The 42,855-nt window shown below is 38.9% G+C and carries 18 protein-coding genes; 13 read left to right on the forward strand and 5 right to left on the reverse strand.

What is annotated here, in order from left to right; genetic code table 11:
• Positions 1 to 45 precede the first annotated feature (45 nt).
• Positions 46 to 23,010 (forward strand): CARDB domain-containing protein, encoded by a 22,965-nt coding sequence (locus VIO64_RS13030; RefSeq protein ID WP_331918884.1) that lies wholly within the window; start codon positions 46 to 48, stop codon positions 23,008 to 23,010.
• 162 nt (positions 23,011 to 23,172) lie between these two features.
• Here the strand turns inward: VIO64_RS13030 and VIO64_RS13035 are convergent, their stop codons facing one another.
• The 3 genes from VIO64_RS13035 to VIO64_RS13045 all read right to left on the reverse strand — a co-directional run bounded on the left by VIO64_RS13035 (position 23,173) and on the right by VIO64_RS13045 (position 27,195).
• Positions 23,173 to 24,363, reverse strand: a complete 1,191-nt coding sequence (locus tag VIO64_RS13035; RefSeq protein ID WP_331918886.1) for an amidohydrolase family protein — start codon at positions 24,361 to 24,363, stop codon at positions 23,173 to 23,175.
• 230 nt (positions 24,364 to 24,593) lie between these two features.
• The gene (locus VIO64_RS13040) at positions 24,594 to 26,015 is read right to left on the reverse strand and encodes a glycosyl hydrolase family 8 (RefSeq protein WP_331918888.1); all 1,422 of its coding nucleotides are present in this window, start codon (positions 26,013 to 26,015) and stop codon (positions 24,594 to 24,596) included.
• 703 nt (positions 26,016 to 26,718) lie between these two features.
• Positions 26,719 to 27,195, reverse strand: a complete 477-nt coding sequence (locus VIO64_RS13045; RefSeq protein WP_331918890.1) for a CYTH domain-containing protein — start codon at positions 27,193 to 27,195, stop codon at positions 26,719 to 26,721.
• Positions 27,196 to 27,798: 603 nt separating this feature from the next.
• Here VIO64_RS13045 and VIO64_RS13050 point away from each other — a divergent pair.
• The 12 genes from VIO64_RS13050 (at position 27,799) to VIO64_RS13105 (ending at position 41,750) form a co-directional block, all read left to right on the forward strand.
• Positions 27,799 to 28,662 (forward strand): damage-control phosphatase ARMT1 family protein, encoded by an 864-nt coding sequence (locus VIO64_RS13050; RefSeq protein ID WP_331918892.1) that lies wholly within the window; start codon positions 27,799 to 27,801, stop codon positions 28,660 to 28,662.
• Positions 28,663 to 28,667: 5 nt separating this feature from the next.
• Positions 28,668 to 28,955, forward strand: a complete 288-nt coding sequence (locus VIO64_RS13055; protein WP_331918894.1) for a YerC/YecD family TrpR-related protein — start codon at positions 28,668 to 28,670, stop codon at positions 28,953 to 28,955.
• Between the two features lie 176 nt (positions 28,956 to 29,131).
• The gene (locus VIO64_RS13060) at positions 29,132 to 29,560 is read left to right on the forward strand and encodes a hypothetical protein (RefSeq protein ID WP_331918896.1); all 429 of its coding nucleotides are present in this window, start codon (positions 29,132 to 29,134) and stop codon (positions 29,558 to 29,560) included.
• A 25-nt stretch (positions 29,561 to 29,585) separates the two neighbouring features.
• On the forward strand, positions 29,586 to 30,167 hold the full coding sequence (locus VIO64_RS13065; RefSeq protein ID WP_331918898.1) for a DUF5317 domain-containing protein: 582 nt from the start codon (positions 29,586 to 29,588) through the stop codon (positions 30,165 to 30,167).
• A 30-nt stretch (positions 30,168 to 30,197) separates the two neighbouring features.
• On the forward strand, positions 30,198 to 32,936 hold the full coding sequence (gene secA, locus VIO64_RS13070; RefSeq protein WP_414705282.1) for a preprotein translocase subunit SecA: 2,739 nt from the start codon (positions 30,198 to 30,200) through the stop codon (positions 32,934 to 32,936).
• A gap of 200 nt (positions 32,937 to 33,136) precedes the next feature.
• Positions 33,137 to 34,423 (forward strand): folylpolyglutamate synthase/dihydrofolate synthase family protein, encoded by a 1,287-nt coding sequence (locus VIO64_RS13075; protein ID WP_331918900.1) that lies wholly within the window; start codon positions 33,137 to 33,139, stop codon positions 34,421 to 34,423.
• 34 nt (positions 34,424 to 34,457) lie between these two features.
• Positions 34,458 to 35,588 (forward strand): tetratricopeptide repeat protein, encoded by a 1,131-nt coding sequence (locus tag VIO64_RS13080; RefSeq protein WP_331918902.1) that lies wholly within the window; start codon positions 34,458 to 34,460, stop codon positions 35,586 to 35,588.
• Positions 35,589 to 35,648: 60 nt separating this feature from the next.
• A complete protein-coding gene (locus VIO64_RS13085) occupies positions 35,649 to 36,770 on the forward strand; it encodes a patatin-like phospholipase family protein (protein WP_331918904.1) in 1,122 nt (373 codons plus the stop codon).
• A 185-nt stretch (positions 36,771 to 36,955) separates the two neighbouring features.
• Positions 36,956 to 38,455: a threonine synthase gene (thrC, locus tag VIO64_RS13090; protein WP_331918906.1), complete on the forward strand. Its 1,500-nt coding sequence runs from the start codon at positions 36,956 to 36,958 to the stop codon at positions 38,453 to 38,455.
• 217 nt (positions 38,456 to 38,672) lie between these two features.
• Positions 38,673 to 39,116 (forward strand): ACT domain-containing protein, encoded by a 444-nt coding sequence (locus tag VIO64_RS13095; RefSeq protein WP_331918908.1) that lies wholly within the window; start codon positions 38,673 to 38,675, stop codon positions 39,114 to 39,116.
• Between the two features lie 12 nt (positions 39,117 to 39,128).
• Positions 39,129 to 40,379 carry a homoserine dehydrogenase gene (locus VIO64_RS13100; protein ID WP_331918910.1) on the forward strand — a complete coding sequence of 417 codons (1,251 nt, stop codon included), beginning with the start codon at positions 39,129 to 39,131 and terminating at the stop codon, positions 40,377 to 40,379.
• An 18-nt stretch (positions 40,380 to 40,397) separates the two neighbouring features.
• On the forward strand, positions 40,398 to 41,750 hold the full coding sequence (locus VIO64_RS13105) for an aspartate kinase (protein WP_331918912.1): 1,353 nt from the start codon (positions 40,398 to 40,400) through the stop codon (positions 41,748 to 41,750).
• A gap of 154 nt (positions 41,751 to 41,904) precedes the next feature.
• Here VIO64_RS13105 and VIO64_RS13110 read toward each other — a convergent pair whose 3' ends face one another.
• Positions 41,905 to 42,348 carry a GatB/YqeY domain-containing protein gene (locus VIO64_RS13110; protein WP_331918914.1) on the reverse strand — a complete coding sequence of 148 codons (444 nt, stop codon included), beginning with the start codon at positions 42,346 to 42,348 and terminating at the stop codon, positions 41,905 to 41,907.
• A 25-nt stretch (positions 42,349 to 42,373) separates the two neighbouring features.
• Complete coding sequence (rpsU, locus tag VIO64_RS13115) at positions 42,374 to 42,550, reverse strand: 30S ribosomal protein S21 (RefSeq protein ID WP_036944633.1); 177 nt, start codon at positions 42,548 to 42,550, stop codon at positions 42,374 to 42,376.
• Positions 42,551 to 42,855 lie beyond the last annotated feature (305 nt).

Consider the following 42,855-nt stretch of genomic DNA (forward strand, 5'->3'; position numbering starts at 1 on the left):
ACATATTCATATAATAACCATACTGAAAACTTAACAGCAGGTATCATGGAAGTAAAGGGAGATTTTATACAGAGATCATACAGTTATTCAGACTATAGATATAACTTTAGTGCGGGAGGAACACACAAAGTAATATTAAGCGGAACAGCATCACAAAAGATTGACTTCCAGTACCCTGCCGCTTCTCACTTTAACATATTGGAGATAAAGAATACATCAGGACAGTTAGTGTTTGTTAGTGATCTCAATGTAAACAAGCTTATAACTAATGTAAATACATTAAATAATATTACAGTAAATGCCATGAATTGGGTACTTAACGAAGATGTTGTAATATCAGGGAACTTGAATCTGGCAGGAAGTACAATTGATTTAAATGGTTACAAATTAACTGTTGCAGGAAGTGTAATTCAATCAGGCGGAACCATGAACATAAATGGGGGACAGCTGATAATTGCAAAGGATTACAGGATAGAGAACAATGGAAGTTATGTATCTGCAAATTTGTTGATGAAAAATGAAGCAGACTTTGTAAAAGTGGGAGGAAGCTTTACAACATTTTCATATAACAATCATTCAGAACATTTGACGGCAGGTGTTTTGGAAATAAAAGGTGATTTTGTGCAGAGGGCATACAATTATACTGACTATAGATACAACTTCAATGCCGGAGGAACACACAAAGTAATACTAAGTGGGACAACATCACAAAAGGTTGATTTCCAATATCCTGCTTCATCTCGCTTTAATATATTGGAGATAAAGAATACATCAGGACAGATAGCGTTTGCAAGTGATATTAGTGCAAATAAACTTGTGACAAACGGCAATTTAATGCCTTCATTGACAGTAAATGCAAGGGAATGGACGCTTTATGAAGATACTATTATTGCGGGAAACCTTAATCTTGCCGGAAGCAGCATAAATCTGAATGGCTATAAGCTCACAATTAAAGGCAATTTGATACAGACAGGCGGAACCATGAATATAAATGGCGGTCAGCTTATAGTAGAGAAGGATTACAGGATAGAGAACAACGGAAGCTATGTGTCTGCTGTATTGGCTATGACGAATAAAGAGGATTATGTTAGGGTAGAAGGTGCATTTACAACCTATTCGTATAGTAATCATTCAAGTTACCTTACTGCAGGTACAATGGAGTTAAAGGGAGATTTTATACAAAGAGCATATGGCAGTTATTCTGACTATAGGTATAATTTTGCAGCAGGAGGAACCCACAAAGTTATATTAAGCGGCAGCGGTGTACAAAAGGTAGATTTCCAATATCCGGGTTATTCCAAATTCAATATATTACAAGTTACAAAGCCTATTGATACAGGGTATTCCTTCACCTCAATGTCTGTATGGAATCAGCTTATAGAATCTCCGCTAGACAGCGAGGCCCCGACAATTCCTGCGAATCTTAAGATTTTGGACAAATCACACTATACAATAACCCTCACATGGGAACCTTCAACAGATAATGTAAAAATGTCAGGCTACAATATATACCGTAATGGCAGCATAGTGGGAAATTCAACAGGTACAAGCTATACTGACAGAGGACTTGAGCCTGATTCGGAATATGAATATACCGTTAGGGCCTTTGACATATTCGGTAACGAGTCACAAGAGAGCAACTCTGTTACAGACAAAACATATTCCGATCCGGAGCCGCCGACTCAACCTAAAGGGCTAAAAACAGTATCAAAATCCGACAAATCAATTACTATTTCCTGGGAGGCTGCTGAAGATAACGTAGCGGTTACAGGTTATACAATATACAGGGACAAGAAAGTTGTTGCTACAACAGAGGGACTGACCTTTACCGATAAAGGATTATCTCCTGCAACAAACTACTCTTACCAGATTAAGGCTTTTGATGCAATGAAGAATTATTCACAATACAGTGTTCCTCTGTATGAGAAAACAGCCGGTGATATTGATGTGCCAACTACACCGGGTAAGCCTACAGTATCAGAGGTAACTGTAAAAACTATAAAAATTATATGGGAAAAATCAAGTGATAACTTTGTTGTTAAAGGTTATGAAATATACCGTGATGACAAATTGGTGGGAACAGCACCCGAAAATGTTTATACAGATAAAGAGCTAAAACCTTACACTACATATAAATACTATGTACGGGCTTTTGATGATGCATATAACTATTCAAGTGTCAGTGATTCAGTTTATGCAATGACAGAGAAGGACATCATTGCTCCAACTATACCTGTTAATGTGGTGCTCACTACAAAGTCAGCATCATCTGTCACAATAAGCTGGGATAAATCAAGTGATAATGTGGCTGTTAAGGGATACAACATATATCGTGACGGCAATAACCTCATAGCGACAACTGATAAGCTTAGCTATACGGATAGCGGATTAACACAGAATAAGGCATATTCTTATACTGTTAAGGCTACAGATACATCTGGAAATGAATCGGGTGCAAGCATTGAGCTTATTTGTACACCTTCAGTTCCTGATGCACCTTCCGATGTGAAGGCAGTACCGGGAATATACAGTATTGATATAGGTTGGAGTCCGGTAAAATCTGATGGGACTTCATATTATAAGATATATGTAGGAAATGAAAGCAGCAAACTTGATTTCTGGGCAAATGTTAAAAACGCAACCAAAGCAACCAGAAATGATATATTAAGCGGAACAACAATGTATTTTGCAGTAAGTGCTGTTGACATATGGGGTAATGAGGGCCCCATGACAACGGTAAGCGGTACAACAAATACCGATAAAATTCCACCAAGGATTACTTTATTCCAGCCTGCTGACGGATCCAGGCTGTCCAACAGATATGTTGCTCTTAAGGCAAACGGTACAGATAATGGTGTAATAAGCAAATTTGTGTTTGAGAGTTCCGGAGATGAAGGAAGCACATGGACAAAGGTAGCAGAAGCTGACGCTTCATATGATGAAGGCATAAAGGAATTCAAGGCACAGACACTCTTTAGTAATGACAGCATAAGCGGAAGGTATTCGTTTAGAGTATTTGCACTGGATAAAGAGGGTAATAAATCTGAGACTGTAACATATTCCATAACCCTTGATTACACAGCACCTGGGGTGCCGCAAGGAGTTACAGCAACTGCTGCTGCAGGAAGGAATGTTATTTCATGGAATAAAGTAGCTGCAGAAGATTTGTCAAAATACAGAGTCTACCGTAAAAAAGAAAATGAAAGCTTTGCAAGGATAGACACTCTAGCTTCAGATATACTCACTTACAGCGATTACAACGCTGAGATAGGTAAATCTTATGAGTATGCGGTTTCTTCGTTAGATGACTTGGGTAATGAGAGTGCTTTATCACAACCGGTGCTGGTTACCACAGTTAATTTTACACCTACGCTGCTGCTTACTCCTCAAAAGGCAGGACCGGAGGCACAGCTTTCCTTTAGCGGTAAAGGCTTTAAGCCTCTAGAAGCAGTAGATCTTTACATTGATGGAGTTTATCTTGTAAGTGGAAAAGCTGATCAGAATGGAGATACCATAATCACATGGAGGTATGTAAAGAATGTAACTCCTGGTGAGCATAAGTTCATGTTAAAAGGAAAGACCAGCCTCACTCAGGCTGAAACAGGATTTACTGCTCTTGTTGATCTTTTGGAAGCACCAACAGGCCTTACTTCATCAGCAGGTCAGATTGAGATAAACCTTAGCTGGACTGCACCTAAGGGGACTATTGCATATTACAGAGTATACAGAAAAATGGCCGCGGAAGAACTGAAGGTTATATTTGATAATGTGAAGGTTACAGGAATCAAAGACATAAATGTATTAAAGGATGTAGATTACCAGTACCAGGTGTCTGCTGTTGACATTTATGGAAATGAGGGAAGCTTATCAACTGCTTTAACTGCCAAACCTTTACCCGACAGTGAGAGTCCTTCCATCACAAGCCTTACCGCTTCACGTCAAGGAGAGTTGTTGAAGCTTTTCTATGGAGTACAGGATAACGTAGGAGTAACCGAAATAAAGCTGTACTATAAAAAAGGACTTGATGAATGGAAAGATATTGGAACGTCAATGCTGCTGCCTCAAAGAAGTACTGTTTATAGTTCGTATTTTGAATGGAACACAAAGGATATGGCAGACGGGAGTTATGAAATAAAGGCTGTTGCATATGATAAGGAAGGCAATTATAGCCACGATTATGAAATCAGCATAAAAATAAGAAATACACCGCCTGATGCTCCAAGCAAGCTTACAGCAATTGCAGGAGAACTTAAGGTTGATTTAAGCTGGACAGAGGTGGAGGACAGTGAGCTTGACAGTTACAGTTTGTATAGAAGCACAGACGGTATAAACTATGAGCCTGTTACAAAAACAAAGCTACTTTCTTACACAGACACTAAGGTTGGAGTAGGAAGTACATATACATATAAGGTAGTTGCTATTGATAAATATGGCCATGAAAGTGAGCCGGCATTAAGTGAAGTGGTAAAGGTAAAAGCAGATATAACACCTCCTGTGGTTAAAGCCATAATACCCCAGGACGGCAGCAAAATTAAAGGAAGAGTTAACTTAAGTGCTATTGCCATAGATAACTTCAACGTTAAGAATATTGAGTTTTTCTATAAATCAAATAATGATATAGACAAGTGGATTAGCCTTGGGACTACAGTAACCGGAACTATTACCTGGGATACAGCAGCCTCCGTATCTGATGGAGTTTATGGAATTAAGGCGGTTGCACAGGATGATTATCTTAATAAAGGTGAGATGATTGCAGTATACACAATAGATAATACTCCTCCAGGCATTCCATTACTTGCCGCCAGCTCTTCCGAGCTAAAGATATCCCTTACCTGGCAGGTTAGAGATACCGACAGCGACATTAATTATTTTGAGGTGTGGAGGGGAACTAATGGAGCTGACCCTGGTTCATTCAAGCAGATTGCAAGGGTAGAGGGGAAAATTTATGTTGACAATACAGCACCACTAGATAAGGACAGCTTTTATAAGGTAGTTGCCGTGGATAAGTTGAGCAACAGAAGTGAAGGTTCAAACATTGAAAAGTTAAGACCGGGCAATGACCTGACTGCTCCTGTCATAGATAAATTTGAGCCTGCAGGCGGAAGTGTGTTAAGAGGAAAAGCCCAGATTAGGCTTCATGCAAAAGACAATGTAGGTGTTAAAACCTATGAAGTTTATTTAAGAAAGCTGGATGACAACGGAAAGCCTCAGGGGGCAGGGGATTGGGGCATATTTGCAACTGTGGACAATCAGAGCCAGAACGATGCAGTTATAAGCTGGGATACCCTTTCGGTATCGGCTGAAGGTGTAGAAGCCTATGCTGACGGCATGTACGAGGTAAAGGCAGTTGCGGCAGATAAAAACAACAACAAATCGGAGAGGATAGAGACATATATATTGGCAAACAATCCTCCGGCAGCACCTGAAAAAATATATGTGGGTGCCGAAGAGTGGAAGCTAATTGTGAGCTGGTCACCTGTAGTAAGATCGGATTTTGACCATTATGTATTATACAGAAAAGAAGGAAAGGATGGGGAGTGGAGAAAGATTGTTTCCAATACAACATCCAATCTGTATATAGATTATATGAAGGATCCTTCCAAGGCATACTACTACAAGGTATCTGTTGTGAATGATCTTGGCAGGGAGAGTGCTCCAAGCTATGATTATTCAAAAGATACGTATATTGATCCGAAGATTAGCACTCATGCAATGCAGGAGACAACAAAACCCTTTATTTCTGAAATGAAACCCGCTGAAATGAGCAGGTGGAATTACAGCATACCATTAAAGGCAACAATTAATGACCCTGTAGCAGTTAAGGTATTGTACGAGTATGCATATCTTGGGGAATCTTTGGATAGTGAGCCTACAGGCAATGAAACTTGGCAGATTTTAGGTGAGGACATTTTACCTCAGTTTAAGGATCCAAGCGTTATAAACGGTATGGATTTGACAAATACATTTAGCTCAGAACTGAACTTTGATGTATCAAATCAACCGGCAGGAATATATGCTGTTCGCATTACAGCTATAAATAAAGGCGGTGTTGAGGCATCATTTACTAAGAAATATATTATTGACCGTGAAGCACCAGCAGCACCAAAGGGTCTTTCAGCAGAGAATCCTAAGACAGGTGGAGAAATAGGGCTCACATGGCTAAAAAGTAGTTCTTTGGATATTGACTACTATGAAGTATTGAGGGCTACAGAGAGCGGAGGGCCTTTTACCGTTGTTGCAAAATCAAGATCACTTGTTTACAGAGATACAGGCCTCACAAACGGTTTGGCATATTTCTATATTGTTAAAGCTGTTGACAGTGCAGGAAATAAGAGCGATGCTTCAAATCAAGTAACAGGAGTACCGACAGCGGTATGCGACCTTGCAGTGAGGGAAATCACGTTTAATCCTGAGGTTCCTATCTTTGGCAGAACTTCTCAAATAAGTGCACTGGTAGAAAATAACGGATATGCAAGGGCAAAAGGAAACGTTACATTCTACATAAATGATGGAGAATTATGGAAGTTGATGGGAAATACCAGTATAGAAGTAAGTTCATTTACAAAAGCAGAAGCAAGTATCAATTGGGTGCCTGAAAACGGCACTGAGGCACCTGTTAGAATAAAGGCAGTTGCAGACGTATCAGGAGATATATCCGATTTGGATGTAAGCAATAACCTTAAAGAAACTGAGTGCGGTTTAAACTTTGCACCCCAAGCAGCAGCGGAGCTGCCGCAAGTTATAAACTCAGGTGAATTATTCACTGCAAAAGGCTTATTGAGCAAGGATAGCGACGGAAGCATAGCAGCATACAAATGGAATATGGGTGACGGCAGCCTGAGGGAAGGGCCACAGATAACTCATATGTACCAGACACCAGGTAAATATCAGGTTACACTTACGGTGACAGACAACAATGGGGCAGAAGGAGCGGCTGCAGCTTGGATAACAGTTAATGACAGCAGGCCTGACCTTGTGGTATCGGAAGTCAAATGGAATCCAACCGATCCTAAAGAAAACGATGTTGTGAACATTACAGCTACAATAGGCAATACAGGAAAAGGGCCAAGTACAGTAGGCTTTTTGGCAGGATTCTATATTGACAACCAGTATGTTGGGTACACAAGGGTAGACAAAAACATTGAAAAAGGTTCAAGTATTGATGTTACTTTCTCCTGGGTAGCAACACCTGGTATGCATATTGTTAAGGTAGTGGCTAATGATATCTTAGACAACCTTAAAGAAACATCAAAGGCCAACAATACTGCAACTGCCGTACTTACATCAAAACAGGTAAGCTTCCCCGATGTAAGAGTGGATAAAATAACATGGTCGCCGGATAAAACCGATATTGAAAGTGAGAGTCCATTTGTATACAGAACGACTATTTCCAATGTAGGAAATGCAAATGCAGAGAAATTCTTTGTTTCACTTTATATTGACGGAAAGTGGGTTGCAAAGCAGAATGTCAATCTTTTAGGACCAGGAGCAAGCCAGGAGCTGGTATTTTCAGTTAAGCCTGTTTCGGGTAAACATGAGGTCACAATAAAGGCAGATGATCCTTCGCCTTTATTGGTCGAGCCAATAAGGGATAATAATATAAAAACTGTAACAACCTCAGAGTTTACAGTAACTTATCCCACCCTCTCGTTAAGCCCAATAACATGGCTGCCGAAGGAAACTACACTTACAGACGGAACATCTCTGACATATGAGACAAAGCTTGTAAACACAAGTACTGTAGATATTACCCATAAGTTTAAGGTAGATTTCAAGGTTGATGGACAGATTATAAGAAGCTTCAACATAGACAGACTGAATGCAGGAGAGGAAAAGGAACTGTGGACAAGGTGGTATGTACAGCCTGGACCTCATACTGTAAGCATAACAGCCGATCCTGATTCCACTGTTACAAACAGCGTTTATGGTGCACATGTTGAGGCTGCAGTTTCAAACCTTAATATAATATATCCTGATCTTAATATAACTGATGTCCAGTGGTCGCCGCTCAATGTAAGGTATGGAGAGCCTGTTTCCTTTGTTGTTCGTGTCAGCAATCAAAGCGTAACATCAATCTTTAACAAGTTTAATGTTGGGCTTTATGTTGATGGAAAGGCTGTGGCAGGAAGTGCTGTTGAAGGCTTAAGGGGACACAGCACAGCTATAGTGGGTATTAAATGGGAACCTAAGGACACAGGTATACACAATGTAAAGATAGTTGTAGACAACTTTAATGAGGTTAGGCAATCACCTATTGGTGATGGAGTAAGACGAACATGGGAAAGAAGCTTTGAAGTAGCGGACAGACTTGTGATAGAGGCTCATCCGAATGAGGAGGATATAAGCGAGGATCTTGGATATGTCCTGTGCTCCCTGATTGAAGATTATATGCCAATGACTGTATCCGCCAGAAAAGCAAGTGACAAAAACAAACTTTTAGGCCCTGAGAGCGATATATATGCAAGATACGAATTAAAACAGGGTGAAAATGTTGTTTTATCTGACATAATAGGATTTGATCCTGTTACAAGAACTTATAAGGGACAGCTGCCGCTTAAATTATTAAAACCTGGAGTATATAATCTTAGTATTGAAGCAGGAGATGCGGTTGAATCTTATACAACTACCTGCAACTTGGGGGTTCTTTTACAAAAGGATCTGGACATAACAATAGAAGCCGAAAAACAAAATTATAATGCCAACGATAAAGTGCATATATCGGGTTACTTTAAATACAAGGATGGCAAGCCTCTTGCAAATTCCAAATTAGTATTGGATTTACAGCTCGAGCCTGAATCGGATGATCCTAGAAGGCCTTGGAAGGCAGAACATATTTTGACCCTGGAAACAGATGAAAACGGTCACTTTAAACACGATTTCATACCTGTTACAGCAGAAGCAGGGAAGTGGAACGCTTATATAATTGCCTTTGACAAGCTTTTAAGCGGGGCAGGTTTTACCACATTTACGGTATATGGTATGACTGCTTCACCTTCCAATCTTTCAGTTACTGCATCAAAGAACTCGCAGTTCTCAAGGGTTATAAGCATTAAGAATACTGCTGACTCCGGAGAAGCAAGCCTTACCGGCTTAAGTGCGGTACTTAGAAACCTGACTCCAAATAGTAAGGTTAATGCTGTAATAGATACATCAACACTTAAATCCACATTAAATCCGGGAGAGTCCAGCAGTGTTGTTTTAAACGTCAACACACCACTTGATGTGGCGGATACAGCTGAGTATGAGATTATATTCAGCAGCTCGGAAGGTCCAAGCACCATATCAAGGATAAAGCTAAATTTAAGGCCGGCAGTGCCGATACCTGTTACTGATCCAAAGGGAATTGATATAGGTGTTAACCCTGGTTCAAATATTATAAGGACTGTAAAGGTTATTAATAAGGGCCTTGGGACTATGAACAACATAAGGCTTGAGGCACCCGCTTCAATACCGTGGATTAAGCCATTTAATTTAGGAAAAACAAGCCTTGCCCCAGGTGAGGAAACCAGATTTAGTATTTCAATAAATCCGCCTCAGGGAACAGCACTTGGACAGTATCAGGATGTTATTACGGTGACGGACGGCAAATATAAGGCAGTTGTCACAGTAGCAGCGGAGGTTTCCACCATCAACACAGGCTCGGTATCATTCCTTGTAACGGATGACTCAGGTGCACGCGTTGCAGGTGCAGAGATCAACCTTGTAGGTAAAGACCCTTATATCCAGTCGAGAAACGGGCAGGAAATAACATATTATCAGCACTTCTACGGAAGAACAGATGTAAACGGATTTGTTACATTTGAAGATAAACCAATAGGTGAGTATACATATTACGTACAGGCACAGGGACGTATCAAGCTTTCAGGAACTGCAAATATAATGCCTAAATCTGAGGCTTCTATGGTAGAAGTAAAGATGGAAGTAATGCCGGTTCAGATTGAATGGACAGTGGTTCCTACAACTATACAGGATAAATATGATATTAAGCTGGAAATGAACTTTACACCGGCAAATATTCCAACGCCTAAGTTTGGACTTGTGCCGCCTTGGATTACCATACCCAAACAGGTAACCGGTCCTGTTTATCTGGAAGCTACCGTTATAAATACTGGTATGGTACCTATAATAGATGCAGTAGCTACAGTAATCCGTGAAAGCTCCAAGGATACCGGTATAAGTATTGTTGGCGGAGGATATATTGGAGAAATTCCTGCACATGGAAGCACAAAGATAAAGATAAAGGTTGATCCGGGCTACTATAACCTTAAGTTTGGCATAAAAGATTTTGGACAGGAGGATAAGGCTCCTAACAGGATCCATATAATGGGTAACTATGTAAGCTTTGATAATGATACAGGGCTTCCAATGGATCCTCCAGGTAAGGTAGAGACAAACCTTGCACTCTGCAATCCTGGAGAACAGAAGGCCAAGGTGGCAATAACCATTCCAAGTCTTGGAGGTACTAAGGAAGAAGAAATACAGATGCCTGAGGGCCAGATGGAGGAGCTTGACTATTTAAATTCAATGGACGGCTTTGGAGGAGGTTCAGGCAGCGGAACTGTTAACGGAATAATTGCTTTAAAGCTTGACCAGACTGCGACTTTGGAAAGGCAGGCGTTTAACGCAACATTGAAGGTAACAAACGGTTATCCGGTTTATTCATTGCAGAATCTGTCTGTTAGGGTGCAGATAACCGACACTGAAGGAAACGACGTAACAAACAAGAACTTTATTATTCCGACAAGCCTTTCGGGAATATCAAGCCTAGACGGCTCTTCGAGCCTCGCATCAGGCCAGGGAATGCTGTCCACATGGCAGCTTATACCGGGTGAAGGCTTAGGAGGTACTAATCTTTCAGGTAGGGTTTATCTGGCAAAAGCAGTCATTTCATACTATCTTAATGGGAAGTATGTAGAAACTACTACAAAAGCAGAGGAGATAACAATCTATCCTCAGCCTAAAATAAAGCTTCATTATTATATACCTCAGAAAATTACTGCAGGGGTTCCCTTCAGGCTGGGGATTATTGCAGAGAATACAGGTGATGGAATTGCAAAAAACCTTACAGTTGAATCAGGTCAGATTGAAATAAGCTCAAACAGAATAGGCCTTGATACAAACTTTAAAATAATAGGAACATCATTTGGCTTAAGCACCGATACAAGCTTTAAGATTAGTCTAGGCGACATCAAGCCACGCAGCAAGGTTAGCGGGTACTGGATGGTCAGATGGGAAATGTATGATGAAGGACCTAGCGGCAAGCCATTAGAGGGAGAGTTTAAGAACTTCAAGGCAACCCTCCATCATCAGGATTATAAAGGAGTGCAATTGAACCCTTTAATTACAGGGGTTACAACTGAAATAATCGGGAAGGATAACGTATTGTCCGATCCCAATGATCCTGATAACTCCCTTACCCTTGTAAACGTCGGAGATACAGGCTTCCCAAGTTATCTGCTGAACCTAAAGACAGGAATGCAGATACCCATATACGTTCCGCAGGGCCTTAATATTTTAAAACAGCCGGGAATAGGTGAAAGCCTGCTTAAGTTTGAAGTTCCGGCCCTCACAGGTAACCCTGATGCACAGGGTGCTCCAAGGTACCAGGTGCTTATGCTTAAGGACCCGATGCCAAAAGCCAATGTAAGCAGTGTTACAAGAGCGGTATACACAGAGAAAAATGAAATAGCTACTTTAAGTAAAGTAAACTGCTGGAAGGATAGCGGTAATATCTACATCGTAGATGAGATACCTGTATATAATGTTAAGCCACAAGGCTACCCAGAAAGCCAGGCAAGGTATTACCATAAACCTGTCTATACCGTAGACTTCAGATCCGGTTCCGTAATAAGTGCTGTAGAATACTCCCAAATCATTTATGACGTTGATCAGAAGGATCTGGATAAGATTAAGAAGAAGGTCTATTATGACGTGGGTCACTATCCTGATGAAGGTGATACCTTTACAATAAGGGCCAAGGTTGAAAACAAAGGCAATGATATAGAAAGCGGTACTGTTGAGTTCTTTGCTGCAGGCGGTGACATAAAGGGTGAGATAAAAATTGGTCAGGCAAATTTCAGCGGCCTCCAGCCACTTCTCACAACCTATGTCTACATTGACTGGACCTATAGTAAGGGCGGAAAATACAACGTTACTGCAAGAGTTTCGGGCAGCACTTTAAAAGAAGCTTCTAAAGATGCAGTAGTTCGCATAAACAGCAAGCCTTATGCTGATGCCGGTGTGGACTTTTCTGAGGACGTTTTGAAACCCGCTCACTTTGACGGGTCACGTTCATATGACAAGGATGGATATATACAAAGCTATATTTGGGAATTTGGCGATGGAGAAACGGCTTCAGGGGTTACACCAAGCCATAAGTACCTGCATTCAGGAACCTACAAGGTTAATCTGACCGTGATGGACAATAACGGTGCAGAAACTGTATCGCAGATGCAGATTACCGTTAATGAAACAAGGGCTGACCTTAGAGTTACCGGAATTGTTCTTGACAGCGATTCACCCAAGGAAGACCAATTACTTTCTGTTACAGGCTCGGTATATAATGCAGGATATATTGAAACGGATAAACCGTTTTTGGTAGGATTTTATGTTGATGGTGTTTACAAAAACTATGTAAAGATAACTGAGAAGATAAAGCCCGGGGAAACCAAGAAGGTTAGTTTCAGCTGGAAAAATACAGTAGGAAACCACATGCTAACCATTATAGCCAATGATATGGGTCATCCTGTGGATGAGGCAGACTTTGACAACAACCAGCTAAGTAGGCCCATAGATACCAAGACTGCTCTATTCCCCAACCTTAAGGTAGCAGAAGTTAAATGGTCTGGAAATGAGGAGGGTATCTTCGATTGGAATGAGGAAGTGAGCCTTGCAGTTACTGTAGAAAACAATGGATCTTCTAAGGCCGGCAAGTTCTCGGTTGCACTGTTTGAAGATGGTGAACTTATAAAAACCCAGATGGTTAATGGCTTGTCACAGTCTGAAGGATCAAATAAAACAACTCTGACATTTAAATTTAATGTCGTTAAGGAAGGTGTCCATAAATACAAGGTTGTTGCAGATGGACCGATACCACATATAGTTGAAGGCGATAAGACTGACAACACAAAAGAAATAACAACACCTAAGATCAGGTTCAGATACCCAGATCTCAAGGTAGAAAAGCTCTCCTGTAATCCGGAAGACGGCAATTTGCAGCCTGGACAGCCGATAGTCATAACCGCTTCCATACTAAATGGCGGTTATGCAGCAGTAAATAAAGGGTTTAAGGTTAGTTTCTATGCCGATGATGCCTATATAGGCACAAAGGAATATACTAGTCTTACCGTAGGACAGAGTAGTTTTGTGTCCTTATCTTGGGATAGACCTGTTCCGGGAACTCAGTACATTGAAGCAGTAGTGGATGAGAGCAATGAAATAAATGAAGCAGATGAAGACAACAACAAAACAAGGTTTATATACTCCAAATTAAATGTGCTTCTTCCGGATCTGGTTATTGAAGGCATAGAAAACAGCCCAGAGAAAGGCTCAGTACGTTTTGGAGATACCGTTACAAGTACAATCAGACTTAAGAATAAGGGAAATGCTGCAATAAATAAGCCTTTTACTACTACTTTATATATAAATGAAAAGCTTGTTGGAAGCTTTGTTTTATCAAAAGTCATGCAGCCTGGGGATACGGCATCTGGGGTAATAACCTGGAATGCTATATATACCCCTACATTGGCAGCTTACAAAATGACAGCCTATGCAGACGCTTACAGCAGTATTTATCTCAAAGATAGAAACAACGCAAAATATACAACAGACTATAAGGTAAATGGAATTTTAAACCTTAAAGCGGATAAACTTAACGATGCCTATACCGTAGAGGAAAAACCTTTGATAAGTGTTGCTGTTACCTCTACCGATGAACCTTGGAGGCCTCTTGGAAAGAAAGAAAGTGTTACAGCTTCGGTTTATATGTATGAGGTGACTGACGGGGAAGAAGGATTTAAACCGGAGGATCTTAAATTTGTAAAAGTAATGAGTTATAACCTGACAGAAGGAAAATTCCAGTACAGGGTTAACTCCGAAGGCCCGGATAGCAAGCTTGCCCCGGGTATCTACAGTGCAGTTATATCTGTATCTTATGGTTCAGAGCAAAAGAGTATCACCGTACCTTTAAGGTTTATTGAAGACTACCATGTAGCAGTAAACGCATCCAAGAAGACTTTTGGCCCTGATGAGCCTATTTATATATCAGGTCGAATAACCCATAAAGACGGAACACCAATTCAGGGAGCTGATGTGACCGTTAACATTGTAGGTGAAGAGGAATGGAAGGCTAATGTAAAAGCTGATGAAGAAGGAAAATTCAACTACATTTTCCAGCTTGATGAGGGCTATGGCGGAAGCTATTCATTAAAGTCAGTAGCAAAGGTAAACGGTGCCGTAAAGGCAAGTGAACCAGCGGTATTTTACGTTGAAGGGCTTTTGGTAAAGGCAAGGAAAAAGACTGAGCTTACTGCAGGATATGATATCCAAATACCCGTTACAATAGGAAATGTGGGTACTCTTCCTTTAACAGGAGTTAAGATAAGTAAAAAGTGGCTTACTGATGGTGATGGAATGACCGCACAAATCATCGGAGAAGTGCCGGAAAAAATAGAAGCGGGTAAGAGCACTGATGTTACGCTTCATGTGGATTTCAATGAATCTGTTACTCCTGGGGCTAAGTACCTGGAATTTACAGTAAATAGTAATGAGGGCTACAGCAAGTCGGTAACCCTTGAAGTATATGCTGTTAAGGCAGTTGCAATTCAGAAAGTTGAAGTATTGGTTGGGCAGGATGATAAAGACGGCGGCATTATCAAAAATGAAGTAAATGCTTCCCTTAGGACTGGAAATACTGTGACTTCTCTTATGCGAATCACAAACACAGGTACAGCATCAATTAAGAATATAGAGGTTATAGGTCCCAAAAAACTGCCGTGGGTATTTATAACAACATCTGGGGCCGATCTGGTGCTTCCTTTGAACAAAGGTCTTTCACTAAGGGATAAAAACGGTCATGCAGTAGTGAACGTCAATATATCCCCTGATGAATATGTCCAAAACGGTATATATAATGATGTAATTACCATTAAGTCCAATGGGGGAATTACCGAGATACCGATAAATGTTTATGTTGGAGCTTCAAGCATTGGAACGGTTGTAATACAGACACTTGATGAGGATTCATACCTTGTGGAAAATGCAAAGGTAGAGCTTATAGGCCCCATGACGACAAAAGGCCTGCAAAAGGTGAAATCCGAGCTTTATGTTCCGGTAAAGGGTAAGGACTCAACCTTCAAATTTGAGAACATCCCTGCAGGGGTTTATACACTAAAGGTCGAGGCTCCTTATCATAAGAGTCTTGAGACCAGCTTTGAGGTGCCTGCTATCATAGATTTTGAGCCGCAGAAGGTAAAGCTGGAGACAATGCCGTTCTCCTTCCAGTGGAATGTAGAGACAATAAAAGAGGCCGAGAACACAGAAGGCCAGCTTAGAGAGCCAGTTATAGAAGCACTTTTAGGACCTGCACCTATAATACCGAAGCTTGTGAGCAATGTTCCGGGTTATGAGCTTTACACAAGTCAGATGTTGAGAAACATGTCTACTGTTGTAGCCATAAAGAACCAATCGGTGTTCCAGTCGGTCTATAATGTAGAGGCACAGCTAATCTATAATGATGAAACACTGCCCGATGGCTATGCAGTACTCGATAAGGGAGCGGTAAACAGCAAAACCCTTCAGCTTGGGGATTTTAAAGCCGGGGAAATAAAAGACTTCAAAATATACATAGATGATCCAAAGATCTACGATATAGCGACTGTAGAGGCTACCGAAGAGGCTGGTATATACCTTGTCAAAGTACCTGCAGGAGTGTCAGAGAGACAGTTTGATTACTGGATAAAAGGCCAAAATGATATTTCAAGAGATCACATTAATAAGCTTTCATATGATGCTGCGAAACAGACATTTAAAATAAGATACAGTGATGGAGAAGACAACAAGTACCCGAGCACCAGCATATGGATTCCAAAGTTCTATGGCAAAAGCTACAAGTTCAGTCTTTCATTGCTTCTTAAGGGAACAAGGACTAACGAATATGGATATGAAGAAGCTGTCACGTTGAAAGTTCCTGTAAGGGTGTTCTTCAAACCTTACGACATGTGGTGCGAAGAATTCAATGATTATGAGGAAAATACGGTACCCATAAGAGCGGCGTTTAACCCAGTAAGAATGAAGGATTATGAGCCCCGTATTTATCATTTAAGCAAGAGCTTTGTTGACTTTATAGGCATGAATGCTCCGGATGAACCTGAAAAGATGGGCCAGGCCCTTGGAAGCTTTGAGTTCTCGCAGGGTGCTGTTCAGTCTGATGAGGTTTTTGGAACCGACTTTGTTCTTTTCAATCCATCTAAGCTAGATGAAATAAGGGATGCAAGCTTGGAGCTCATAATTACAGACAAGGAACTCCTAAGTGACGGAAGACCTCCTGAAGGAGCAAAGCTTCTTAACAAGTACTTTAATATTTACAGCAGCCAAAGCATGGTAGATAAAGATGGAAATCCTGTTATGGGTATAACACAATCAGACAGGGTATACATTGATTCACTAGCTCCAAATTCAAGAGAGGAAGTAAGCTTCAAGCTCCAAAGAAAGACCAGTGAAATGGACTATGACCAAGACCCGGGTGATGGTATAGGAAAGACATTTATATATGTAAGGTACAACTTTAAAAAGGGTAATGATACTGTAAGCGGAATATCAAAGCCGAGAACTGTTGAAATTGAACCACCTTCAAAGATATACCTGAGCTATGAGTTTGAAAAAGTTTCAGATACTATCTATGAAATAACTGCTAAGGCAACAAACGCAGGCCTGGGTAAATCCAGGGGCTTAAAACTTTTACCTCCAAGAATAAGGAGCTCGGAAAGTATAAATATACTGGGAGGAAAAGTGGGGGACGGAGCCTGGGATTATAATGTAACATACTTGCAGTTGGGGGATATTTTACCCGGTCAAACTGTTACAGCAAAATACAGGATTTCAACCACAGGTCCTATTGATCTTGCCCAGAGTACAAACTTCGAGGTCATAGAGCAAAAGTCATCAGGAAAAATCATAATTACTCCTTTAAAGTTTGACAAGGTTACCGGCCCAGGCGAATTTATAGAGCTTGAAAGACAGTTGGAGAGGCTTAAAGGTAACATGGGCGTACTTATAGACAAAAATACAGATGACCTTGCAAGGGCTATGACTGAGACTATGGAGTACGTAAAAGACCTTGATTCCAACAGGAGATTCTCGGCAGTTTTAGATCTTATAAACGTAGGGTTCGGCTCTATTTATAGCGGCGTTAATCTGCTCTTAAGCCTCAATGATTTAGCCAAATCCGCTTCAAACAATGCACTTAGGATAAGCGATGCAGCTAACAGTGTTAGGGTTGCCAGTAAACTTGGGAACAGTAGAATAATTGAAAATGTGAATAAGGCACTTAAGATAGTCAATAATATTTCTGCTACTGTCAATAGAATCGGGACTGCAGTAAGTATTTATCAAAACATCAGAAAACTGATGGATGAAGTGGAAAACGAATTATATAATCAGTATATCCAGCAGTCAGTATCAAAGATATCGGCTGTTACCAAGAACCTGTCTGATTTCCAAATAGTTTCAGGAAGTCAAGCAGATAACCTTTACAGGTATATTATAGACAGGATACAAGAGGATAGAACCATTGTACAGCACTCTGAAGCAATATATGTCACTGAAAGACTTGTACAGACTTGGGAGCGTGAAACCGGTAACAGTCTCGGACATTCAGGAAGTTCTACCCTTTATGTTGCTGGAAGTAAGACTATTATTACAGAAAGAAGCTATAATTCATGGAGTGTCAGAGTAAGTAACAGGGTAGAAGTTGGTTATGCCGATTCAGATGGCAGAAGTTCACGATTAGTCAGCTTAAGTGAAAGTTTTACCGAGATAAGAGAAGACATTGACAGAAGTGAGCGTGTAATAACGAGAGTCAATGAGAATGCTTCGTACTATACAGAGGGAAGTACGGCCAGACAATTAAATCCTGAAATGATAAGCGACATAAATAATGCACCCAATGATGAGGGTATCTATAGAGATGGAAATACGGTTTACATTACATCGGATTACATTAACAGATGGAAGCTAAGGAATGGGAAACAGCCTGCTGGACCGGATGTGATAGAAACGCCGTACAGAAGTGGAAATGTTATCTATGTGCCAGAGAGCTATTGGGGAAATCCTGATATTAGTGTTTCAAGCTATGCCAGTGAAGTTACCCAAATAAGGGCCCGTATAGAGCCCAAGCTCGAAAATATTAAGTCAACTATAGGGGAGTTAGATGGAAGTGCTGAGAGAAGAAGAAGACTGTTTGAATCTATTGACAGTTATATGGGACTCTTAGACAGCTCACTGTCATACTGTAACAGTCTTATTGATCTTAAAAATGCTCTGCAGAACATTGAAAACGTGAGGTATAACCTCGATAATTTCATAGGTGAAGCCGACAAGGCAATGCAGCAAGCTGTTGACTCGGCAACTGAGACTGAAGCCGAAACAGAAACCAGGCCTAAAGAGGATGAAGAAGAAAGAAATTATGGAAAGGTATACTCAGTATTGTTTACAGGAGATGCCCAGAGTGATGCAGAAAATGCATTAATGGAAAACCTCAGAGCAACTGGAAGCCTTGATAAACTTGACAGCGATACCTTAAAGGTTGCACATCATGGAGGCAGAGATTCAACACAAGCACAGTTTTTACAAAATGTAACCCCGGATGAGTCTGTGATTTCTGTAGGAGAGGTAAATGACTATAACCACCCTCATGCTGAAACGCTTTCAAGGCTTGATGCATCAGGGACAACCACTTATATGACTGACGAGAACGGTAATGTTGAGACTTATATATACAATAATGCTACAAACCAATTGGCAGCTAAGGTTTCATTCCTTGATGTGGATCAGGGGGATTGTATACTGATAGAAGCAGGCGGAAACAGAATGCTTATAGATGCTGGTGCGGGCAAAGGGAAATATCCTTTGACAAGGGCAGACTTTAGCAGAATAGATGCTATAGACAACTTAAAGTACCTTGTGGTTACACACCCGGATTCAGATCACTATAACTATTTAAACAAGAGGCTGTTCAAGCAGAACAATCCTATAAATGTTACAGGTAATGTATTCATACCTATGGTTGATAATAGAGTTACAACTGATACCTATAATGACTTTGAAAGAGATATTAAAAACACGTATCAGGACAAGTGTGTAGTAGTTGGAAGTAATATGGCAGGAAGAACATTTAGCCTTGACGACCAGGGAGAGATTAGCTTTGAGATACTCGGGCCTGTAAGAAACTTCTATGCTACAGGATCAAAAAAGGAAGTGAATAGCAATAACTCATCCATTATTTTGAAAATGGTTTATACTCCAAGAAGTCTTGGCACAGGAGATGATTCAAGCAGCGGAATTAGGGTAGTTACCCATTACACTGTCATGGAAAACGGAAGGGCTGTGGAGAGAGAAAATATTAGGGATATTGTCGGTATGGGAACAGTCAGCAGCAGGGATATCAGCAATATGGTAAGCAGGCAGCAGGAGAACAGCAGTATATTAATAAACAGAGATAATTTCCAAAGTATTCTTGATAATGGATTAGGCAGCATGCAGGACCTGGATGTAAATAATAACGAAGCAGTAAGGCAGGCACTATTTACAGCACTTGTAAAAATGGTTGAAAATCAAAGGAAAGCTTCATCAAGTGGTGCACCGGAAGATACCTATGCAATGGAAGATTCAACTCAAATACAGGGAAGATTGAACGAGATAATGAACAATATGCCGGAGAACACCTACCAACGAACTAAATATATAATAAAAGCCTTTTTGGAAATGGAGCTTTACAATGTTTTAACTACCAACAGAATGTATTCGGCATATGAGGAATATCTTAAAGGAGACCACAATTATGACGAGGCATTCGAAGATATTGACGGGTATGATTTGAGTGTAAGCCCTGATTTAAAGCTCAGAAAAGAATACATAAATAAAGATATAGGTAATTTGAAACAGATTTCTGGTGCTATGATCCAGCATTCAATTAATATTGTCAGAGGGTATATTTCAGGAGGCGATACACCTTCGTATTATCCTACAGACGTACTTATAAAGTACTTTAAAGACCTAAACGATCAGATTGAGTCCATTGCAGGAACTAAAGATGATCCTTACATGGGTTTTGGAAGGTACAAGAATGTAAATATAATAAACAGTAACGGAGATGAGGTGCATCCAGAGAACAAGGACCTCACAGTTATGAAAGAAAAGTACCTGAAATTTTTGGAGGATACAGGAAAAGGGTATGGTGTCATTTCGGACAGGGCAACCTTTAATGTGGCAAAGGCTTCTGTGTATGCAATAAATGCAATATTATTGCAGCCTTATAACATGGTGATGGGCTTACATCCTATCGGTGCACTTATATCAATGATACCTTCTTATGGATATGATCTTTTGGTGGAATCAATGAACAACACCGAAATGAGCATCTATAACACAGAGGTTATAATGACTCAAAGGATTGCCAGAAGTCTTGCCAATATGGTGGTAGGAACAGGGCTTTCCTATACAAGAAGTCTTGGAATTGCAGAGGCTGCCAATAATGTTATTACCAATGTAGATATCTGGAGAAAGATTGACCCGCCGCTGCCTGTTGATGTAGTGAGTATTTCAGTGCAGGATGTTAATGTTTCGGGTCAAGAAAAGGAAGGCACAGGGGAAGCTGTTTTGGTACTTAAGAACACTCATACAGGAGCTGTGTCAGCACTTATAAATATGGATGTCTTTGGAGGAAAACTGCTTTATGGAAGCTTCGTATCAGAGACTGTATCCATTAAGCCCGGTGAAACAGTTGAAATAAAGATACCGTTTAAAGTGAAGCGTTCGACACTTACAGATATTTCAGGTTATAGAAGTGTCTTCTCAATAAAGCTGTCAGAGCCAGGAACCATGACCATTGGAGATCCTAAAGGACCATACATAGCCCATTTCTTTGCAGGAAATGATAAGCAGGTGGCTTCGTTAAGAAAGAATATAAAGGTTGTACAACCAATGGGAAGAACCATAAAGCCAGGGGAAGAGGATGTGAGAGAATATATTCCCGGCAGCAATGTTAAGGAACTGAGGCTATTGGTTGCAGCAAAGAATCCTTCCGAATTGGAGCTTCATGTATATGACAAGTTTGGAAAACATGTAGGAGTAAACGGAGAAAGCTATGAAAATAAAATTTCCAACTGTGAAGTAAGTTCATTAAGAAATGACAATGACATGATTGTTATAATGAACCCGATTAACGGACCTTACAAGATTGTAGTAAAGCTTCCGGAAAGCGAAGTGGAACAGGATTACTCCTTAGAGATTGTAGAACTTGGCAATATCGGCTCGGTACCTGATGTGGATATTGCAAGGCTGATACTCAGTGATTCTAAAAAGCCTCAATTTACTGTGAATGTATTTGAAAGCTCTTACCAAAACAATATTGACAAGGTACATTTTGAGGTTCTAGACTTTAAAGATGTTGAGGGTAAGGATATAACACTTGCGTCATCTTCGTTCAAAGGTCAGGACGGAACTGACGTTACAGGTGGAATAACAACAGGAATTCCAAAGGGTATGCAGGCTTTGGTAATGGCTTCCGTGGAATTTAAGGACAATATTCCTGATGGAATTTACAACGGTAAGGTCAGAGTGACTGTAAAGGGTAGGAACTTAAATCCTGATCTGGGAATGTTTATCCAAAACTTATCGGTTACCGACAGTGTATATGGGTGGAAGTATATTGGTGGTGAAAACAATGGGCCTTATTCATTGGGATATTCAGAATATTGTATTGATATTCCAGTATCCATAGTCATTGATACCAGAGTACCTGCTGGTCCTAAAGTCAATAATGTCAGTAAGTTTATGGCAGATGATAAGTGCCAGGTACAAATTACAGGAACTGCAGATGCAGGTAACTTTGTTGAAGCTTATATAGACGGAAAGTTGGTTGCAAGTGCAGCTACAGATAAAGACGATAAATTTGATATTATATTTAGCCTTAAAGAAGGAAATCATAACTTGGAAATAATCAGCACCAATGCATTCGGTACAAGGAGTAATTCAAGTTATAAGGCTGCGATATCAGGCTCGGATATTGGGAACACAGATACAACGCCGCCTGTATTAAAAGTACCTACCGACATTACCGTTGAATCTCAAGATGCACTTACATCTGTAAATATAGGTAATGCTGAAGCTATTGATGCTTCAAAGGTGATAATCACAAATGATGCACCTGCATTATTCCCAGTAGGAACAACCATAGTTACATGGACAGCTGTTGATGAAAGCGGTAATAAAACAACCGCCACACAAAAGGTAACTGTTAATCAAGTAGTGAGAGAGTATAATATTACAGGGTACATATCAACAGATATCAGGAATATAATGGAAAGTTCAGGCATAAATGAGGGTTTCAGGGTAGAAATTGTTGGAAGTGATGTTTATGCTACTACCAAAATTGATGGATCCTTTACTCTTACTAATGTGAAGGAGAGCCTTTCAGGTTATACCTTAAGGGTTAGCAAACCGGGTTACCTAACGAGGGATATTAAAATCTCCAAGGTAACATCCGATGTAAACGTAAGCTCTAAGGAAAAGCCAGTCACATTATGGGCAGGTGACCTCAAGCAGGATAATATGATAAATATGGAGGATGTTGTTAAGATTGCGGTAGAATTCAATACTAACTATAAGGATGCAGGATTTAAGTACGAGTACGATCTTAATAAGGATAATTGTATTAATATAATGGATTTTGTAGCTATCGCAAGGAATTTTAATTCGAATTCCAGTGATTATCCACAAGTTAGCGTGAATTAGTGAATTAGCATTATATAAAGCCAAAGGATATAAGACAGAACACAGGCACATCATAGGCGAAGTGCCTGTGTTCTGTTTCATTTCTATAAATTATAGTCTTTCCGACGCCATAGTTTCTCATGATAATAACCAAGGTTGCAAAATCATCCCATGATTTTGTACTTATATGCCGAATACCCTTGCGGCGTTATCATGCATTATTGCTTTCGCATATCTACGGGCATCGTGTTCACGCATGAGACCGGCCTCAACCCGTTCACACAACACGCGGGATAACACATTAAGGAACGCAAGCCGTGCACCATAGCTTTCTTCGCTCGTCCATGTGTCGCATCCCCAAATCACACGATTGGCATCACACACGTCGATCAACTCGTGTAACAGGCGGTGTGCGGCAGCAGGAGATATAAGCGGAAGCCAGCATAGGTCAGCCCACACGTTTGAATAAGCGTGTGCCAGCCCAGTGATGTCGCTAATCCAAGGATAGCTGCCGTGCATTAATAGGAATGCTGTACGAGGGTTGCGGGCGATCAGCGGTTGTAACTGCATTGCGTTGCTGCCAGTCATTAAGCCTAGCCCAGTATGGATTTGTATTGGTATATTAAGTTCCGCAGCGGTCTTACATACGCAATCAAAAACATAATCTTGAAAGTACTTTATATCTACTGCATCTGCATCTTTTACCATCGCCCTTTGTGCCTGCTCTTTCCCAGTTTCTCCAAAAGCCAGGGTGCGGTCATAGGCAAGAGCACACTTTAAGGCTACGCTTTCAGCCTGCTTTTTATCTCGTATTACTTGGTATATAAAGTCCGTATACTCGTCTATGTCTGTTATGTCCCGGTTATACATCACCTGAATATTGTTCCCGTTGTGATCCTTCGCTGTTTGGTTATAGCCGTAGAAAAAACTGTTGATGCGATATGCGGGCTTGAACAGATCGGGATGTCCGTTATCCTCACCTGGCGACCAAAATGTATCGAGCACTATTGCTTTATAGGCACACTTTTCTCGAAGCAGGCGAATATGCCAATCCTTGTTTTGATGAGAGCACCGTATAGCTTTATCGTAGGTTATCCAACTTTCGACATCCAAATGTTCCTCTATACCATACAAATCCATGATAGCCTTTTCCAGCCAGACGAAATAACTACGGGTACGCACGGCGTCCAGCCATGTGGCGATATCTTCTTTGGAATTTGCAGAGGGAATAGGTGTGCCGCACCAGTTTACATAGGAATTGCGAAGAACAGCCTCAAGGGCCAACGAATACTGGTCTTTATCAGGCAGATGGTGCGAATGGGAATTCACAATCGGTTGGCTTTGCAGATAACAGGTAAATTCATTCCTATCCATATTTCATCCTTCTTTCATAGTAATTGGACGATACCGTATCGGACCTTTCTATATTGCTCTATTTGTATAGTATAATACCCAATCAATTGCAAACACAATATTTACTGTTTTAATTTTGGATTATGCATAGAGGATATAAACACAAAAAAGGACTTATTCCCCAAGCCTAAACTATCAAGAATATGTCCTTTTAGTAATCTTTAAGTGAGATTATTAGTTTAATTTAATACTTAATAAGTATAATTAAACCTTATTGCAATCATAATAACATCGCTCATGTTGATTGCACCGTCTTTATTAATATCATAATTAGCATTATACTTGTTTGTTCCCTGTGTAGCATTAAAGCATACAGCCAATTGTATTACGTCAGCCATGTTTACAGCCCTGTCTCCATTTACATCTTCAGGTACCAAATTACTTGATTGTTTTGTTGGGGTTGGAGTGTTCGATGGTACACTAGTAGGAGTATTAGTTGGTGTAGGTGATGAAGGAGTATACTTTAAAGGATTTGGGAAGTTTCCAGTCATATGAAGTAAAACCATCATTCTTAAGCTATTGCCATAGTAAGAATAACCTGCGGAATAAGGATCTTCATTCCTCAAACAATTTGCGTACATTTCTTTTGCATAAGCAGCATCAAAGCCAGTCATGGTACCTGAAGCAATACAAGCTATAAAAGTTGATGAATTTAATGCTTGACCTACTTTGGTACCAGTTATTGAATATCCATCATATATATTTGAACCAAGACCTTTGAAGAATTTGGACATTGCATCACAAATAGTTTTTGCTTGTGCTGTTCCATACCAGCTGTAATCTACTGCTATTCTCCATGGAGTACGTACTGCATCGTATTTGAAATCAAATCCTTGACCGGATGCCTGCGTACCTTGTGCGGTACACCAGTCTGGGACTAATCCTGTAGAGCTGTTTCGGCATTTGTTGAGTATTTCGTAACACTTGTCGGCAACCCTAAGCCAGTTCTGATCGCCTGTAAACTCAGCATATACCCTATAATAGCCTGGTGCAAAGTATGAAGGGTTTGTTACATTTGAACCGCCCCAGCTATCTCCAGGCTTCAATACAAATGTACCTGACTCAACTTCTTTAGCCATCATGTTTCTAAGAAGTGTTTTAGCATCAGCATCATAAGTGGAACCCCATTTTCTTGAAGCGAATATGAGTGCTATTGCCATATCTTCTTCTGCGTCAGTAGCAGCACCGCTACCGCCTGTACCAACAAAGTTGCCATTAGCATCAACATGCCAGCCCATTAATCCGTTAGAATTAAAGTGAGCTTTTGCATATCTCCAAAGCCCGTCAAACGTTGTTTTGTCATCAAAGTAAGCAGACAGTATCATACCATAAGCTATACCTTCTGATACTGTATCATATCCGTCGGTTGAACCTCTCTGAACTCTCAGGTTTCCGCCTGCACCGTTTTGTGTTACACGAGCAGCTTTCCATTCGTTGTAATCAGTTAGAAGAGCGGAATTAGCTTCTGTCTGATTTGGTGCCTGAGAACTCAAACCACCGATATATGTGACGTTATAAGGAAATGACAGATCTGCTGCATAGCTGACATTAAATGAAGCAATGGAAGACACTAATAATGCACAAATTAAGAATAACAAACCTAATTTTTTCATTTTAATTAATTTCCCCTTTCAAAATTCAATTTAAATTTACAGTACACTCCAATAAATAAAACTTAAGATTAATATGTAACTTATACCTTAACCTAAGGTATGATTAAAAAATTACTTACGCTTCTGAGCGGGTGTTGACGAGCTAAGTTAACACATGAGCGAAATTTTATAGCGGAAGTTATTTTTTGATCGTACCTAAATTTAAAGAACACCAACTTAACAGTTAGCTATCTTCTAATCTGTTTGCACCTCCTAATCCAAATAAATAAATTAAATTAATGTTTATATATTAAAATCATACAGTTTTTGCAGCTATTAATTTAGCTGAAAAAATTTATGATTTTAACTTAAAAGCGGGGTTACAAAGCTATTTATTACTTTATATGTTAAGGAGTGTATGTTAACATATAACCCTGCTCTTATTTATTAAAAGCATAATTAATTTGCATTGGCTATAATATCATAAAAAATTCATAAATGGAACTGTGTAAAATGATAAATATAATATGAGGCACAAAAATAGTTAGGAAGAATGCTTGAATAACTTATTTGATTCTTTTTAAGTAAATGCTCATTTATAAATTAACAAAAAACTACTTCTTGGATATACATATATAAATTGCTTTTAATATAAATTAATTTTATCACAAAATTTTTAAGGACAAAACCATAAAATGAAATTTGTTTATATTATAAAGTAAACTTATATTACGCTATCCCATTTTGTATAGGGATTCTTTATCAGGCTTGAATTATAATACTTTGACTCACCTGTAACTTCCTTGCCAATCCAGCTTGGAATGCTGAACTTTTGATTCTCATTATCAAGCTCTATTTCAGCAACAACAAGTCCCTCATTTTCACCGTGAAATTCATCTATTTCCCAAATAAATCCTTCATGGGGTACACTATATCTATGTTTCTCTATTAGAGGCTTGGTGCATAAATTCTCTAACATTTCCCGTGCATCATCTACAGGTATTTCATATTCATACTCCGCCCTTTTTATACCCTCGTGAGGTCCTTTGATGGTAATATAGCCCTTCGCTCCAGCTATCCTTACCCTGACAACCCTTCCCTTCCCTGAGCAGATATACCCCTGCATGTACGGGACACCTTTCGACATATTTTTGTAATCATCACTTTGGGTAAGAAACTTTCTTTCTATCTCGCTTCCCATCTAATTGTCACACCTTTCAAGGAATTGTACATGAGCTTTCATCAATAAAAATATTATAAATATATTTATTTCCCAAAACAATAAAAAAATACCCGTGCATTCTATTTGAGAAGGGAGAATGCAACGGGACATAGGGGAGTAACTAGTTAATAATTACTCGTGAATAATATATAACATATCAAATAAAAAATAAATAGTTTTTTATAAAAATGCAGAAAACGACAAGAATTTCACTAATGTGCAACAGATTGTATTGATGTGAGCAGGAAATTTTGGGGAAAGCAACAATTTGTTAATAGACTTTGAAGAGAAATTGAACTAATTAAAGGAGTTTTTCTATGTAAAATAAACAAGTAAACTTAATTTTCCAATTACGCATTCAAAAGGCTTATGTAAGTGGTCTTTGGGAAAGATTTATGATATTGTTATATATAAATTAAGTGAATACATTAAGAAGCAAATGATGATTTTTATTTACAGATATATTATAACATTTAATTATAAATATTGCTACTGTATTTTTTTTGACTTTATTATGTATATAAATTAAAATAATAGTTGTTTGAAAAGATTAACTGTATTATAAAAAGTGAGGAGTTTAAAATGAGAGTAGAAGCAGATTGTATTCCCTGTTATCTTAAGCAAGGAATCTCTACATTGAGGATAGCAGGAATGAATGATAAAGAAATAAGCAGTACAATTAATAGTGTACTTGGTATTATCAACCAACTCAGCTTGGAGGAAACGCCATGCTATAATTCGACAGTTGTGCTGAGAAAAATATATGACATTATAGGTATAATAGATCCATATAAGGAAGCAAAAATAAAATGGAATGATTATGCATTAAACCAATATAAGGATTTTTCCAGATTGGTGGAGAAGTCCGATGATAGGCTGCATAAAGCATTTAAAGTAGCGGTGGCAGGAAATATTATAGATATGGGAATTACTCCTGATTTTGATGTTGATCTGGCTATGAATGAAATCACGGATAAGGAATTCGATCATGACGATTATAATGATTTAAAGCCTATGCTTAAAAATGCTAAAACAGTAATGATTCTTGGCGACAACAGCGGAGAAATTGTATTTGATATGGTGCTTGTCGAGGAGTTTAAGAGGCTTGGACTAAATGTGGTATATTCTGTTAAAGGAGGCCCCATATTAAATGACTCTACCATGGAGGATGCGGTACAGGTTGGATTGACCTCGATATGCGAGGTAGTGGATACAGGTAATGACCTTCTTGGTGTTGTTTTTGAGAAAAGTTCACAGGCGTTTATCGAGGCATTTAAGAGGGCCGATATAATAATTTCAAAGGGGCAGGCAAATTTTGAGTCCCTTGAAGGCAGCAAAAGAGCTGGAGATAAAACATTTTTTGTGCTAAGGGCCAAATGTCCTTTAGTTGCCAAATGCCTCGGTGTTGAGTTTGGAGATATTGTTTTAAAAAGAAACAGGAGTTGATGGATTTGAATTCCAAGATTAGGGATGAAAATACAGACAAGCTTTTTGAAGCTATATTATTGTTGAATGATATAGATGAGTGCTATAGCTTTTTCGAAGATTTATGCACCGTATCGGAGATAAAGGCATTGGCCCAGAGGCTTGAAGTAGCCAAAATGCTGAAAAAGGGTGTAACATATACCGAAATTGCTGAAAAGACCGGGGCAAGCACAGCTACAATCAGCAGGGTTAACAGGTGCTTGAACTATGGTGCTGACGGTTACAAAATGGTCATTGAAAGACTTGAAAAATAGGTCTAAATTTTTTGTTTCAAACTACAAAAATAAACTTTTAATATATATAAATATTCGTTTTTTACTTGATTAAATTCAATTATTCGGGTATTATTACTATATTAAAAGCTATTATAGCGGAAGTTATTTTTTCATCATGACTTAATATAAATGTTAGAAATTTTGAGGGTTGGTACATGTTTAAGAAGCTGTTTATAAGCCTTATAATATTATCAGCATTAACAGCCGATGGGACTGCAGTTTTTCCAGCAGCCTATTATGACATGCTTATTTTTGCGGACTGCCAATCCGATATATTGGGTGAACCGGATGAAGGACCTGTGCTTATATCGGCAGGCGATGCACACGATATAAAATCATATGAAATTTCAGGCTATTCATGGGTTAGTTCGGGTATTAATATTAAATATAGTGCCGGACTTAATATTAAAGAGCCTTTATTCAAGAAGAAGCTATTTTTTGGGACTGATAAATATAGTTTAAAAGATAACCTTACTGAAAAAGTTATTTGTTCAGATATTATAAATATAAGATGGGACTATTCAAATAATGATCTTGTATTAAATTATACCGATTCTTCACCGCCTTTCAATTATACCATGTAATTCCATACTACATTGGGGTGATTTTATGTTATACCTTGTAGTTGTTATTCTAGGAGCTGCTTTTGGGATAGTTGCAAAAGGTAGGATCTCCAACATTATAAATCTTAAATTTGAGAAATTATGGCTTCTCTTGATTGTGGTCATTATTCAGACTGCAATAAGGGTTTTAGCCTTAAGAGGATTGATTGATGCCCAAAAGTACAGTTTCATTGTTCATGGGGCAGCATTCGCTCTTCTGCTGATAGTGCTTTGGTATAACAGGAAGCTTCTGGGAATACTTGTTATAGGCATCGGCAGTCTTGCGAACATTCTTGTCATGATGGTAAATGGAGGAATGATGCCTGTCAGTTCACAATTGCTAAAAAACACAGGGGGACTGTCAAGCAGCCTGGAACTCTTGAAAAGTGGCACCGATGGAAAGCATATTCTTATTAATGAAACCACAAAACTTAGGTTTCTAGCCGATATTATTGAAATGCCGCCCTTTATAGGATGGCTGATGCCAATAGTGAGTATCGGAGACTTAGTTGTTGCAGTTGGAATTTTTTTATTGGTATTCTTTGCAGTCAAGGATACCCAACGACCATGGTTGCAAAATCGAAAGTGATTTTGTTCAAATTGAAAGGATGATATCTTTATGTTGATAAAAAATATTATAGAAAAATTTATTGGAAGTTACAGCGAAAGAGAACTTAAAAGAATTCAGCCGTTTGTTGATGAAATAAATGAGATTGAGCCTGAGATTAAAGCACTGACAGATGAACAGTTGCGGGCTAAGACCTTTGAGTTTAAGGAAAAAATAGCAAAAGGTGAAGCAACGATAGATGACCTGATGGTGGAAGCTTTTGCAGTTGTCAGAGAAGCAGGTATAAGGGTTCTTGGAATGAGGCATTTCGATGTACAGTTAATAGGTGGTATTGTTTTGCATCAGGGAAGAATAGCAGAAATGAAAACCGGTGAAGGTAAGACTCTTGTTGCTACACTTCCTGTTTATTTAAATGCACTTGAGGGTAAAGGCGTTCATGTTGTAACGGTCAATGATTACCTGGCAAGACGTGATAGTGAGTGGATGGGTAAGATTTATAGATTTTTAGGACTCACAGTAGGTCTTATAGTGCACGATATGGATAATGAAGAAAGAAGAAAAGCATATAACTGTGATATAACCTACGGAACCAACAATGAATTCGGGTTTGACTACCTTAGGGACAACATGGTAATTTACAAGGAAGAAAAGGTTCAGAGAGATCTTCATTATGCCATAGTGGATGAGGTTGACAGTATCCTTGTTGACGAAGCCAGAACACCTCTTATAATATCAGGTGCAGGAGATAAGTCAACTGACCTTTATAAAAGGGCAAATGCGTTTGTAGCTAAGCTTAAAGCCAAGGTATTTACTCAAACCGATGACAAACAGCATAATGATGATATTGAAGAGGATTATATTGTTGATGAAAAGGCTCATACTGCCAATCTGACCGCAAATGGAGTAAAGAAGGCAGAGCAGTATTTTATGGTTGAAAACCTGTCCGACCCTGAAAACCTGACTATTTCTCACCACATCAACCAGGCTATCAAAGCACATGGTCTTATGAAAATTGACAGGGATTATGTGGTAAAGGACGGCGAAATTATTATAGTTGATGAATTTACAGGTCGTCTTATGTACGGAAGAAGGTACAGTGACGGTTTGCACCAGGCCATTGAAGCTAAGGAAGGCGTTAAGGTAGAAAGGGAAAGTAAAACCCTTGCCACCATCACATTCCAGAATTATTTCAGGATGTACAAAAAGCTTTCAGGTATGACTGGTACCGCTCAGACAGAAGAGCAGGAGTTTCAGGACATATACAAGCTTGATGTAATAATCATTCCTACAAATAAGCCATTAAGAAGGAAGGATCATCCCGATAGTGTTTATAAAACAGAAATAGGCAAATTCAATGCGGTTATAAATGATGTTGTAGAGTGCAACAAAAAAGGCCAGCCAGTATTGATTGGTACAATCTCCATTGAAAGATCCGAGTTTTTAAGCAGCATGCTTAGAAGACGGGGTGTAAAGCATGAGGTTTTGAATGCTAAGCACCATGACAGAGAAGCTGAGATTGTTGCACAGGCGGGTAGAAAAGGTGCTGTTACCATTGCAACAAACATGGCAGGTAGAGGTACCGACATAATGCTCGGCGGTAATGCCGAATATATGGCAAAGCAGGAAATGAGAAAGCAGGGCTATGATGAAGAGCTTATAAGTCAATCAACAAGCTTTAGCGAGACCAAGGATGAGACCATCCTAAATGCCAGAAAGGCCTACCGCGAACTGAATGAGAAATTCAAAAGCCAGATAGAAAAGGAAAGAGAAGAGGTTTATGAGGCTGGCGGACTTTTTATAATGGGTACAGAAAGGCATGAGTCAAGACGTATTGACAACCAGTTAAGAGGTCGTGCAGGTCGTCAGGGAGATATAGGTGCTTCAAGGTTTTATATATCTTTGGAAGATGACCTTATGAGGCTTTTTGGAACAGATAGAATAAAAGGGCTTGTTAATGCTTTAGGTCTCGAAGAGGATCAGCCTATTGAGCATAAAATGCTGTCGGGTGCAATTGAAAATGCACAGAAGAGGGTAGAAGGCAAGAACTATCAGATAAGAAAGCATGTCCTTCAGTATGACGATGTTATGAACAAACAAAGAGAGGTCATATATGGACAGAGAAGCAAGGTATTAAACGGTGAAAGCCTTAAAGAGAATTATACAAAAATGATTGAAGGCCTGGCAGAAAGCGTAGTTAAGCTTTATTGTACAGAAACCCCACATCCTGATTTGTGGGACTGGGAAGCTATTGACAGCTTTTTAGCAAGCGGATTTCTTCCTAAAGGTGAAATAAAGCCTACCAAGGAAGAAATGGAAAGAATGGTTAAAGAAGATGTAAGCGACAAGATACTTGAGCTTATGACAAAAAGGTACGAAGCTAAGGAACAAGAGCTTGGAACAGATCTCTTGCGTGAATTGGAAAGGGTAATACTTTTAAGGGTTGTTGACCAGAAGTGGATGGATCATATTGATGCCATGGAGCAGCTAAAGCACGGAATAGGTCTTCGTGCATTCGGACAGAGAGATCCTGTTGTGGAATATAAGTTTGAAGGCTTTGAAATGTTCGAAGAGATGATTAAAAATATTCAGGAAGACGCATTAAGGCTCATAATGAATACTCATATAGAAAAGGACCAGAGCGTTGAGAGGGAGAGAGTGGCAGAGCCCACAGCTGCAAGTCATGGCGATGAGCCTAAAAAGGCCATCTCAAAGGGTGCAAAGGTTGGTGCAAACGATCCTTGTCCATGTGGAAGCGGTAAGAAGTTTAAAAAATGCTGTGGCAGCAATTAATGAATTCTTCTAGAATTACTTCTCCTTCTGAGCGTGTGTTGACGAGTCAAGTCAACACGAAAGCGAAGCATATAGGGGAAGTTATTCGAGAAAATTCTTAATGAATTCTTCTAGAATTAACATTAGTATATAAAAAAGATGTACTATATGAGAAAATAACCATATAGTACATCTTTACTTAATTTTTAGGGAGAAAGACAATGAATTATACTGAAGCGTTGGAATATATTCATGGGACTTTAAAGTTTGGAATAAAGCTAGGCCTTGAAAACATAAAAGCACTTCTTTTGCTCATGGGAAATCCCCACAAGAGCCTGAAGTTTGTGCATGTAGCAGGTACTAACGGAAAAGGCTCTACGGTAGCTTTTATAAGCAGTATTTTAATGGAATCGGGATATAAGACAGGTATTTTTACCTCTCCATATCTGGAGAGATTTACTGAAAGAATTAAGGTGGATAGAGGGGAAATAGCGGAGGCAGATGTTGCGAGAATTACTGCATTTGTTAAACAAAAGGCTGATGAGTTAGTTAAAAACGGTGGAAACCACCCTACTGAGTTTGAAATAGTTACTGCTATAGCTTTTCAGTATTTTTATGAAACGGGTTGTGATATAGTGGTTTTGGAGGTAGGGCTTGGAGGCAGATTTGACTCTACAAACGTTATAGACATGCCCCTTGCTGCAGTTATTACAACAATAAGTTATGATCATATGAATATATTAGGTGATACACTGGAAAAGATAGCCTTTGAAAAGGCGGGTATTATAAAGGATAATTCTGATGTTGTACTGTATCCCCAAGCAGGTGAAGCCTTGGAAGTATTTGAAAGGGTCTGCGAGGAGAAAAAATCCAGGCTTAACAAAGTATCCTTGGCAGACGTGGAAGTTTTGGAGTCTGGCATTTGGGGCAGCAGTTTTTTACATAAAAGGCACGGAAAGTTTAAAATCAGTATTGCGGGTGAACATCAAGTTGCCAATGCTGTAACAGCACTTGAAGCCGTTGAAATTGTAAGGGAAAAAGGCTATGACAGAATAAATAAAACCGATGTTGAGTCAGGTTTGATCAAAGCTGTTTGGCCAGGCAGGCTTGAAGTTGTTTGTAAGGAGCCAATGTTCATTATTGATGGGGCTCACAACAAAGAAGGTGCTTTGATGCTTGCTGACAATCTCAAGAAATATTTCCCCGGAAAGGATATAATTTTTATTATCGGAGTTCTAAAGGACAAGGACTACAAAGCCATCATCGAGCCTGTAATACCTATAGCATCAGAGTTTGTAACTGTGAAGCCGGAAAACGAAAGGGGAATGACAGCACAGGAGTTGGCAGTAATATTAAGAGGCTATTGTAAAGATGTTAATGTGAGTGATAAAATTGAAGAGGCAATCCTTTACAGTATAAAAAAAGTTTCCACAAAAGGTATAATTTGTGCTTATGGGTCCCTATACTATATTGGGGAGATCAGAAAATTTTTTAATACCTTAAAATAAGAACAATAGGTTTAGAAAGCTAGGAGGGAATCAATTGATTGATTTGAAGCAGGAGCTTATGAGTTATGCTCATATTGATGCTAGATCATTAGGGTTTAAAGACCGGAATGTACCTGATAATATTAGGAGTTCCGTTAACCTTTATAATAAAGCTTTAGACAGCATAAATGCCAAAAGTGAGGATATGGCCATAATAGAATTAAAAAAAGCCATATCCCTAAACCCTCAGTTTTATGAAGCGATAAACCTATTGGGAATTTGTTATTTATACATAAATGATTACGAAAACGCAAGGTTTGTGTTTGAAAAGCTCATGGAAATATTAGGAGAGAGCACCTCCACAACCAGACTTTACAAATTAATAAAGGAAAGGGAAGTATCCGCTCCTAAAAAGGAATTGAAAACCTTTAACCGACAGCCAGTTTCTAAAAAGGAAAGTGTAAAGGAAAAGAGACTTAACGGTAACTTTTTTGAAAAGCTAAATTTCTTAAACAGCAGCCTGATTAAATACATATGTTGCGGCTTGATAGGAGCAATTGCAGTGTTATTATGCAGTATACCCTTTTATGTAAATAAAACCGATACTAAAGCTGTGGATGTGCTTGATGCAGAGACGGATGCCATCAACAAACTAAATAAACAAATAACGGAACTAAAGGGCAGCTTAAACAAGCTCAAACAGGACTATAACAACCTTAAAAGCAGTAAAGCACTGCTGGAAAACGAACTAGAATATAATAAAAGTGTTAAGAAGCTCAGTGAAGCCGATGAATTGGCAAAATCTCAAAAATATGAATCGGCTGCAGACATATTGATTCTCATGAAGGATACAAAATTCAACAATGCAGACAAGCAAAGGTATGACAGCCTTTATGAAAATATTGTGCCTAAGGCAGCACAGATTGCCTATAACCAAGGTTATAATCTTTGTAACAGCAAAAAGTATAATGAAGCTATTGAGAAACTCAATAAAGTAAGATTATACGGTGATAAGTGGCCTTTTATGGATAGTGCACTATATAAGCTGGGTGTAGCTTATAAAAATATAAATAACTCCAAGGAAGCTTTAGAATTATTTCAGACTGTAGTCAAGTCATACCCTAAAAGCCCGGTTGCTTATTATGCTCAGGCAAAAATAAAAGAAATGTCAAATCTACCTAAATAAGCATTTATCTCGTCAAAATAATATAATATATAAGGGACTAATTTTCTGGATTGATAAAAAGTGAATAAGATAAATAAGGTATACAACTTGGTTTTAAGCGGCGGTGGAGTTAAAGGTATTGCTTACTCAGGGGTCAGTGAAGCTGTTGAGAAAAGGGGATATACCTTTAGTAATATTGCCGGCGTATCGGCTGGTGCAATTGCAGGCTCATTTATAGGTGCAGGGTATAATGCGGCTGATCTGAGAGAAATATTGGGAAGTCTTGATTTTGGAAAAATAAAGATGGAAGATATCCCTAAACTGGTTTCGGCAGTAGCCTCCTTCGAAACTTGGAGGAGCCTCAATAGAAAGGACAATTATTCGGCAGTAGAATTTTTAAGCACCAAAAACCCAAGAGGAATGTTTATACCAGAGTATGATTATGGAGACCATGATGTTAATTTCAGGGGAGACATAATAAAGAATGTTGCTCTATATAGTAAAGAGGGCTGTCTTTTTGACGGTGATTATTTGGAAGAGTGGCTTTATAAGCATCTTAGACAGAAGGGAATAACAACCTTTGAGGATTTTAGGGGCGGAGAGGTTGACTGCTGCAATCCAAAGGGTTATAGGGTAAGGTTTTTAGCCGTTGATGCAACAAGGCGTAAGGCCCTGGTTTTACCCGATGACATTGAATTTTACAATATCAACCCTGATAAACTGGAGGTAGCCAAGGCTGTTAGAATGAGTGCCAGTGTTCCCTTTGCCTTTAAAGCCGTTGAAATCTATGTAGGTACTGGAAAATTGAGGAAAACATACAGTATAGTTGACGGTGGAGTCTTTGACAATTACCCAATATGGATGATAGGTGATGATAATAAGTACCGAACCATTGGTTTTAGCTTGGATGGAGATTATAAAAAGAAATTTTTCAGCCTTGACACACCTTTAAGTGTACTAAAATCTTTGATTTCAGCCGTTCATGACATTGGTATCCCAAAAACCAAGAATTATGAAAACAAGATTCTGTCAAAAATTAGCACGGGAAATGTTTCCAGCTTGGATTTTAGCTTGGCAGAAGAGGATAAAGAATATTTATATATTCAAGGAAAAAACGCGGCATTGGACCTAATTAACAAAATCGAATATACCGCTAGAATAAGGAATGCAAGATTTCGCAGATACCCTTTTTTCTTTAGGTAGAAGCAGGGGACGACTAAAATAAGAATAAAAATTTCTTTATTTTTTGTGTTTTTTGTATTATTATAATAGGGAACTCAATAAGTTGGCATTAGTTAATGGGTTGATAAAAATTAATATAAAATACAACTATGACGAGTATGATTATTATATAAGCATTTATATGATGAAAAATTAGGGGGAATAATATGTTATACGAAAGTACAAGAGGGGGTCTAAAGTCTAAATTGTCTGCTGAGGCGATTAAGATGGGTATTGCACCTGATGGTGGATTGTTTGTTCCTAGTGCCCCGGTTAAGTTAAGCCCTGAGGAGATATACAGTTTAGTCAATTTGAGTTATCAGGAAAGGGCTGTTTTTATCCTTAAGCATTTTCTTGACGATTATTCCATAGATGAGCTTTCTGAATGCGTAAACTCTGCATACACAAAAGAAAAATTCGGCACCGAAGATATAGCACCTGTAGTAAAGCTCAATGACAATGTTCATGTGCTTGAATTATGGCATGGGCCTACATGTGCGTTTAAAGACATGGCATTACAGATTTTACCCCATTTTATGGTAAAAGCAGTAGAAAAAACAGGTGAAACAGATGAAACGGTTATTCTTGTTGCAACATCCGGCGACACTGGTAAAGCAGCATTAGAAGGATTTAAGGATGTTAAAGGCACCAGAGTAATAGTATTTTTCCCTAAAGATGGAGTAAGTGATGTTCAAAAGATGCAGATGGTCACCCAGGATGGAGATAACACTTATTCCATAGGGGTTCATGGCAATTTTGACGATGCACAAAATGGTGTCAAAGCCATATTCACAGACGCTGAGATGAATGAGACAATGAATAAAAGCGGCTTCAAATTTTCTTCTGCAAATTCGATAAACTGGGGAAGGCTTGTACCGCAGATTGTTTATTATTTTTCTGGCTATGCGGATCTTTTAAAGAAAAATGAAATTGAAGCAGGGGAAAAAGTAAACTTTGTTGTGCCAACCGGAAATTTCGGAAATATTTTGGCTGCATATTACGCTATGGAGATGGGGCTTCCAATTAATAAACTCGTATGTGCATCCAATGAGAACAATGTCCTGACTGATTTTATAAATACCGGAGTCTATGACAGGAAGAGAGAATTTAAAAAGACAAGTTCGCCGTCCATGGACATTTTAATATCAAGTAACCTTGAAAGATTGTTATTTGAGATTACCGGACGCAGCTCGTGGCTGGTTAATGAGTGGATGAAATCCCTCAAAGAAGAAGGGGAATATGCCGTTGACTCAGAAACTAAAAAGAAAATCTCCAAATACTTTTGGGGTGGATTTTCTAGCGAAGCAGATACATTAAAGACAATAGAGTGTATATACAACGAATATGGTTATGTTGTAGATACCCATACAGCAGTAGGAATTGATGTATATGACAAGTATGTCATATCTACCGGAGACATGACTAAGACTGTTATAGTTTCGACAGCAAGCCCGTTCAAATTCAATGACAGCGTGGTTAAGGCCATTTTTGGAGAAGAAAGTGTAGCTGGGAAGAGTGAATTTGATCTTCTAGAAATTTTGGCTGAAAGATGCAATCTTTCTATTCCTGCAGGACTTAAAGGGCTTGACAAGAGGGAAATTAAGCACAAAGCTGTTTGTGATAAACAAGATATGAAAAACGAGGTTGAAAGGATACTTAAGATATAAAACGTAAAACACCAATTACAAAACATCAAATTCAAACATATAGTAGAAAATGTAAAAAGATTGATACTATAAGAGGCTGCCTTGCAAATAGGCATCCTCTTTTTATTTAAAAGATTAATCACTTTTAATTTATCTATTGAATTTGTCAAATTAATGTGCTATTATTATTTCACGGTAGAAAAACAAATGTGCGTCTATTGAGGACGGTGACAAGGGTATGAATAAGGACTCAACCTATCTACTGGTAGATACTTCAGTGCTTCCAGAGGTTTTTTCCAAGGTAATTGAGGTAAAACAGATACTTGGTAAGGGAAAGGTCAAATCTATTAATGAGGCTGTAAAAGAGGTTGGAATAAGCAGAAGTGCTTTTTATAAGTATAAGGACTTTGTTTTTCCTTTCTATGAAACCTCAAGGGGTAAAGTTATGACCTTGTTTTTTGTAGTTGAAGACTTATCGGGCATCTTATCTGGTATAATTAATCAGATAGCATTAGCAAAAGCCAATATATTGACAATAAATCAAAACATACCCATCAATGGTCTTGCTGACGTAACGATATCCATTGAAACAGCGGGTATGGTTAAGGATATTAAAGAACTTATGGACGAAATTGGAAGAATAGAGGGAGTTCGGCGTCAGGAAATCCTGGCAAGAGAGTAATAGGAGGTTATTATGATTTTTGTTGCAGTTTTAGGCTATGGAGTAGTTGGATCAGGCGTTGTGGAAGTTATTAAGAAAAACAGGCTCAGTATAAGTCAAAGAGCTGGTGAAGAAATATGCGTAAAAAAGATTTTAGATATACGTGATTTTGCTGATAGCCCCGATAGGGAGCTGCTTACCAAGAATTCCGATGATGTTTTTAATGACGATTCAATTAAGGTTGTAGTAGAGACAATTGGCGGTGTCGGTATTGCATATAAATTTACCAAGATGGCTTTATCCAAGGGTAAGCATGTAATAACCTCAAATAAGGAGTTGGTTGCTACTCATGGGCCTGAGCTTCTTAAAATGGCTGCCGATAACAATGTACATTATCATTTTGAGGCTAGCGTCGGTGGTGGTATACCCATTATAAGACCTCTCAATAATTGTCTGGCTGCCAATGAAATAAACGGAATTACAGGTATTTTAAACGGTACAACCAATTATATTCTTACCCAGATGAACAGGCACGGCAAGGATTTTGATTCTGCATTAAAGGAAGCTCAAGCCAATGGGTATGCTGAAGCAGACCCTACAGCTGATATTGAGGGACATGATGCATGCAGAAAGATAGCAATATTATCTTCTATTGCTTATAATGAATATGTAGATTATAGGAAAATTGTAACAGAAGGAATAACAAAGCTTACACTTGCAGATATGCACTATGCAGAAATGTGCGGATCGGTCATCAAGCTGGTTGGCAGAAGTGTTAAGGCAGACGGGAAAATATATGCATCAGTAGGTCCTGCACTCATTAATAAGAGTCACCCTCTTGCAAATGTGGAAGATGTATTTAATGCAATTGTTGTAAGGGGAGATGCCATAGGAGATGCAATGTTTTATGGCCGGGGGGCAGGAAAGCTGCCTACCGCTAGTGCTGTTGTCGCAGATGTTATTGATGTTGTGAAACACAGCGAAAACAGCGGCAAAAATGTTTGGACTATAAATACCGAAGAAAACATGATGGATCCAGATGTAATGGAGACACGTTTTTATATAAGACTAAAGGTAAATAATAGAGATGGGGCGGAGGAGCTTGTTAAAAGTACATTCCGCTCGGTTGAGTGGATACCTTCTGAAATAAAGGCAGCAAAAGAAGAGCTTGTTTTCATTTCTGAAAAAGAAGCTGAGGGAATGCTAAAGAAAAAAGTTAAGGAATTAATAGGCAACCCTTACATAAATGAAGTTGCAGGTATTATAAGGGTATTAGAAGATTAGGAACTAGGAGGAAAAGAAATGAAAGTATGTAAATTTGGAGGGACTTCCCTCGCATCAGCTGAACAGATAATAAAGGTTTGCGATATTATAACATCTGACCCTGAAAGAAGGCTTGCAGTTGTTTCTGCACCAGGTAAGAGAACCAAGGAGGATATAAAGGTTACAGATTTACTTATCAGTTGTGCCGATAAATATATTAAGACTGGTGAGGCAGTAGAAGAGATGAATGCTGTTATTAAGCGGTTTGATGATATTGCTAAAGACTTAGGGCTGGACAGCAACATAACTGATATTATTGCAGAAGATATGAAAAAACGCTTATCAGGCCCTGTAACTCATGAAGGAATGTTTATGGATCTTTTAAAGGCTGCTGGGGAAGACAATTCTGCAAAAATAGTTGCTGCTTACTTAAAGAGCAAAGGACATGAAGCACAATATGTAAATCCAAAGGATGCAGGCTTATTCTTAAGCGATGAGTTTGGCAATGCCAGGGTACTTCCGGAGTCTTTCGATAATCTCAAGGCATTGAACAATTATAAAGGAATCATAATTTTTCCAGGATTTTTCGGCTACTCAAAAGCAGGGGAAGTGGTGACTTTCCCAAGGGGCGGTTCCGACATAACGGGATCGATTTTAGCAGCTGCGGTTTGTGCTGATGTTTATGAAAACTTTACTGATGTTGATTCAGTTTTCGCAGCAAATCCCAATATAGTACCTGATGCAAAAGCAATAAGCGTGTTTACTTATAGAGAAATGAGGGAATTATCCTATGCAGGATTTTCCGTGCTTCATGAAGAAACCCTTGAGCCGGTTTATAGAAAAGGAATTCCTGTATGTATAAAGAATACAAATAATCCCGAAGCTCCCGGCACAATGATAGTTAAGGAGAGAAGCCAAAACGGTGACATTGTTGCGGGTATAGCAGGAGATGTAGGATTTAGCACCTTATATATCAGTAAATATATGATGAACAGGGAAGTGGGATTTGGCCGAAAGGTTCTTCAAATACTTGAAGAGCAAGGTTTGTCATATGAGCATGTTCCTTCGGGAATTGACAACATGTCAGTTGTAGTAAGGACAAAGCAGTTAACTGATGAGAAAGAAAAGCTGGTTATTAAAAGAATAAAGGATGAGCTGGCTGTTGATGATATCGAAATAGTACCTAACCTGGCACTGGTTATGGTTGTTGGTGAGGGAATGAGACATACCGTTGGATTGGCGGCAAGAGCAACAAACGCTTTGGCTGCAGTTGGAGTTAACGTGGAAATGATAAACCAGGGCTCATCCGAGGTAAGTATGATGTTCGGCGTCAGGTCTAGTGAATGTGAAACAGCTATAAAGGTTTTGTATAGAGAGTTTTTTAATGTCTAGATAATTATTGGTGTAGGCATATCACAAATATTTAACCCCCTTCACAATTTGTTTTGTATAAGGGGGTTAAATATTTGTCACGATAACATCAAAGCTGCAAATCTCCTGGCGATTTTTTCATAATAAAAAGCTCGATTTTAATCGAGCTTTTGCTTTATCCTAGAATCTTTTTTATTATCTGATTTATGATTTTTCCATCAGCTCTACCCTTAACATTTGGCATTACAGCTTGCATTACCTTGCCAATATCCTTCATTGATGAAGCACCTGTATCTTGGATTGCCTGCTTGACAATGTTCTCAAGTTCTTCTTCAGAAAGCTGTTCTGGTAGATATTGCATCAAAACATCTATTTCAGTTTTAAGATTATCGATAAGATCCTGTCTGCCGCTTTTTTCGAATTCAGAAAGCGAATCTCTTCTCTTTTTGACTTCTTTGCCAATAACATCAATTATACTATCATCATCAAGGATTACTTTGCTGTCTTTTTCCACTTGAAGGATTGCTGATCTCACCATTTGGATAGCATTTTTCCTAAGAGTGTCCTTTTCCCTCATGGCGATTTTCATATCTTCAAGCAGTTTTTCCTTAAGGGACATAAGATAGCCTCCTATTTATAATGGCTTATTTAAATTTTCTTTTTCTTGCAGCCTCGGATTTTTTCTTTCTCTTAACACTAGGCTTTTCGTAATGCTCCCTTTTCCTGATTTCAGATAATACGCCAGCTTTCGCGCATTGTCTTTTAAAACGCTTAAGAGCACTTTCTAGGGATTCGTTTTCCTTAACCCTTACTTCAGACATGCATTTCCCTCCCTCCGATGGTAGCAATTGTGCCAAGAATAAGCTCTTATCACTATTCTGTCTATTTATGGGAATAAGACAAAGTGAAGCACATATTATATTATATCTCAACTACCAAAATAAAGTCAATAGAAATTTAGCACTAAACCTGCCTAATTTCAAGGAAATCATAGGTTCTATTACCCACTAGTTAAATTTCTATGTTTTGCCATAATAAAAGTGGTAAATCTATTAAAGCATTAACACTTTTAATAAATATATTTAAAATCAAATATTTAGCATTAATTTAATTTTAAACAATTAAA

Origin of the sequence: Pseudobacteroides sp., from assembly GCF_036567765.1 — a bacterium.
Classification (GTDB): domain Bacteria; phylum Bacillota; class Clostridia; order Acetivibrionales; family DSM-2933; genus Pseudobacteroides.

What these genes read in the sequence shown, in the direction of transcription:
- VIO64_RS13035 (WP_331918886.1), bottom strand. Translation starts at nt 24,363, where the DNA reads ATGGATAGGAATGAATTTACCTGTTATCTGCAAAGCCAACCGATTGTG.
- rpsU (WP_036944633.1), bottom strand. Translation starts at nt 42,550, where the DNA reads ATGTCTGAAGTAAGGGTTAAGGAAAACGAATCCCTAGAAAGTGCTCTT.
- VIO64_RS13095 (WP_331918908.1), top strand. Translation starts at nt 38,673, where the DNA reads ATGAATAAGGACTCAACCTATCTACTGGTAGATACTTCAGTGCTTCCA.
- VIO64_RS13060 (WP_331918896.1), top strand. Translation starts at nt 29,132, where the DNA reads ATGTTTAAGAAGCTGTTTATAAGCCTTATAATATTATCAGCATTAACA.
- VIO64_RS13110 (WP_331918914.1), bottom strand. Translation starts at nt 42,348, where the DNA reads ATGTCCCTTAAGGAAAAACTGCTTGAAGATATGAAAATCGCCATGAGG.
- VIO64_RS13040 (WP_331918888.1), bottom strand. Translation starts at nt 26,015, where the DNA reads ATGAAAAAATTAGGTTTGTTATTCTTAATTTGTGCATTATTAGTGTCT.
- secA (WP_414705282.1), top strand. Translation starts at nt 30,198, where the DNA reads ATGTTGATAAAAAATATTATAGAAAAATTTATTGGAAGTTACAGCGAA.
- VIO64_RS13030 (WP_331918884.1), top strand. Translation starts at nt 46, where the DNA reads ATGGAAGTAAAGGGAGATTTTATACAGAGATCATACAGTTATTCAGAC.
- VIO64_RS13075 (WP_331918900.1), top strand. Translation starts at nt 33,137, where the DNA reads ATGAATTATACTGAAGCGTTGGAATATATTCATGGGACTTTAAAGTTT.
- VIO64_RS13105 (WP_331918912.1), top strand. Translation starts at nt 40,398, where the DNA reads ATGAAAGTATGTAAATTTGGAGGGACTTCCCTCGCATCAGCTGAACAG.
- VIO64_RS13045 (WP_331918890.1), bottom strand. Translation starts at nt 27,195, where the DNA reads ATGGGAAGCGAGATAGAAAGAAAGTTTCTTACCCAAAGTGATGATTAC.
- thrC (WP_331918906.1), top strand. Translation starts at nt 36,956, where the DNA reads ATGTTATACGAAAGTACAAGAGGGGGTCTAAAGTCTAAATTGTCTGCT.
- VIO64_RS13100 (WP_331918910.1), top strand. Translation starts at nt 39,129, where the DNA reads ATGATTTTTGTTGCAGTTTTAGGCTATGGAGTAGTTGGATCAGGCGTT.
- VIO64_RS13065 (WP_331918898.1), top strand. Translation starts at nt 29,586, where the DNA reads ATGTTATACCTTGTAGTTGTTATTCTAGGAGCTGCTTTTGGGATAGTT.
- VIO64_RS13050 (WP_331918892.1), top strand. Translation starts at nt 27,799, where the DNA reads ATGAGAGTAGAAGCAGATTGTATTCCCTGTTATCTTAAGCAAGGAATC.